Origin of the sequence: Sphingobacterium sp. B29 (assembly GCF_001952815.1) — a bacterium.
Lineage (GTDB): Bacteria > Bacteroidota > Bacteroidia > Sphingobacteriales > Sphingobacteriaceae > Sphingobacterium > Sphingobacterium siyangense.
On the sequence record NZ_CP019158.1, the window covers coordinates 3,690,971 to 3,748,641 of the forward strand.

Annotated in this window: 49 protein-coding genes and 1 tRNA gene (1 of these 50 cut by a window edge); 28 read left to right on the forward strand and 22 right to left on the reverse strand. The window is 38.7% G+C overall.

Translation table 11 applies throughout. The features are described from left to right. From BV902_RS15605 to BV902_RS15630, 6 genes are all read right to left on the reverse strand, one after another. Positions 1 to 1,316, reverse strand: partial view of an error-prone DNA polymerase gene (locus tag BV902_RS15605; protein WP_075992729.1) — the beginning only. It extends 1,825 nt beyond the left edge of the window; only the first 1,316 of its 3,141 coding nucleotides appear in the window; the start codon lies at positions 1,314 to 1,316; its stop codon lies beyond the left edge, outside the window. Between the two features lie 9 nt (positions 1,317 to 1,325). Next, positions 1,326 to 2,825 (reverse strand): Y-family DNA polymerase, encoded by a 1,500-nt coding sequence (locus BV902_RS15610; RefSeq protein ID WP_075992730.1) that lies wholly within the window; start codon positions 2,823 to 2,825, stop codon positions 1,326 to 1,328. A 2-nt stretch (positions 2,826 to 2,827) separates the two neighbouring features. After that, positions 2,828 to 3,568 carry an ImuA family protein gene (locus BV902_RS15615; protein ID WP_157626106.1) on the reverse strand — a complete coding sequence of 247 codons (741 nt, stop codon included), beginning with the start codon at positions 3,566 to 3,568 and terminating at the stop codon, positions 2,828 to 2,830. Positions 3,569 to 3,692: 124 nt separating this feature from the next. Next, on the reverse strand, positions 3,693 to 4,427 hold the full coding sequence (locus BV902_RS15620; RefSeq protein WP_075992732.1) for a LytR/AlgR family response regulator transcription factor: 735 nt from the start codon (positions 4,425 to 4,427) through the stop codon (positions 3,693 to 3,695). A gap of 12 nt (positions 4,428 to 4,439) precedes the next feature. Beyond that, complete coding sequence (locus BV902_RS15625; protein WP_172840695.1) at positions 4,440 to 5,501, reverse strand: sensor histidine kinase; 1,062 nt, start codon at positions 5,499 to 5,501, stop codon at positions 4,440 to 4,442. Beyond that, entirely contained in the window at positions 5,494 to 6,315 is an 822-nt protein-coding gene (locus BV902_RS15630; protein WP_075992734.1) for a hypothetical protein, read from the reverse strand. The genes BV902_RS15625 and BV902_RS15630 overlap by 8 nt, the downstream gene beginning before the upstream one ends. A 505-nt stretch (positions 6,316 to 6,820) precedes the next feature. On the opposite strand from BV902_RS15630, the gene lgt reads away from it, so the two are divergent. Then, the gene (gene lgt, locus BV902_RS15635; protein ID WP_075992735.1) at positions 6,821 to 7,639 is read left to right on the forward strand and encodes a prolipoprotein diacylglyceryl transferase; all 819 of its coding nucleotides are present in this window, start codon (positions 6,821 to 6,823) and stop codon (positions 7,637 to 7,639) included. Positions 7,640 to 7,702: 63 nt separating this feature from the next. Here lgt and BV902_RS15640 read toward each other — a convergent pair whose 3' ends face one another. Next, on the reverse strand, positions 7,703 to 8,371 hold the full coding sequence (locus BV902_RS15640; RefSeq protein ID WP_075992736.1) for a response regulator: 669 nt from the start codon (positions 8,369 to 8,371) through the stop codon (positions 7,703 to 7,705). 341 nt (positions 8,372 to 8,712) lie between these two features. On the opposite strand from BV902_RS15640, the gene BV902_RS15645 reads away from it, so the two are divergent. Beyond that, entirely contained in the window at positions 8,713 to 10,740 is a 2,028-nt protein-coding gene (locus BV902_RS15645) for a PAS domain-containing sensor histidine kinase (protein WP_075992737.1), read from the forward strand. A gap of 96 nt (positions 10,741 to 10,836) precedes the next feature. Here BV902_RS15645 and BV902_RS15650 read toward each other — a convergent pair whose 3' ends face one another. From BV902_RS15650 to rocD, 6 genes are all read right to left on the reverse strand, one after another. Continuing rightward, positions 10,837 to 11,907, reverse strand: a complete 1,071-nt coding sequence (locus tag BV902_RS15650) for a phytase (RefSeq protein ID WP_075992738.1) — start codon at positions 11,905 to 11,907, stop codon at positions 10,837 to 10,839. Between the two features lie 13 nt (positions 11,908 to 11,920). Next, entirely contained in the window at positions 11,921 to 13,183 is a 1,263-nt protein-coding gene (locus tag BV902_RS15655; RefSeq protein WP_075994817.1) for a right-handed parallel beta-helix repeat-containing protein, read from the reverse strand. A gap of 150 nt (positions 13,184 to 13,333) precedes the next feature. Continuing rightward, positions 13,334 to 16,120, reverse strand: coding sequence for a TonB-dependent receptor (locus tag BV902_RS15660; protein WP_075994818.1), 2,787 nt, complete (start codon positions 16,118 to 16,120; stop codon positions 13,334 to 13,336). Positions 16,121 to 16,326: 206 nt separating this feature from the next. Beyond that, entirely contained in the window at positions 16,327 to 17,814 is a 1,488-nt protein-coding gene (locus BV902_RS15665) for a tetratricopeptide repeat protein (RefSeq protein ID WP_157626108.1), read from the reverse strand. Positions 17,815 to 18,151: 337 nt separating this feature from the next. Beyond that, a complete protein-coding gene (locus BV902_RS15670) occupies positions 18,152 to 19,117 on the reverse strand; it encodes an arginase (protein WP_075992740.1) in 966 nt (321 codons plus the stop codon). A gap of 3 nt (positions 19,118 to 19,120) precedes the next feature. Further along, positions 19,121 to 20,380: an ornithine--oxo-acid transaminase gene (rocD, locus tag BV902_RS15675; RefSeq protein ID WP_075992741.1), complete on the reverse strand. Its 1,260-nt coding sequence runs from the start codon at positions 20,378 to 20,380 to the stop codon at positions 19,121 to 19,123. A gap of 122 nt (positions 20,381 to 20,502) precedes the next feature. On the opposite strand from rocD, the gene BV902_RS15680 reads away from it, so the two are divergent. Further along, complete coding sequence (locus BV902_RS15680; RefSeq protein ID WP_075992742.1) at positions 20,503 to 20,955, forward strand: Lrp/AsnC family transcriptional regulator; 453 nt, start codon at positions 20,503 to 20,505, stop codon at positions 20,953 to 20,955. Between the two features lie 52 nt (positions 20,956 to 21,007). Here the strand turns inward: BV902_RS15680 and BV902_RS15685 are convergent, their stop codons facing one another. Further along, positions 21,008 to 21,193 (reverse strand): hypothetical protein, encoded by a 186-nt coding sequence (locus tag BV902_RS15685; protein WP_046673540.1) that lies wholly within the window; start codon positions 21,191 to 21,193, stop codon positions 21,008 to 21,010. 208 nt (positions 21,194 to 21,401) lie between these two features. Between BV902_RS15685 and BV902_RS15690 the strand changes: the two genes are divergently transcribed. The 3 genes from BV902_RS15690 to BV902_RS15700 all read left to right on the forward strand — a co-directional run bounded on the left by BV902_RS15690 (position 21,402) and on the right by BV902_RS15700 (position 23,886). Further along, the gene (locus tag BV902_RS15690) at positions 21,402 to 21,644 is read left to right on the forward strand and encodes a hypothetical protein (RefSeq protein ID WP_046673541.1); all 243 of its coding nucleotides are present in this window, start codon (positions 21,402 to 21,404) and stop codon (positions 21,642 to 21,644) included. A gap of 84 nt (positions 21,645 to 21,728) precedes the next feature. Beyond that, positions 21,729 to 22,382, forward strand: coding sequence for an NAD(P)H-binding protein (locus tag BV902_RS15695; RefSeq protein ID WP_083663642.1), 654 nt, complete (start codon positions 21,729 to 21,731; stop codon positions 22,380 to 22,382). Positions 22,383 to 22,473: 91 nt separating this feature from the next. Next, the gene (locus BV902_RS15700; protein WP_075992744.1) at positions 22,474 to 23,886 is read left to right on the forward strand and encodes an alkaline phosphatase; all 1,413 of its coding nucleotides are present in this window, start codon (positions 22,474 to 22,476) and stop codon (positions 23,884 to 23,886) included. Positions 23,887 to 23,928: 42 nt separating this feature from the next. Here BV902_RS15700 and BV902_RS15705 read toward each other — a convergent pair. After that, positions 23,929 to 24,001, reverse strand: a tRNA-Thr gene (locus tag BV902_RS15705). Between the two features lie 271 nt (positions 24,002 to 24,272). Between BV902_RS15705 and clpB the strand changes: the two genes are divergently transcribed. After that, on the forward strand, positions 24,273 to 26,873 hold the full coding sequence (clpB, locus tag BV902_RS15710) for an ATP-dependent chaperone ClpB (RefSeq protein ID WP_075992745.1): 2,601 nt from the start codon (positions 24,273 to 24,275) through the stop codon (positions 26,871 to 26,873). Positions 26,874 to 26,934: 61 nt separating this feature from the next. Here the strand turns inward: clpB and BV902_RS15715 are convergent, their stop codons facing one another. Continuing rightward, a complete protein-coding gene (locus BV902_RS15715) occupies positions 26,935 to 27,429 on the reverse strand; it encodes a TlpA family protein disulfide reductase (protein WP_075992746.1) in 495 nt (164 codons plus the stop codon). Between the two features lie 157 nt (positions 27,430 to 27,586). Between BV902_RS15715 and purN the strand changes: the two genes are divergently transcribed. Then, positions 27,587 to 28,159, forward strand: a complete 573-nt coding sequence (purN, locus tag BV902_RS15720) for a phosphoribosylglycinamide formyltransferase (RefSeq protein WP_070563826.1) — start codon at positions 27,587 to 27,589, stop codon at positions 28,157 to 28,159. A 245-nt stretch (positions 28,160 to 28,404) separates the two neighbouring features. Here purN and BV902_RS15730 read toward each other — a convergent pair whose 3' ends face one another. After that, positions 28,405 to 29,637 carry an MFS transporter gene (locus BV902_RS15730; protein ID WP_075994819.1) on the reverse strand — a complete coding sequence of 411 codons (1,233 nt, stop codon included), beginning with the start codon at positions 29,635 to 29,637 and terminating at the stop codon, positions 28,405 to 28,407. A gap of 91 nt (positions 29,638 to 29,728) precedes the next feature. Between BV902_RS15730 and BV902_RS15735 the strand changes: the two genes are divergently transcribed. The 9 genes from BV902_RS15735 (at position 29,729) to BV902_RS15775 (ending at position 39,345) form a co-directional block, all read left to right on the forward strand. After that, positions 29,729 to 30,226 (forward strand): PaaI family thioesterase, encoded by a 498-nt coding sequence (locus BV902_RS15735; RefSeq protein WP_070563819.1) that lies wholly within the window; start codon positions 29,729 to 29,731, stop codon positions 30,224 to 30,226. A 40-nt stretch (positions 30,227 to 30,266) separates the two neighbouring features. Further along, positions 30,267 to 30,689: a hypothetical protein gene (locus BV902_RS15740; protein WP_075992748.1), complete on the forward strand. Its 423-nt coding sequence runs from the start codon at positions 30,267 to 30,269 to the stop codon at positions 30,687 to 30,689. A gap of 101 nt (positions 30,690 to 30,790) precedes the next feature. Continuing rightward, positions 30,791 to 31,438: an SCO family protein gene (locus BV902_RS15745; protein ID WP_075992749.1), complete on the forward strand. Its 648-nt coding sequence runs from the start codon at positions 30,791 to 30,793 to the stop codon at positions 31,436 to 31,438. Between the two features lies 1 nt (position 31,439). Next, complete coding sequence (locus BV902_RS15750) at positions 31,440 to 31,859, forward strand: c-type cytochrome (protein ID WP_075992750.1); 420 nt, start codon at positions 31,440 to 31,442, stop codon at positions 31,857 to 31,859. A gap of 295 nt (positions 31,860 to 32,154) precedes the next feature. After that, complete coding sequence (locus tag BV902_RS15755) at positions 32,155 to 32,742, forward strand: TetR/AcrR family transcriptional regulator (RefSeq protein WP_158638758.1); 588 nt, start codon at positions 32,155 to 32,157, stop codon at positions 32,740 to 32,742. 8 nt (positions 32,743 to 32,750) lie between these two features. Further along, the gene (locus BV902_RS15760) at positions 32,751 to 34,076 is read left to right on the forward strand and encodes a TolC family protein (protein WP_075992752.1); all 1,326 of its coding nucleotides are present in this window, start codon (positions 32,751 to 32,753) and stop codon (positions 34,074 to 34,076) included. A gap of 26 nt (positions 34,077 to 34,102) precedes the next feature. After that, positions 34,103 to 35,260, forward strand: coding sequence for an efflux RND transporter periplasmic adaptor subunit (locus BV902_RS15765; protein WP_075992753.1), 1,158 nt, complete (start codon positions 34,103 to 34,105; stop codon positions 35,258 to 35,260). A 38-nt stretch (positions 35,261 to 35,298) separates the two neighbouring features. Beyond that, a complete protein-coding gene (locus BV902_RS15770; protein ID WP_075992754.1) occupies positions 35,299 to 38,469 on the forward strand; it encodes an efflux RND transporter permease subunit in 3,171 nt (1,056 codons plus the stop codon). Positions 38,470 to 38,601: 132 nt separating this feature from the next. Beyond that, positions 38,602 to 39,345 (forward strand): HAD family hydrolase, encoded by a 744-nt coding sequence (locus BV902_RS15775; protein ID WP_237241676.1) that lies wholly within the window; start codon positions 38,602 to 38,604, stop codon positions 39,343 to 39,345. Here the strand turns inward: BV902_RS15775 and BV902_RS15780 are convergent. Beyond that, positions 39,292 to 40,656, reverse strand: coding sequence for a hypothetical protein (locus BV902_RS15780; protein ID WP_075992755.1), 1,365 nt, complete (start codon positions 40,654 to 40,656; stop codon positions 39,292 to 39,294). The genes BV902_RS15775 and BV902_RS15780 overlap by 54 nt on opposite strands. Positions 40,657 to 40,670: 14 nt before the next feature. Next, a complete protein-coding gene (locus BV902_RS15785; protein ID WP_075992756.1) occupies positions 40,671 to 41,276 on the reverse strand; it encodes an RNA polymerase sigma factor in 606 nt (201 codons plus the stop codon). Positions 41,277 to 41,602: 326 nt separating this feature from the next. On the opposite strand from BV902_RS15785, the gene lysS reads away from it, so the two are divergent. The 6 genes from lysS to coaA all read left to right on the forward strand — a co-directional run bounded on the left by lysS (position 41,603) and on the right by coaA (position 48,040). After that, entirely contained in the window at positions 41,603 to 43,321 is a 1,719-nt protein-coding gene (gene lysS, locus BV902_RS15790) for a lysine--tRNA ligase (RefSeq protein WP_075992757.1), read from the forward strand. A gap of 441 nt (positions 43,322 to 43,762) precedes the next feature. Next, on the forward strand, positions 43,763 to 44,818 hold the full coding sequence (locus BV902_RS15795) for a patatin-like phospholipase family protein (RefSeq protein WP_075992758.1): 1,056 nt from the start codon (positions 43,763 to 43,765) through the stop codon (positions 44,816 to 44,818). 31 nt (positions 44,819 to 44,849) lie between these two features. Further along, positions 44,850 to 46,082 (forward strand): nucleoside recognition domain-containing protein, encoded by a 1,233-nt coding sequence (locus BV902_RS15800; RefSeq protein ID WP_075992759.1) that lies wholly within the window; start codon positions 44,850 to 44,852, stop codon positions 46,080 to 46,082. Positions 46,083 to 46,153: 71 nt separating this feature from the next. Beyond that, positions 46,154 to 46,534, forward strand: a complete 381-nt coding sequence (locus tag BV902_RS15805) for a methylglyoxal synthase (RefSeq protein WP_075992760.1) — start codon at positions 46,154 to 46,156, stop codon at positions 46,532 to 46,534. A 12-nt stretch (positions 46,535 to 46,546) separates the two neighbouring features. Next, entirely contained in the window at positions 46,547 to 46,948 is a 402-nt protein-coding gene (locus BV902_RS15810; RefSeq protein WP_075992761.1) for an OsmC family protein, read from the forward strand. A 132-nt stretch (positions 46,949 to 47,080) separates the two neighbouring features. Next, positions 47,081 to 48,040 (forward strand): type I pantothenate kinase, encoded by a 960-nt coding sequence (gene coaA, locus BV902_RS15815; RefSeq protein WP_075992762.1) that lies wholly within the window; start codon positions 47,081 to 47,083, stop codon positions 48,038 to 48,040. Here the strand turns inward: coaA and BV902_RS15820 are convergent. Continuing rightward, a complete protein-coding gene (locus BV902_RS15820; RefSeq protein WP_075992763.1) occupies positions 48,037 to 48,885 on the reverse strand; it encodes a mechanosensitive ion channel family protein in 849 nt (282 codons plus the stop codon). The two genes, coaA and BV902_RS15820, sit on opposite strands and share 4 nt — an antisense overlap. Before the next feature lie 177 nt (positions 48,886 to 49,062). Here BV902_RS15820 and BV902_RS15825 point away from each other — a divergent pair, with 177 nt between their 5' ends. The 4 genes from BV902_RS15825 (at position 49,063) to BV902_RS15840 (ending at position 56,174) form a co-directional block, all read left to right on the forward strand. Further along, positions 49,063 to 51,162 (forward strand): heavy metal translocating P-type ATPase, encoded by a 2,100-nt coding sequence (locus tag BV902_RS15825; protein WP_075992764.1) that lies wholly within the window; start codon positions 49,063 to 49,065, stop codon positions 51,160 to 51,162. Between the two features lie 163 nt (positions 51,163 to 51,325). Beyond that, the gene (gene gyrA / locus BV902_RS15830) at positions 51,326 to 53,890 is read left to right on the forward strand and encodes a DNA gyrase subunit A (protein ID WP_075992765.1); all 2,565 of its coding nucleotides are present in this window, start codon (positions 51,326 to 51,328) and stop codon (positions 53,888 to 53,890) included. Positions 53,891 to 53,898: 8 nt separating this feature from the next. Then, a complete protein-coding gene (locus BV902_RS15835) occupies positions 53,899 to 54,999 on the forward strand; it encodes a tetratricopeptide repeat protein (RefSeq protein WP_070568880.1) in 1,101 nt (366 codons plus the stop codon). Positions 55,000 to 55,001: 2 nt separating this feature from the next. Continuing rightward, on the forward strand, positions 55,002 to 56,174 hold the full coding sequence (locus BV902_RS15840) for a tetratricopeptide repeat protein (RefSeq protein ID WP_075992766.1): 1,173 nt from the start codon (positions 55,002 to 55,004) through the stop codon (positions 56,172 to 56,174). A gap of 65 nt (positions 56,175 to 56,239) precedes the next feature. Here BV902_RS15840 and BV902_RS15845 read toward each other — a convergent pair whose 3' ends face one another. Both BV902_RS15845 and BV902_RS15850 read right to left on the reverse strand, forming a co-directional pair. Beyond that, positions 56,240 to 56,677: an FKBP-type peptidyl-prolyl cis-trans isomerase gene (locus BV902_RS15845; protein WP_075992767.1), complete on the reverse strand. Its 438-nt coding sequence runs from the start codon at positions 56,675 to 56,677 to the stop codon at positions 56,240 to 56,242. A 113-nt stretch (positions 56,678 to 56,790) separates the two neighbouring features. After that, positions 56,791 to 57,201: an OsmC family protein gene (locus BV902_RS15850; RefSeq protein WP_075992768.1), complete on the reverse strand. Its 411-nt coding sequence runs from the start codon at positions 57,199 to 57,201 to the stop codon at positions 56,791 to 56,793. A gap of 180 nt (positions 57,202 to 57,381) precedes the next feature. Here BV902_RS15850 and BV902_RS15855 point away from each other — a divergent pair, with 180 nt between their 5' ends. Next, positions 57,382 to 57,633 (forward strand): hypothetical protein, encoded by a 252-nt coding sequence (locus BV902_RS15855; RefSeq protein WP_075992769.1) that lies wholly within the window; start codon positions 57,382 to 57,384, stop codon positions 57,631 to 57,633. The last annotated feature ends 38 nt before the right edge of the window (positions 57,634 to 57,671 follow it).

Here is a 57,671-nt window from a genome sequence, read left to right on the forward strand (position 1 = left end):
CCTGCTAAACGCCCTACAGCATCCATGGAAAGTCCCATGGCCTTGCCAACATCACGTATAGCCCCTTTGGAGCGTACCTGTGTGACAGTTGCTACGATAGCAGCACGATTGCGGCCATATTTCTCATAAATATACTGGATGACTTCCTCACGGCGCTCATGTTCAAAGTCGACGTCTATATCTGGTGGTTCATCGCGTGCATCGGACATAAATCGCGCAAACAAAAGCCTGTATTTTGACGGGTCAACAGAAGTAATACCTAAGCAGTAACATACGGTTGAATTTGCTGCAGATCCACGCCCTTGGCATAAAATTCCCTTTTCCTTCGCAAATCGAACATAATCATACACCGTCAAAAAATAAGAAGCATAATTTTTCCGTTCGATAAAATCAAGTTCCATTTGAATCGTTTCGCGAATTGCATCCGGGATATCTCCGTTAAATCGTTTACTGGCACCTTCCCAAGTTAAATAACTTAATTCTTCCTGTGTAGTCCGACCATGAGATGATAATTCATCTGGATAGATATATTTCAAATCATCTAAGGAAAAACGACAAGCATTGGCAATTTTTACACTCTGTTCTACAGCTTCAGGGTACAACCTAAACAAGCGTTCAACTTCAGTTATTGATTTTAGATAGCGCTCTGCATTGGGATATAAATTAAATCCAGCCGTATGTATTGTGCATTTTTCACGAATACAGGTTAAAATATCCTGCAATTCACGCCTTTCAGGTACATGATAATATACATCACCAAGTACAACAAGCGGGATAGCCAGGTGTTCGCCCAACTGATTTATTCTAAACAATAATTTAGCATCATCACCACGATAGAGTTTTTTTATTCCTAGATTAAGACACCCCTGTAGACGCTGTTGACATTCCTGTACAAACGCTATAAATGACTGCTCAAGCTCAAAACCGACCACTAGTTTTTCAGGTGGACAAATAATGAATACAATCCCCTCAGCATATTGAAACACATCATTTTTGTACAATTCGCATCTTCCTTTTTCCGTCCTTAGATTTCCAACAGTTAACAATGTTGAAAGCCGTCCGTAAGCCTCTTTATCTGTGGGGTATGCCAATAAGCTTGGCCCATCCTGTAAATCTAGACGACAAGCAGGAATCAGTCGTATACCGGCTTTTTTTGCAGCCATATGTGCACGGACGATTCCAGCAAGGCTATTGCGGTCAGTTACTGCAACGGAATTATACCCCAATCGGGCCGCTTGCTCGATCAGTTCTTCCGGATGAGAAGCACCTTCGAGAAAACTAAAATTACTTGTTATCTGTAATTCACAATATACCATACACTAACCTTATGCAAAAAAACCATGTATAAACCATTGATCTGCCTGTCCGTCATAATGCCCGGCGCGATATAGCCAAAAGCGCCGACCTTGCAGATCTTCCACGGCATAGTAATCCCGATGTTCACCAGGATCAATCCACCATTCGCGTTCAATACGTTCGGGGCCATCTGCTTTCCTTATAGTATAGGTATCTCCCTTATAACGGAACAGTATGGGTGGATAGTCGGGTATGGGTGCTGTGACTATAATACGTTCAGGGATCTTCAATAGTCGTGTTGGACGTGGCCTTGCAGTTTGCCAGTCAACAGCTGCAACCTCATCCATTTTAGCCGCTATTTTCATGGATCGTTCCGGCCAGTAGTGCGCAGATGGCACATAGCGTGAAATCTCACAATTGGCGTCCCTACTTTTCAAGCGATCTAAAAGTTCGGTAACCGTCGGGTTTTTGAGACCAATTCTATTGTTCCAAAGATTTTCCTGAACTGGATCTGCCGTCTCAACTTTGGATACGCCCAAGGTAAATAATTCAATTCCCAATGCCGGTTCAATTTGCGGAATCTTTAGGACAAATAATTGAAGGATATGTTTAACCTGAGCAGTAGCACGATTAGTCTCAATAGTAATGGTCTCTATTTTTCCATCCACGCGATGACAATTCAATTCGGCTGCACGTAATCCTTTACCCTCCCCCGACAAACGCTTACACAACTTGTTTAATAAATCTTCCAAAGCCAGTTCAATACCATTTGCTGTACAGATAGGCTCCAAACAAGGTAAACGCTCTTCATACGGTAAGATGGGTTTTATAGAAATAACAAATTCATCTTCCAATCCCATGGCCTGGTCCAGTCGGAGCAGTAAACTATCGCCAAACCTTCTACGCAACACTGAACGTGGCATTTTTGAAAAACTTCCGATTGACCGTAATCCAAGCGATTGTAAGCGCTTCAATTGAACATCTTCCAGTCGTAATGCAGCAGGACTTAATGGAAGAAGCGTTTCCGACTGCGCCTGTTCATTTATAATGATATCTTCGTGTCCAAAATGCGCTACCGCCCATGCGGCCCCAATGGTATCAGCAATCCCCATACGTACATCATAACCATGTTGTCTAAATTTCGAGACAATACTTGTTAAGTAGGCCGCCTCCCCGCCCCAAAGATGAGCACAACCACTAATATCCAGGATGATACCGTCGGGCGTATCTAATGCAACCTGTGGTGTGTACCTGATGCACCACTCTGCTATCGAATGGAGTAACTTTTCGGCCAATCCAGCTTGCTCATTGATTATTTTAAGTGATGGAATAAATGCCCGTGCATCCGCTATGGCCATACCTGAATGCACCCCCGCTTGCTCCGCTAATAAGTTACTCCCACTGACGATTAATCTTCCTTGAGCGGCGATGGACAATACAAAGGGAATATTTTGCAAATGTGGTTTGCAAACAGTGAGCCAATCTGTTTTCAGATGAGGAAACCAAAGTGAGGCAAATCTTTTTTTCATGACTAGCCAAGATTTTGGTAGTTATAATTCCAGTCTTTTACCTGTATCTCCTTTTTAGAAAATGTTTTAAATCCTTGTGGAGACCAGGTTATTTGCTCTTTGGCTGGACTTCCATTCCTTACCTTGAGGAGCTCTACATCCCAACAGGGATAGCCAATACCAGGTAATCCATCATCCGATTGACTAGGTAAAGAAGTGACTTTCCAACGTGCCGCACAACTCGTCGCCAACAAGATCTTTGGGTTATGTTGAAGTATAAACCCTGTAACCCGACTTTTTTCTACGGCAAGTTGAAGGCGCCTCGACTGAACAAAATCCAGCTGATGTATTTCGGCCAGCACGGCTGTTATGCCCTGACATTTCAACGCTTCTTCCATCGCCCATAACACATCCTTCTCCCGTTTCATAGAAACAAAAACAATCGATGCTGGATCGACTCCAAATGATCTGATTGCCGCTGGAAATACTGTTTGAATGGAGCCTATCCAAATACAAATCCCATCAGCTTGCATTAGTTTTCCAAGAAGACCACCAATAAACCCACAGGATGCAGCACTATCCATGCGGTTAAAGCTCACAAACTCGTGTATTACCCCTTTAGGAAAAACGCCATTCGGAAAAGCTTTCTCCAATGGCCCCAAACCCATCGTGCTTGCATCATTTGACCTTTGAGGTACCCCTTGCCAGGCAAGCAAGTCCTTTTTAAGTTTGCTGATCAAAGCCTGTTTATCTTCTAACATCATAGCCCCTCGTATTTAATATTACATACAAATATAATACTAATTATTTTAGCAATAAAAGAGAATACTACATTTTTTAGTAAAAACAACAAAACTTAGAACCGTAGAGCCTTTGTTACTTCAAGCCTTATATTTCATTCAAGAATTGCTGGATAACATCTTTTTTTCTTGTCGCAACAGGAATCATTTTACCATCGGACATTTCTATCTGGCCATCCTTGAAATATTTTTTTATATAGTTTGCATTGATTAAATAAGATTGATGACAACGAATAAATTCGGATTCAGGAAGCATAGTTTCAAAATGTTTGAGGACTTTCGAAACCATCATCGGTTTATTGTCTTTAATATAAAATGTGGTATACCCCTTATCTCCATGGCAATAAAGAATATCATCGATATTCACAATCTGAGTGTATTCAAATGTACGTAGTGCTATTTTCTTTGGTCTAACTGGTGACTTCAGATAGCTTTCGGCCATACTTAATTGCATGCTATTGAATCTAAACTCTGTATTTTTCTTATAGCATTTTTCAATAGCCTCTATAAATTGTTCCGGAACCAAAGGCTTTAATAAATAGGCAATAGCGCCTATATTAAGGGCTTCTATAGCATATTGGTTAAATGCGGTTATAAAGATTGTATTTATGTCCAATTTCAGCTCGGAGAGGAAGGATAAGCTTGATCCATCTTTCAATTGAATATCAGCTAAAATAAGATCTGGATTAGATACAAGTAACTCACGTTCTGCTTGGGCGATTGATGGACTATAACCAACGATCTGGACATAAGGAATAGCATCCAATAAAGACTTAATGTACAAATAGATATTATACTCATCTTCAAGAATATAAACTTTCATAATTTCACGTATTTAATTAAAATATAAAACGAGTGGGATATAGAGTTCTACGCGATATCCACTTTTATCTTCTCTATAATTGGGCTTTATTTCAATCCTTGCTTTTTGATGAGGATCATTAAACAAAAGCTCAAGGCGCTCTTTCGTGATAACTTGTGAAAGAGAGGTCTTGTGTGCATTATTTTTCTGATAAGATTGCATTCCCCAGCCATTGTCACTGATAACAATATGCAATTGATCTGCTTCCTGATTAAAAAGAATTTGCAATTGTCCACGATAATTCAAATTTTTGAAAGCATGTTCAATAGCGTTTTCGACAAAAGGCTGAATCAACATAGGAGGAATCATGACATCATCAACATCCAAGTTACCGCTCTCAATTTCAAAATCAAATACATCTTGATAGCGCATCTGCTGTAAAAGTATATAATTCTTTAATGATTTAATTTCTTGATCCAAAGAAATATACTCTTCCCTATTTAATTCGAGTATATCGCGAATTTGACGGGACAATAAGATGAGGTACTGATTTGCCTTTGCTTTTTGCTCACTACTGATCAAACCTTGCAAATTAGCTATAGCATTATAAATAAAATGGGGATTAAGCTGGTTTTGTCGCGTCTTCTGCTCTAAAATTAATTGTCTATTTTCGGCAACTATACGCTGATTAATATTTTTCAATAGCTTTTGTTTATTCCGGTAATAAATGAAGAACGCAATGCTAAAGATTAGTGCAAATAAAATAACAAAAATCCAGCGCTGTTGGACCATAATCTTATGGTTGAATGCATTTGTTGTTTTTAAAAGCTTAATCGCCTGATCCTTTTTTTCAGTTTCATATCGTGTATTGATCTCATTGATACGTTCATTTTCAATACTTTTTGTGCTATTTTTATAATCCTGATAGGCCGAATCCAAGGTAAAATAAGCCCGTTCATAATCTCCTTTTAATGCGTGTGCTACTTGTAGATTCTGGTAATAGAATAATTTATTTTGCTTGCCTTTATGTGTTTTGATAAACTGCAATCCAGCATTAAAATAATAGATCGCCGAGTCAACTTGATGATTATTCAAAAATTTTTGCCAAATTCGCATACGCATAGGCATTGAGTGCCTTGCTTGAAGATAAATAATTAAAATATTTTTGGGATGCCTCTACCGCTTTTCGACTATTCCCTATGCTAAAGAAATACTGTGCCTGTAAATTATACATGCGCATAATGATAGCAGAATCCGCCGTTTTATTAGCGTAATATTTGCAGCTATCCAGTGTTGCTTTTAGCTTCTCAAAATCATGCAATTCAATATACTGCATAAATTTGATCTCCTGATACGCTTGCGCAACATGGGCATCGGATCTATTGGGATGATAATGATACCATGACTCGTTATCTTTGAGCGCCTGGTTATAGTCAGCTCGACGATAATTTGCATTAGCCAATAAATTGAAAAAAAGAAAGCTAAACCTACTCTTATTTTCTAACGCATATTCTTTAGCATCGATAATTTGTTCCATGATGCCAATAGTAGTCACATCATTAAAACTAAAATTAGCCCTTATTTTAAAGTAATCCTTCAGAACAAGCAAATCCGGAGGCAGTTTTCTCCCTTCAAGGTTTTTCAGCGCGATTTCTATTGAATCTATGTTATCGTCCAACAAATAGTTGTACGCCAAAAAAATCCAATTATAACCAGAATTATTAAAATACTTATCCTGAGCAAACTCCGCTATCTTCTTTGCTATAATAGATTGATCCCTAAAATCTTGTAAAGCGAGAAATTTTAATAACGTATCCTGATAGGTTAAATCAAGTGAGTTATCTTCGATATGCGTATTATTTTTAGACGCCTGTTGGCCACTTTGATGACAAGAGAGTAACTGTGCCATGAGCACGAGAGATAAAAAACAAAAAGTAAATCTTGTCAAATTTCGTATCATCAGAATATAACTATCTGTTTAAATTTACATGAAAGTGCCTATATTTTTCCATAACCTCGTTCATTAACTATGATAAGCTTTCACCGGATGTAAACAGCTATTAAAGAAATATGCAAGATGCTGTCCATATCATGTTATCAATTGTCGAATATCGGAATATTATCAAAAAAACAAGATATACTTTCAAAAGTATTTAACCCGGCTGATACTTATGCTAATATTCTTCTCCAATAAAAACACCGGTCGCAATTATGGAACTCGGCTATAGTTAATTTCCTTTTACTCCCCACAAACATACAAATTGGTCAAACAACGAAAACTTCATATTTAATAATCGCAGTATATGAATCAATATTTGCATCAATAAAGAGAATTTCGTGTTTTCTCATCAAAATGTGTAACGAAATATCCCTACCGCATACCTATATTATGGAGCATCACGCTAAAACGTCATATGGTAAATAATCTAATCTTAACTTACATAAACTGGAATATAGATAGTGACATCTTTGTTATTCCAATTATTGAACACCCTATTCGCTGGTACGGACTATTTTGGTTATTGGGCATTGTATTATGCTATAAGATACTAGGTTCATTATTTAAGAAAGCAGGTCGGCCAACCGAGTTCTTAGATCAGCTAACCATTTATATCGTTTTAGGTACTGTTATTGGTGCTAGATTGGGGCACGTATTGTTTTACGACCCCAGTTATTACCTGGATCATCCCTTAAAAATAATGGCCATTTGGGAAGGTGGGCTGGCAAGCCATGGCGGAGGTATAGGTATCCTGATTGCGATCTATTTATTTGCAAAAAAACAGCAGCTTCCTTTTCTTTGGGTTGCAGATCGGGTTGCTTTGGTCGTCCCTATAGCAGGGGCTTGCATTCGCCTGGGCAACTTAATGAACTCTGAAATGATTGGCACCGCAAGTAGTTTACCTTGGGCCTTTGTGTTTACCCATATCGATACGATACCCCGGCATCCGGCACAGCTTTATGAAGCATTATTTTGTCTCCTATTATTCGTATGGTTATATCGTTTGTGGAAAGAAAAAGAGCTTCAACGTAACAATGGAAACTATTTCGCCTTGCTGTTGGTTTTGCTGTTTTCGTTCCGGTTTTTGGATGAGTTTTTGAAAATCAATCAAGAGCATTTTGAAGACTCCCTATTCATCAATATGGGACAGCTACTTAGCATACCATTTATTATTATTGGAGCTAGTCTATTTATTTTCAACCGTTTTCAAGAAAGAATACCAAAATTAAAGTAACGGGATGCGCAATACTTCCAAAAATCATCACCGATGACATGGCCACCAGGAACAGAAATTTTATCATGATTTTTTTAATAAGCCATGTTGAAAAGCATATTTTACTAATTCCGCAGTGTTCTTCACCCTTGTTTTATCAATCAAGTTCTGCCGATACCCTTCAACAGTACGCTTACTCAAAAAGATTTTATCTGCAATTTCTAGATTTGTAAACCCGTCTGCGATCAATTCCAATACGTCTAGCTCACGTTCGCTTATTTCCAAATCTAGGATAGTATTCGAGCCAGCATCCGTATAAACTTGACCCGAAGAAACTTGTTCAAGTAAGGCTAAGCTAATTTCTTCACTCATATACCGCCCGCCCTCAGCGACATGCTTTAATCCAAAAAGTAATTCATTATAACCTACATTTTTCAACAGGTAGCCTGAAAGACCATGTTCAAACCCTTCAACCACATAATGAATTTGACTAAGCATGGATAATATCACAACTTTGACCAGCGGATATTTTTGACTGATGATTTTTAAGAGCTCCATCCCGTCCATATGCTCCATACTTATATCAGTTAAGACAATATCGGGAGCTAGACCATTCGCCAATTTAGACAGGGCTTCCGTACCTTCAGATGCCTCGCCTATCACCGCAAATTCTCCATCGGATTCTAAAAGTAGTTTAATACCATTCCGTACGACCATGTGATCTTCAACCAATAGTATTTTAACCTTATTCATCTTCTTTAGCATTTAAATATAAACGTTCAATTCTATTTTCTTCCAACCATATACCACAATGATGGTGTATTGTATTTTCCGATTTGGAATAAAAAAGAAACAGACTGCATAAACAAAATAAAGATACGAATTTCTATTCACTGTACTATTGATCTCATGACTCCATATTAAACAGCCTCCGCGATGACTAACAGATCAGAAAGTAGGTATTGCTAATGACCGACAACTGCTATCATTTATCGATAAAGAGAAAACTTATGAGAAAAGGAACAATATTTGTACGCTATTAAATCAAGCTATACATGATGTCGCTTTAATCAACGCTTAATTTTTGATATGTTATGATTTGTTCAGATAAAGATATTTTAGCCGTTCTCTCCTCTTCATTGGATGCTTGCGCAATTTATGATAGCGCAGATCTCCGTATTTCCTATGCAAGCACTAACATGTTAAAATTGTGGAATTGTGATCACAGCGCGATTGGGCAATATCTTGAGAATTGTCTTCAACAAGAAGAATTAACGCCATATATCCCTCTCTTGAAAAACGTTTGGGGAAATGAAAATACACAGCTGATCGACAAGATAAAGATTAAACTCAAAAGCGAACAACAGTCTTCACTCCGATATACGCACACGTTTGAATATCATCCGCTCATCAATGAAAAGGGTGAAATTTATGGCATATTTAATCAAATTAGGCTGCTACCTGAAAATGAAGACAACCATCCACTTACACAAGAAAAAAATACCATTGAACGAAAACTGCTACAAGATTTATTAACTCAAAAATATACAGTAGCAGGAAATCACTACAAAATCCCCACGAATAATTACACCTTATCACCTAAACATACCGAAGATCTCAATGAAAAACTCAAGGGGGCACTAAAGAAAATCATAGAGAGTGAAGAACATTACCATTTTGCATTACAGTCGGCCGAGATGGGAACATGGAACTTAAATTGCAAAAATTACCTAGTCAATTGGGATGAACGGACTCGAGAACTCTTTGGTTTTGCGAAAGGTGAATATGTTCCATACAATGAGGTCCTCAAATATATTCATCCAGAAGATAGGAATAGAATCGATCAAGAAGTCAAAAAATCACTGACTTTTCAAAACAAAGGTGTATATGACGTACAATTTAGAACCATTGGAGCACAAGATCTTCAATTACGGTGGTTGCACTGTAAAGGAAGAGTATACTTTGACCAAGACCAACAGCCCGAATGGTTTGCAGGCACCGCTATAGATATTACCACCCCGCATCAAGAACATGAAAAACTTGAAGCAATTAATCAACTTATCGCCAAAAGAGATCAACAGTTCAGAATGATCGTTGAAGCCGCCGGTATTGGTATCTTTTCTATTGACATAGAAACCAAGAAAATGGAACTCAATGATCGCTGCCGTGAATTATTTGGCTTCCACCAGCATGACAACATAAAAGAAGCTGACTTTTTCGCCCAAATTCTACCTCAGTATAGAAATATCATTCAGCATGTTTTTCAGGAAGTAACACGCAAGCAATCGCCTTTCGATTGTCAATATGAGATAAAAGATAAAAAAACGGGTAAGATAAAATGGTTAAGGTCAATAGGCGGAAGTCAATTGGAATCGGATACAACAAGACACATGATCTATGGCGCCATAATAGACAACACCAATGACAAGGAAGAAGAAAGGAAAAAGCTCGATTTTATTAGTATCGCAAGTCATGAACTCAAAACACCTTTGACCTCACTCATTGCCTATATCCAATTACTACAAGCCAAAGAAGGTACATTGAGCAGCGAAAAGCGCATGCAATATCTCCACCAATCGAATGAGCAAGCAACGCGTATGCGCGGCTTAATCGACGGCTTTCTAAATGTTACTCAACTAAATGAGGGTAAGTTAGTACTTCGCAAAAAGACATTTAACGTTTGTTCTTTACTCGATTATATTCAAAATATCTATTCTTTAAAATCTGTAAAGCACTTCATTCATTATTCAGGAGCAATAGATTCGAATTTGGAGATTATCGCCGATCGTGATAAAATCGAACAAGTGTTAATCAACTTCATGGATAATGCTATTAAATATTCGCCCAGTAATTCAACAATTACCATGCATGTGGCGATACATTCAGGTTATTTTGAAGTCGAGATCAAAGACCAAGGAAAAGGCATCAATCATAAGGATCAAAAACAAATATTCAATAAATTCTATCGTGTAAATGACGATGCGGATCGTTATGCATCGGGATTTGGCATAGGACTGTTTATTTGCAAAGAAATTATTCAAAAACATCAAGGAGAAATTGGTGTCGACAGCCAGATCGGCCAAGGATCAACCTTTTGGTTTAAAATTCCGGTCAGTGTATAAATAACAGCGCTAATTACCACCGATAAAATTTTCGACGAAAAGAAAGCAACAGTTGCGAATCAAATCACAACTGTTGCTGAAATATGAATTCGCCACCTATTTCTTTTTCAAATCGGCTCCGGCAATATCTTCCCATCGATAATAATGGAATGTTTTATCGTCACTCATAACAACAAACAAGCCATGTTTGAAGGTTTCATTTAAATTAAAAGAGGTAGTTTCTGAACCATCACTTTGTGTTGCCATAACTGGCACAGTCTTCAGATATTTATGTTCGAAAGGATTGCTTTTGGTTCCTTCCCGACTAAAAACCTGAAAACGATTTGCCCCCTGGTCCGAAACCAAGATATATCCAGTACTGTCGGTCACTTTATAAATCGAAATACCTTCATGATCTTCTTTAAAACCTGCTGTAGCAAACAATGCCAACTGTTGGTTTCCCTTTGCTGGATCCGCATAGTATTGTTTTACGCCAGTCTGTTCGTCCGAATAGTAAATATATCCAAGCTCATTATCCACCGCTATTGCTTCAATCTCTTTCTTTCCACTAAATGAACCAAATTTGCGAACCAGTGTAGCTTTTACTGAACCAGAGCCATTATCCTCCAATAAATATTGTCCCAAATAGCCTTCTTTTGGTCCATTTTTTCGCCCAACAATAGCATAGATCTCTCCTTTTGGAGAAGTATATAGGGCAATCCCCATTAGATCTCTGAATTCAGGTTCAGTTTCACCAACAAACATATCTAATCCCCCTTGATCGATCGGCTTCATGTCAGGTAGTGAAAAAATACGCAATTTATGGGTCATACGCTCTGTTGTGACAGCGATATCAACAGGTTTCCCCTCCAATACCAAACCGTAAGCTACATCGACATTGTTTGGCCGTTTTAAATTGGAAACCACTTTTTCTTTGACCGTTTTACCCTGTAAATCGTACACGAATAAAGCTCCATCGGCATCTTTATCCGTTGCTATAATCAGACTCTTGCTCGGATCGTTCTTATTGATCCAAATTGCAGGATCATCCGAATCATAGCGTACAGCATCGGTCACAATAACAGGTTTAACTGAGTTTACCGTATTTGTTTGCGCATTTTTGCATGCTATTTGAAGCAGGGTTGATGCTCCCAAAGTTAGTGTTAGTATTGTTTTTAAATTTGTCATTATATGAAGTAAATTAGAATTTGGAACCAAATGCCCCAACATAAGCTGCAGGCTGAGGAGAATTATATGTTAGGCCGTTTGACATCACCAGGCCGCTCGTAAAATGGGGTTTAAAAGCCAAAGTACCGGCCTTTAATGCAGGTGAATTCCCCTGAAGATGAAAATCCCAGCTTGAATCAAATACGTAATTGTCAACTGATGTTTCTAAAGGATAAGAAACAAATTTAGGATTATTCTCCCCTGCAACTTTACCTCTAACATCATTACTACCGCCTACAATATCATTTTTACCGACCTGAAACTGATCTACAGTCAATTGACCGTAACCATAATACCAATTATTACCTGACACAGAACGGCTATCTTCTGGTTTTTTAGGATCACGCTTGACTCCAAAACGTGTATTGGCAAAAAGATTATTATAAATTTCTGCTCTGACAGAGGCTTCTAACCATATGGAACCTCCTTTGGCTGTAGGTCTGCGCCACCCTGTATTGAGCATGGTATTATTATAAACAATAATATAAGCCTGAGGTGTACGATCTCCCGAATTGGATAGTTTTAATGCATTGGTATTTACACTATACACTAGGTTATAAGCAACATCTGCAAGACATCCGGATTTGAAATTCATCGCTTCTCCACCTGTCACTCCATTAGAAAAGAAACGATTGTTAGCGAAAATGATTTTTCCGCCTTCAATATACGTACAGTCTTCGTGAAAATGACTTACAGTACTATTTTGAACAACTAGCTTTCCGTCTGGATTTGAGAACCACAAAGCTGGCAAAGCTTCACCAGACACTTTTTTATACAAGCCCATTTTTACAGAAGTCGACGCATCCGATGTAATTGCACCACCATATTCAATGACGGTATTGTCCAAAACAAGTTCCTGGCAGCTTGGAGCGGCTAAAATTCCTCCCCATAACTTGCCAAATTCATTCGTCTTCGTCTTATACCCATCTTCAACCGTAAATTTTACAGGATTTTCAGCTGTACCTAGTGCATACAAATTACCCAAAACAACAATTTCAGGCTTATTGACAGAATCCATCAATACGGTTACACCTTCCTCAATCGTCAGGCTCTTGCCTTCAGGAATAATAATATCTCCCTTGATATGCTGCACACTCCCTTTGCTCCACACACCAGAGACCTCACCTATAGCACTTCCATCAGCATCAGAAGTATCAACATCAATATTTGCTTTTTCACAGGCACTTAGCACCACGATAAAAAACGCTAGAAACGATAAAATACATTTATTTTTCATCTGTATATATTTAATTTTTAATGATGAAGCAGATTTCACTTATCCAAAACATTGGCTTTCCAAAAAAGTGAAAGCTTCACCGAAACAAACTGTTGTTATTTCACGTCGCACATGTTCAGATTAAAACATGCCCCGTTTTACGCGGGTCTATTATTTACTAAACGAATAACGTAAACCAAGGATATAGTTCTGTCCATACAAATCCTTTCTAATCAAAGTATTTCCGCCTTCAATAAGCTTTTCAGCGATCTTCTCATTTTCGGGATTTGTTCCTTTCACATACAATTCCATTGGTGTATTCAAGATGTTGTTAGCTTTGGCAAAAATGGCCCAGCCAGCTTTAAATTTCTTCTCAATAGAAGCATCTAACTGAACAAATCCTTTTTGCCATAAATCATCGTTCAAAAATTGCGACACTGTATTGATTCGTGAGCCGGTGTAAGATCCAGCTAACTGTCCTTCCCAGCCATTATTAGCATCTTTGTAAAGTAACGATAGATTGGCCACATGTGCAGCTTGCCCATATAGCGGTCTCGTTTGATCCACGATAATCGCTTCAGGGTCCTGGGTGGTCTCATTGATTCGACGTGACATCTTGGAGGTCGTTATACGTGAATGGGTATAGGTATAATTGGCCTTAACACCAAATTTCTGGATATACTTGATATAATCAACCTCAAGACCAAAGTTATTGGCATTACCAAAATTACCAGGTGTGTAGTATACATCCTGCTTACGAACCTCATCCGGTTGAAAGGTATATTCAATTGGGTTTTTGATTTTCTTGTAAAACATACCCACAAGAAATTGAGAGGAAGCTTCTGGGAATAATTCATACCTTAAATCGAAGTTATCTGCTAAGGCATGTTTTAAATCTGGGTTTCCTTTTTCTAAAAACTCTTCATTAACCACACTTGAGGGTACAATTTCATAAAATCCAGGTCGGTTTAACGCACGATAATAGGCCGCATGAAGCTGTTGTTTTTCGTCCAAATGATATTTCATGGTCAAACTTGGCAGCCACTCTGTATAAATTTGGGATCCTTCCGGTCTTTTTTCTCCTGCAGGAAACAATAATTTATAATTCTGATTGGTATGCTCCATCCGGATCCCACCGATCATCTGCCATTTGTCATTCTCATAATTGAACATACCGTACAATGCTGTGGTCTTCTCACCAGCATCGTAAGTTAATGGATTTGCAACAGCTCCGGTAGGATTGGTGACGGTCAAATTGAGATCGGTATAGCGCTGAAAATCTACGCCGTATTTATACTTTGCCTCTTCTGCCGAAGCTGGTGATAAGTTATAGTTATTGTAAAAACTACTACGCTGTTTATCACGATACAAACCTCCGGTCGATAGCTCCAGCTTACTGTTTTCCATTGGAACTTTATAAGCTACATCCCAATAGCCTGCATGATCATTATCGGTATTCCGCTCCCAACGATAGGTTACAGGAGATTTATTGACGAGAGAAGCCCTTTTACGTTCAAAATTTTCTTCTACTCCATCCAAACTGATCATCGTGTTTTGTGGCAATTGATTGCGCGCTGAAGAAAGCACACCTGACCAACGGACATTCAGACGATTATCTAAAAAATGATGATCCCCCTGTAGCGTACCATTGTAGATCTGTTGCTGTGTTTTTCGGCTTCTTGTCACATAGGTCAGTTCGGCTTTACCAATACTGGGATCATACTGACCATTATATATCGTATTTACAGCATCACGCAATTGCATGTTATTTAAATTCACATACATTTGATAAAAGCTAACCCGATGATTTGGATTAAATCGATAGTCGATCTTGTTATGCAAACCTAAGCGTTGTTGCTGTTCATCATATTGACGATCATTCTGCTCAGTAATTACCGCATTGGGATTTACGCCAACGACAGCCGATTTGTAGAAAATAGAACGACTACCTCGATGTAAATTTTGATAACTCGCACCCAAAATAACGCCCAATTTATCATCCAAATACCGATTGCCTATTGTCAAATTGCCGACAAGGTCTGGAAGGGGTTTTTTATAGGTGTAATCTAACGCACCCTTATTAAAATCAGCAGCGGTTGCATTGTAATTCTTCCCATTCAGTTCGTAGGGAGATTTTGCCGAAGTTCCGCCTGTTGAAAAGCTTCCAAAATCACGATTAAAATAACGTTGACTGTAACCTGTTGCCAAGTTTGCCTGCAGCAATAATTTAGTCGGTGCCGATTTCATAACCATATTGACAACTCCACCCACCGCATCGGCTTCCATATTTGGTGTTAGCGACTTGTAGACTTCTAAGCGTTCCAACATATCTGAAGGAAATAAATCCAAAGGCACATAACGGTATTTATTATCCGGACTTGGAACCTTTACACCATTCACTAAAGTGGTATTGTAACGTTTGTCCATCCCCCTCAGAATAGCATATTGTCCCTCGCCATTCGAATTTCTTTCTATAGATACACCCGAAACACGCTGTACAACATTTGCAACGGTGATATCCGGAGAAATCTCTATTGCACGCGCCGAAACAACATTCATAATTTGTGACGCATTCTTTTCCAAACGCCTTGCACTAGGATCATCATCCCCCCCATTCCGACGTCCCTTTATGGTTACTTCCATTAATGTCTGTTCGGTAGATGTCAGCTGAAAAATAAAATGAGGAGTATTTTCTTTTTGAATTTCGATTTCTTTAATTAATTCGGCATAGGCCATATGCTTGATATGAACCCTATCCACACCTGCAGATAATCCTTTGAATTCAAACGAACCATCCAATTGTGTTTTGGTCGATAGCCCACGCTGTTCCAAGAATACTGTTGCACCAGCAATAGCTTCACCAGTTTGACCATCCAATACCTTACCTTTGATTTTGGTCGCATAAGCAGCGCTGACCGAAATACTGGAGGCAAGTAATACCGTTAAAAAGTTTTTCATTTTGCTTAGATTATTATGAATCTTTGATTGTTGTCGCAAAGATGGCAGCCAATTTTAATCACACAAAATATCTAGCGTTACAACAAGGAAACAAGGTAAAAAGAGCACTATACAGCAAGGAAACAGATAGATCTAAAACACTATCAAACAGCAGCTTAAAAACAAATTACACGCCATTAACATTCTATTACTCCTGTGTTAAAAAATTATGAAATACCAACGAGATAACCCGCTAGATCATCTCCTTGTTCCAATCTTAATTTTTTTCGCAATCGATGTCTGGCAACACGAAGGCTATCTTGTGATATGCCCAATAGGACGGCAATCTCGATATTATTCAAATTTATTTTAAGCAATGCTATTAATCGCATATCTGCGGCCGTCAAATCTGGAAATCGTTGAATAAGTTTTTCAAAAAAGCTGTGATGCACCTTTTCGAAAGTTCCCATAAATTCTTTCCAATGGATGCCCTGTGTGATATTTTCATTGATCTGCAACACCAACTTCTGCATTTGTCGTTTTTGATCCCTGCGTTCGTCCTTAACCATTCCCTTTAATTCATCACGAAGTTCTTCCAAAAATTGATTGTTACGGATTAGATTTAAGGTATGGGATGTCAATTCTTTCTGCTTGATCGACAGCTCCTGTTTGAGCTGCTTATCTTCAAGCAACTGGTTTTTAAGGGCTACTTCAGTCAACTCACGTTCGGCCTCCTGTTTTCGCGATTCAGTAATCTGATTTTTGATCTTAATTTTCTGACGACTATGCAATACATAGGATAATACAATTAACAAAATTAAAACCACGATTGTTCCCCACAGCATGATTAAGTTAATTCTTTTTGTTACCTGCAATTTTTCAATCTCCTCAGCTTTTTGATTCATATCGTAGAGCGCCTGAAAAAAAGCGGTATGTCGAGCACCATCTACGCTATACAGTTCAAGCACCAGCTTACGGCTCTTTTCGGCATAAAAATATGCGCTATCCATTTGGCCACGCAAGGCGTATGTTCTACTCAAATCTTTTGTCGTAGCAGCCATTTGATACACATCACCCAAATTTTCCGCCATCTGATAGGCCAATTGCGTGAGTTTGATACTTTCTGGATATTTATTGGTCTTTCTAAAAATATCGCCCATATTATTTATGACCACAATTTTTCCATAATTGTCTTTTGTTTCCGTATAGAGGGTACTTGCTTTTTCAAAATGAAAAAAAGCGCTGTCATACCTTGCAAGATCTTCATAAATACTGCCCAAATTTTCATGGATCTTGGCTTCTCCATTTTTATTACCCGCACTGCTATAAATGGACAAAGCAAGATGCTGGTAGACAAAGGCGGAGTCGTAGTTAGCTTCCTTTTCAAATAAATGACCTATATTCCCTAATGTACCTGCCTCTCCATTTTTATCCCCCTCTGTTCGGAAAGAATGTAGCGCCTTGTTAAAATAAACTTTCGCTACATCATGTTGTTTGTTGAAAATATTGAGCTCCCCGATATCACTCCAATTCGAAGCAAGATGCTGTTTTGAATTTAATTGCGTATAGATTCGATCGGCTTGAAAATAGTAGTCCTGCGCCTGTCCATAATGTCCCTGATTGACACATAACCATCCAATCGCCTGTAAACAATTGGCTTGTAATAATAAGTCTTTATCCGTAACAGCTTTTGCATAACGTTTTTTGACGAGCATAATTGCAGAATCAGGATGGTTTTGACTTAATCCTCTAATATCCTTAAAGGATTCAACCTGCGCAGTACCCGGGTGACACAAAAAAAAGCTGTATAAAAAAAAGTAGAAACAAAATAATTTTATCAGAAATCCTCATATTTAACGTAAATAATCGAATTGCAAATGTACATGAAACATGTTAACACAATATTAAATCACATAAAGCAATACGAGTTTTAACATAAGGAAGGCTGACTTATTTTTATCCGCCAAGCTCAACGATATACTATTAAAAAAGCCCTTTTATTGACGATACACATCAATAAAAGGGCTTGAAAATAGACAATCCCAAAACCGGTTAATTACCCGATTTCAATTCAATGAGCGGAGTGATCCGTTCTAATATATCAAATGCCACCTCTGCCATTTTATTACCTTTATTGTCCAATAACGGATTAACTTCAACAATTTCAAAACAAATTACCTTTCCAGATCGGATGATCTCTTCTAAAATCAACACAATCTCCCTTGGCAAAAAACCCTTAGGTACTGGTGTTCCCGTGCCATCCGAGATCAATTCACTATCCATGCTATCTACATCAAAAGAGATATAAACCATATCACATGCTTCTAGGATTTTCAATGCTTCAGCCACACAATCGGTTATTCCCCGCTGTCTCGTATCTTTCACACGATAGTTCTTAATGCCAAGTCGTTCAATGACCAGATCTTCCGGTTCTTCCGTATCCCTTACACCAAAATAAATCAAATGATTGGATTGTATTTTACCTACTGGGCCAGCTATTCGTTTTAGTTTATTCCAAAATTCTTGTGTCGATTCGTCTATTTCATTGATTTTGCATGGCAAATTATCCTCATTCAACATCGCCGCTAAAGGCATTCCATGCATATTGCCTGAGGGTGTTGTGTGCGGAGAATGAATATCGGCATGCGCATCTACCCAGATTACACCGAGTTGCTTATCGGGATAAGCGGACTTTATACCACTGATCGTCCCCATTGCGGAGGAATGATCCCCCGAAAACACCAATGGAAAATTGCCGGAAGATAAGCTATCTTCAACGGTGGAAGCTACTTGTTTGCATTGTTCATAAATCTGCTGAATATGTTTCGCAAAAGGATGATTATCATTCTGATAAATGGAGCTATTTCGAGTCGGCACATCAACAAATGGATAGTTAATGAAATATTGACTTCCTTTATTAATTGCAGCTATCTCGATGGCGTCGATGCCTAGATCTGAACCCCTAGTCCCTGCTCCTATATCCGATCTGTTTTTGATCAATTCAATCATTTTCTCCATACACTATTTCAAATTAGTCAACGATCGCTCAATAATCCCTAAGCAAGTCTCGACTTGCTCTTTTGTAATAACCAGCGGCGGAGCCAATCGAATTTTGTTACCATGTGTAGGCTTCGCTAAAAGTCCATTTTCTTTAAATTTGAGACAGATATTCCAGGCCAAATCACTTTCTTCATCCGCATCAATTACAATGGCAGTCAAGAGCCCCTTTCCTCGCACTTCTGTAATTAACGTGCACTTAGCGGCAATCTGACGCAATCCATCCAAAAACAATGCCCCCATCTGAAACGCCCGTTGCGTCAAATTTTCATCCCGTACAACATTTAACGCTTCCATAGCCACTGCACAGGCCAACGGGTTTCCACCATAAGTCGAACCATGTTCGCCCGGTTTAATACACAACATAATGGAATCATTTGCCAACACTGCCGATACCGGCAATACACCTCCCGATAACGCTTTCCCTAAAATCAGAACATCTGGTTTGCTTTGACTCTGCGCAGCATCAATATCATAGGATGCCAACATACTTCCCGTCCGAGCAATACCGGTTTGGATTTCGTCTGCAATAAACAATACATTGTATTTTGTACATAACTGTCTCACACGCATCAGATAATTCTCATCAGGAACGACAATACCCGCTTCGCCCTGAATTGGCTCAACAATAAAGCCAGCAATATTTTCATCTGCTTTGAATAACTGTTCTAGCGCATCAACATCATTATAGGGAACGAGTACTATGCCATCTAAAAAGGGACCAAATTCATGTGTTGCAGTACGATCATTGGATGCCGATATAACGGAGATTGTCCTACCATGGAAATTGTCTTTGGCAAAAACAATTTTCGCTTGATTGGCTGCTACACCTTTCACCTGATAGGCCCATTTACGACAAAGCTTCATTGCCGTTTCTACCGCTTCAACTCCCGAATTCATCACCAAAGCCTTATCAAACCCAAATAACTGACAAAGCATTTCTTCAAAATCGCCCAATTTATTATTATAAAACGCTCTCGATGTAAGTGTCAATTTCGCAGCTTGCTCTTTTAAAGCATCTATAATTCGCGGATGGCAGTGTCCCTGATTGACAGCAGAATATGCAGACAAGAAATCAAAATAAGATTTTCCATCAACATCCCACACCATGACTCCTTCAGCTCTTTCCAATACGACTGGAAGAGGATGGTAATTGTGCGCTCCATATTTTTCTTCTTTGGCAATGAACATCTCGCCCTTACCATGTTTAGCTACTGTACTCATAATTCAGATTTTTTCTAATAATAACAAATATACAATATTTACTTTTTTATTGACTGAAAAATAAAATTTAACACTAAATTAGCATAGAAATATTAAAATTAACTTTTAAACCACTTTCTACAATGAATAATATCGATGATTTTGATTTACAAATTTTAAAATATTTAGACGAAGATGGACGAATGGCCTACTCTGCAATAGCAACAGCTATGGGCGTATCCAATACGATGATCCATCAACGAATCAACCGATTGACAGAACAAGGAATACTGGCCGGTATAAAGCCTGTATTAAATGAAAAAAAGCTAGGCTATGATTGGGGTGCTTTTACAGGGCTAAGTTTAGAAAAAGATCATGACTCGAGCCGAATTATTGAAGAACTTAAGAAAATACCAGAAGTTACAGAATGCTATTACATTACGGGCAATTACACGCTATATGTAAAAATTATTGCTAAGAACCACGAACATATGCGACAATTGCTTTATGAAAAAATCGATAGCATTCCAGGAATTGCAAAAACAGATTCCCTTATTGAATTAGGCTGTGCCTTCAAGCGAAATATTATATTCTAGAACAAGGCAACAACCGACGGGATCCTGAATATGATTTTTCAGGGTCTCCACGTTATTTACCGATATTTGCCAACTCTTCTTCCGTCCAATAGATCAATTCGCGCAAAACATACACATTTTCATAACTTCCCAATCCATCGATATAATCCCACAAATCACCTTCAACTTTCACAGGTCTTCCATGATGAAGTATGTCATATCCATTGTCCAACCAATTTTGTATCTGCTCTTTATCCATCGTTATCAAAACTTATTGTTAATTATCTTTAAAATGACTATATCAAATATAATGTATTTTACGATGGCTACCCACATCTGTCTAAAAGAAACTCAAATTTCAACAACTTTTTGACATAGCCTTTATCACAATTTAATAAGTTCTCGCGCTAATTGACAAATTTTAAAAAGAAAAAAAGTATATTCGTATAACATCAAATATCATTGTTATGGCAGATTTTTTCTACGTTGGATACGAAGGTGAAGACGAATTACTCGAACTGGTGGCTGTATCTACTATTCAATCCCTCCTCTATTTTCAGGACGCCGATCAAGAGGATTTTACGACAATAAAAACCGCTATTGATCAAAATTTTATCGTCGAAGAAGACTTGATTACCGTCGCAGACACCCTCCGATTGGATCAATCTATTGTTCGCTTTACTCCTGGCAAGCCTAATTATAAAGATTAATTGCATGCTCAATCATCTCGGCAAATAACGCTCAGTAAAGCAATTAATACAAGATAATTAGTAAAGAAAAGAAGTAAGGAAATAATGAAGGTAGTTTTAATAGGCGGTTCTGGCGCTACAGGAAGGGCGCTCGTTCAATTGATGTTAAAATCTAAGGAAATTACGGAAATCGTAGTGCTTTTAAGACGTGTCTCGTTTGAGGAGCATATTAAATTGAAACAGGTTATCGTAGATTTCGAAAATCTAACGGATTTTGAGCAAGTGATACAGGGCAATGTCGCAATTTCCTGCCTTGGCACCACATTAAAAGACGCAGGCAGTAAAGATGCACAATGGAAAATAGATCATGATCTTAATTTGCAATTTGCGGCATTGGCTAAAAAAAATGGTTTTCCTACCTTTCTCTTATTATCGGCTGTTCTTGCGGATCCTGCATCAAAAATTTTTTATAACCGCATGAAAGGAAGCCTTGAACAGGATGTTAAGGCACTTGATTTCAATCGGCTTATTATTTTCCAGCCTGGAGGACTAATCCGACCAAATACAGATCGCTTGGGTGAAAAAACAGCTATAGCTGCCCTTCGTATCTTTAATACAATAGGATTATTCAAAACATACGAGCCTCTTTCAGTAGGACAAGTTGCTATGGCAATGTTACAGGCGATCAATCACTACAAAACAGGTATCCATACAGTAACCGTGAAAGATATCCAGAAATTAGCAGCAGAAACCAGTTGAAACAAGTAAAAAAACAATTCATAATATTGAATTAACAGTAAGCTAATCCTAAGGTTGTAATTTGTGTTTTTTTAAAATAACAACCATTCAAATGAAAAAACACGTTTTATTTCTGTTTCTCCTCGTTTTTGTACATGTTTTCCCCTCTTTTGGCCAAGAAGCAAAATACATCTTTTATTTAATTGGTGATGGCATGGGCCTCAACCAGGTTAATCTCACCGAAATTCATCAAGCTGAAGTACAGCATAAAGATAATCCCATCCCACTTGTGTTTACCCAATTTCCTCATGTTGGATTTGCCTCCACACATTCACTCTCCAATGGCGTAACGGACTCAGGCGCTGGAGGTACCGCATTAGCCGTTGGAAAAAAAACCAAAAATGGCGTTATCGGTATGGATAGTACAGGAACTGTCCCCTATAAGAGTATAGCTTATGCCGCAAAGCAAAAAGGAAAGAAAGTCGGTATTATTACAAGCGTCAGCATAGACCACGCTACCCCGGCTTCATTTTATGCGCACCAAGCAGACCGCGACATGTATTATGAAATCGGTAAAGAAATTGTCACTTCCAATTTTGATTTTTTTGGCGGATCCAATTTTCTCAAACCCGAAACAACATTTGATCATAAAAAGGCGCCATCGCTTTTCCCCATATTAGAAAAAGCCGGCTATAAAGTGCTTAAAGGAAAAGATGCTTATGCACAACTACCAAATAAATCAGATAAGATCATATTGATGAATTCAGATGGCAGTCCTATAGATGCCCTTAAATATGCCATAGACCAAAAGCCAAATGATTTAAAATTGGCAGATATCACATCTGCAGCTATCACTTCACTGCATAAAAACAATACAAATGGTTTCTTTTTAATGATTGAAGGTGGAAAAATTGATTGGGCATGCCATGCAAATGATGCGGCTACAACGATCCAGGAAGTATTGGATTTCAATGCCTCCGTACAACTCGCCTATGATTTTTATAAAAAATTCCCAAATGAAACACTTATAGTCGTTACGGCGGACCATGAAACAGGAGGATTAGGTGTCGGTAATGGAAGTTCTTCGCTGAAAACAAAATTCTTGTCACACCAAAAAATCTCGCATGCAGAACTTTCGAACGCAATTGGCAACCTTCGTAAGAATAATCCAAATGCAACATGGGACGATCTCAAGAATCTCATTGCTGCTCAAACTGGTTTATTTTCCAAAATTACAATCCATGAAACTGATCGTAATGCTTTAGAAGCTGCCTATCAAAAAAGCTTTGTCGATCACCACAATGAAACCGCAAAAAGCCTTTACGCAAGCGACGACAAAATAGCCGCATTGAGTATTTCAATCTTAAATCGGATGGGATCAATAAGCTGGGCCTCTAACAACCATTCGGCCGCCTATGCACCGGTATATGCGATCGGAGTTGGCTCCGAGCAATTCAGTCAGAAAATGGATAACACAGATATACCAAAGAAAATCGCTACAGCAGCACAACTTAGTTTGGACTAAACAAAAAAAGATCCTCAAGAAATCTTGGGGATCTTTTTTATGAGCCTCTTATCGGAATCGAACCAATGACCTACTGATTACAAGTCAGTTGCTCTACCAGCTGAGCTAAAGAGGCGTTACTTCTTTTCAATCTTACAACGTCTGACCGTTTTAAGATGCTGCAAATATCGAAAGCTTAAACCAAAAATGCAAGTCGATTTCAAGAATTTTATACCCTGTTAAGCCAATTATTTAAAAATCAAGCGCATTATTTTCAATAACTGAAAATTTGTCATGATTCAATAAAAAATATCGCCATTTTTTCCGAAGTATGGCTTAAAAACCGAATGGCACTTCAATTGTTATAACCAATATGTATCAACGAAACTTTAAATAAGAGAATAAAAATGAATTTTAACAACTATACAATTAAAGCCCAAGAGGCTATACAAAAAGCATCCGAAATTGCGGCTGGCCATCAACAACAGGCGATTGAGACAGCGCATATTTTAAAAGCTTTACTCACAGTGGATGAAAATGTTGTCAGCCACTTATTAAAAAAGTTAAATGTCAACATCAGCTATCTCGGAACTGAACTTGACAAACAAATTGAAGGTTTTCCGAAGGTTAGTGGTAGCAATATTTATTTAAGTAGCGATGCCAACAATGCACTTCAGAAAGCACAGGGCTATCTCAAAGAATTCAATGATGAATTTGTCTCGGTAGAGCATTTATTATTGGGTATCCTGGCGACCTCTGATAAGACCTCAACATTACTTAAGTCACAGGGCGTTACAGAAAAAGACTTAAAGACCGCCATAAAAGAATTGCGCGGAAACAGTCGGGTAACCGATCAAAATGCGGAGGCCACCTATAATGCTCTGGGGAAATATGCACGAAATTTAAATGAATATGCCGAATCCGGCAAATTGGATCCTGTTATCGGCCGTGATGAGGAAATTAGACGGGTGATGCAGATACTCTCCCGTCGTACCAAAAACAACCCAATACTCGTTGGTGAACCTGGGGTTGGTAAAACGGCTATTGCGGAAGGTATTGCTTACAGAATTATAAAAGGCGACGCACCTGAAAACTTAAAATCAAAGATTGTATTTTCCTTAGATATGGGCGCTTTGGTTGCCGGAGCTAAATATAAAGGTGAATTTGAAGAACGTCTAAAAGCGGTTGTAAAAGAAGTTACCGATTCCAATGGAGACATTATACTCTTTATCGATGAAATCCATACATTAGTGGGTGCTGGAGGTGGTGAAGGCGCAATGGATGCGGCTAATATCCTCAAACCGGCGTTAGCTAGAGGTGAACTACGTGCAATTGGAGCGACAACCTTAAACGAATACCAAAAATACTTTGAGAAAGATAAAGCATTAGAGCGCAGGTTCCAGAAAGTCATGGTTGAAGAACCTGACACGCAAGATGCCATTTCCATTCTCCGTGGCCTAAAAGAACGCTACGAAACACACCATAAGGTACGCATTCTGGATGAGTCTATCATTGCTGCAGTGGAATTGTCACAGCGCTATATTGCCGATCGTTTTCTACCAGATAAAGCGATTGATTTAATTGATGAGGCAGCATCCAAATTGCGCCTTGAAATGGATTCTGTACCGGAAGCTGTCGATGAGCTTGAACGTCGTATCATGCAATTGGAAATTGAGCGTGAAGCTTTGAAACGTGAAAATGACGATAAAAAAGTCGCAGAACTGTCGGAAAGTATCGCTAATCTATCTGCAGAAAGAGATACGTTGAGAGCATCGTGGCAAGAAGAAAAGAGTCTTGTTGACAATGTCAATCAAGAGATTGAGAATATTGAAAACTACAAACTCGAAGCTGAGCAGGCCGAGCGTTCCGGAGACTATGGAAAGGTAGCAGAACTTCGTTATGGACGAATTAAAGAAGCGCAAGAAAAAGTGGACAAACTAAAGGCTGAACTCGCCGAAAAACAAGAAAGTAAGCGTATGCTCAAAGAAGAAGTTACTTCAGAAGACATTGCTGATGTTGTTGCAAAATGGACGGGAATACCTGTGAGTAAAATGATTCAATCAGAACGCGAAAAATTACTGAATCTAGAGGAAGAGCTTCATAAACGTGTCGCCGGTCAGGATGAAGCAATAGAAGCTATTTCCGATGCCATTCGTCGATCACGTGCTGGATTAAATGATGCGAAACGACCAATAGGATCGTTCATATTTTTGGGGACTACTGGAGTCGGAAAAACCGAACTTGCAAAAGCACTTGCCGAGTTCTTATTTGACGACGAACAATCCATGGTTCGTATTGATATGTCGGAATATCAAGAACGACACGCAGTGTCTCGTTTAATCGGAGCGCCTCCGGGATATGTCGGCTATGATGAAGGCGGACAGTTGACTGAAGCAGTCCGAAGAAGACCTTATTCTGTTGTTTTGTTAGATGAAATTGAAAAAGCTCATCCCGATGTATTCAATATCCTATTGCAGGTATTGGATGATGGCCATCTTACAGACAACAAAGGTCGTACGGTAAACTTCAAAAACACCATTATCATTATGACCTCCAATACGGGGTCAACCATTATACAGGAGAATTTCAGTCATCTGACCGATGATAATAGGGATGAAATTATCGCCAAAACACGCAATGAGGTCTTCGATCTTTTAAAACAATCGATTCGCCCCGAGTTTTTGAACCGTATCGATGAAGTGATTATGTTTACGCCATTAAGTCGAGACGAAATTGGAGATATTGTTCGTTTACAATTTGCACATGTTCAGAAACAGCTGGCCGAACAAAATATATTCATTACGGCTTCTGATGAAGCAATGGATTGGTTGGCACAGCTTGGTTATGACCCTATTTATGGAGCGAGACCCTTAAAACGTGTTATTCAAAAACGAATTTTAAATGAATTATCAAAGGAAATTTTATCCGGAAAAGTAAATCGCGATTCGATTATTCGTCTGGATGTATTCGACGGTAAATTTGTGTTCATCAATAAACAAGAACAATAAAAAAAAGAACGTCCGATAGTACTATCGGACGTTCTTTTTTTTATTGCTAATTTTTAAACATTTAACCTGTAATACCTAAAGCTTTTAACAACTTGTTTATATCGTCTTCGCCGTCCAAATGCTGCACCAATACTTTGGTTTTTGCATCATAGATATAAAGCGAAGGGTAATTGCTTGGTTTAAATTTTTCAATAAATTGGGTTCCAGCATCAAACAAGAATTTGACATTTGGGGCACTTTTCAATGCCTTCGCATGCATATTAATAAATCCATCGACATAAGGCTTGTCATTCATGGAGATAAAATAGAAGGATACATTCTTGAATTTGGACAAGTGCTGTGCGATACCAGCGCCCATTTTCTGGCAATGGCCACAACCCGGGTCGTAAAAATCCAACACAATATAACCCGATTTTGGAAGCTTGTCCGAATTAAACTTGTTAGCCTGATAGACCTCCTCAAAAGTAAACGATGGAAGTGTTTTGGGTGCCTGTGCAAAAACAGGTTGAAATAAGAAAAATACACTTACAAAAAATAGGGAACAAAGGAACCTCATGTTAAAGAAATTTAAACCAACAGTGACTATTCAATTAATTTTAATCAATAATACTTAAAAATGCGCTTCAGTCAACTATTATTTTAGTTTTTTTACAAAAAATCCGTAAGTTTGGGCTAATTTTTAAATCGATCAAATCTATTAATACTTATTAATCGTGAAAAAACGAATTGCTATTTTTGCTTCAGGTTCAGGGTCCAATGCTCAAAAAATAATGGAACATTTCAAGTATTCAGATGAAGCTGAGGTTGCCTTGATTTTATCCAATAACCCTGATGCTTACGTTATTCAACGAGCCGACAATTTTGAAATACCTGCACATATATTTGATCGTGATGAATTTTACAAAACCGACAACGTTGTCAATATTCTTAAAAACTTAAATATTGATCTGATTGTTTTGGCAGGTTTTCTTTGGCTCGTTCCGAATAACCTTCTGAAAGCATTTCCAAATCAAATTATAAATATACATCCTGCTCTCCTACCAAAATATGGTGGCAAAGGTATGTATGGTGACCATGTGCACAAAGCCGTTTTGGCCAATAAGGAAGAGGAACATGGCATTACGATCCACTTCGCAAATGAACATTTTGACGAGGGGGAAATTATATACCAAGCACGATTCAAAGTGGATCCCAACGATACTTTAGACATTATTAAATTTAAAGGGCAGCAACTCGAACATCAGTACTTCCCTAAAATAATTGAAAATCTTATCAAAAAAATGTAAAAACAATTCTATTATTTAGAATTGTTTTAAACAAATTGTAACTTTGTATTATGAACGAAGTTATTGAATCTGTGTTGGAGATCGATGAGTCAGAAAATAAAGCCGGGTTGTTTCAGTTTCGGAATACGGCTATGAACCCTTTTTCTGACTTTTCTTGTGCCTGCTTTAAAAAGTGTTGCAAAAAATATAAAGAAGGCAAACGCTGTAAAAAATGTCCGGGACGAAAAAAAATAGCTATTTGTTGACTACTCTTCCAGGTAGTCTAAATCTTTATCAAAGCTTTCTTCTAACTGGGTCAACGAATAAATTGCTATACCCGAAAGAACGACAACCATTGTAATTGCTGCTGGCACAATTCCAAATGCATTTACTAGAAGCCCATATAGCATTGTTGACGGAATGAGTGCACCCCGTACAAAATTGGGGGCCGTCGTTGCAACAGTTGCTCTGAGATTTGTACCAAATTGTTCCGCTGAGATAGTCACAAAGGTTGCCCAATATCCTACTCCTAAGCCCATTATAAAGGCAAGGCTTAAAAACTTTGTCGCTGTAATACCATCACTCAATAAATACCATAGTGAACTTCCAATGATAATTAATTGACATATAAACACCACTTTTTTGCGGGATTTTAAAATCTGTGCGAATATTCCTGCCAGTACATCCCCGATAGAAATACCGATATAGGTAAACATCACCCCTTGACCAGCACTCAGTGTACCTGTAGCCCCCAAGGCCTTGCCGATTTCCGGAGCCTGTGTAACCAAAACACCGACAACAAACCAGATTGGAAGGCCAATACAGAGACAGTTAACATACCGTTTTAACCGGCTTTTATTTGTAAAAAGCATACGGATATCTCCTTTCACAACACCCGATTTATCTTGATCCTTAAATAATCCTGATTCAAAAGAGCCAATGCGCAACAGTAACAACAGTAAGCCCATTCCACCACCGACAAAGTAGGCCGTCCGCCAGTCAAATTCTTCCGAGACAAAATAGGCCAATATAGCGCCTAAAACACCGACACCGGCAACCAACATGGTCCCATAACCGCGTTTTGATTTATGCATACTTTCAGAAACCAAGGTAATTCCCGCCCCCAGTTCTCCGGCCAATCCAACGCCCGCTATAAAACGAATAATACCATACATAAGCACATCATGTACAAAACCATTTGCAATGTTCGCTACAGAGTATAAAAGAATCGATCCAAAAAGCACTTTTAAACGTCCAAATTTATCCCCTATAATCCCCCAAAGAATTCCACCCAACAGCAAACCGCCCATTTGCATATTGAGCACAAATTCACCCTTTACCCGCATTTCTTCCGCAGGGACGCCAATATCAGTGAAGGACTGAATACGAACTATGGAGAAAATAATCAAATCGTAGATATCGACGAAATAGCCCAGTGATGCAATCATAACCAGTAACCATACTTTTTTGCTGGATTGTTTTTCTTTTATTGTTGACATTTTAGGTTTTTTGATCTGTAAAAATACCATAGTGAAGCTATAAAACCAAGATTTCGAAAAATAATCCGACACATTGTTTTATTTTTGCATCATGAGATATAGTCCACTTGCCTTAACATGGCTATTACGTATTTACCCACCATTTCTATTTCAGGGAATCTGGGTTAAAAAAATTAGCCCCGGCTTCCAAGGCGCCAAAGTAAAAATTTATAAGACACCATTCAATATCAATACCAACAAAACATTATTTGGCGGAACGATCTTTTCTGCAGCAGATCCAATATTCCCCATCCTCATTGATCAGTATCTTCAAAAGATTGGTTTTAAGAAAACGGTGGCCTGGTTAAAATCATCACAGATCACCTTTAAGAAACCCGGCAAAACCAGCGTGGAATATTCTGTGCAACTCTCCGAGGAAATCCTTGAAGAATGTGCCCATATTATCCGCACAAAAGGCAAAGTAGTAAAGGATTTTACACTGGAAATTAAAGATAAGTCTGGCGATCTCTGTGCCACGGTACGTTGTGAAACCTATATTCGTGACTTGAATTTTACATTCCCTTCCAGAAATCGAAATATTGAGCCATAAGAAATTAATATATTTGTCCAATTACCAAAAAACAAAAAACATGAATAAAATCGCGTTTGTAGCTATCGCATCCTTGGCAATAGCAGCATGTGGAACTCAGGGAAATGGTGCAACAGGTGTAAAAGCCCTGCAAGATTCAACTATTAAGATACATGATGAAATTATGCCTCAAATCGCTCATTTCGACCGCGATGCTGTTAAGATAGATTCTATTTTGGCAAATTTAAAAAACCTAAAAACAACTAAGGCTGATTTAGACACCAATTTAACAAGAAAAGAGCTAAGCACATTGAAAGCTAATTTAGAAAGTGCTACAGACCATATGATGGACTGGATGAAAGGATATAACCCAGATTCAACAGATGTTAAATATTTTGAAACAGAGCTGCAAAAAGTAAGTGATATGAAAAAAATATTTGATAATGTTTCTAAAGAAAGCCAAGACAAATTAAAGAATTTTTAAATCCAAAAATTCAAATAACGCAGTCCACCCCGCTTTAGATTAACATTAAATTGTTCGTGTAAAGATGGAATCAAGCTTTTACAAACAAAACTATTAAACACATGAGATCCATAACTAAATTTTACTGCGCAACTGGCCTTTTACTCGGTTTATTTTCCTGTAAAAACAATAGCCAGACAAGCCTACCCATCTATGGCGAAAGAGAAGCTGTAGAAAAAACAGTTGATGGAAAACAAATCGTAGATACAGTCTATCATACTATTCCACCTTTTAAACTGCTCAATCAGGATAGTACAATGATTTCAGATAAAGATTTTGAGGGTAAAGTATATATCGCCAACTTCTTCTTTACCCATTGTCCAAGTATCTGTCCGACGATGAATCGCAACCTATTAAAGATATACCAGCAATACAAGGATAATGAAGAAGTTCGTTTCCTGTCCCATAGTATAGACTTTAAATACGATCAACCCTATGTACTGAAAGATTATGCCAATAAATTGGGTGTAACCAATAATCACTGGCAATTTGTTTCGGGGACTAGAGCAGAAATATATGGTCTAGCCAATCAATACCTGGTTTATACCGCTGAAGATAAAAATGCACCTGGAGGTTACGATCATCAAGGTTACCTTGTCTTAATAGATAAGGATAAAAGAATTCGGGGTGCCTACGACGGTACAAACGATGAGCAGGTAAAAAAATTGATGAACGATTTACCTTTACTCTTGAGTGGGGCTAAAAAATAACATGCGCATTCTCTTAACAACAGGTATAACGATCGGGGTTATTTTATCGATCTTGATTGGTTGTCAGCAGGAAGTTGATATCAAAACGGCACAATATGCGGTTAATGGTCAAAAGGTATACCGGACACATTGTCAAAATTGTCATGGAGAGAAAGGTGAAGGATTGGGAAATCTCTATCCTCCCCTAACCGATACTACCTTTCTGCAAACGCATCGTCAGGAGCTTGCTTGTATCATCAAGCACGGGACTTCCGGAGAACTTGAAGTAGCAGGCAAAAAGTTTAATAATACCATGCCCGCTTCAAATCTTTCTGCAATTGATATCGCTTATGTATTAACATACATCAATACCAAGATCAATAAAGGAAAGAATCTATATCCTCTGGAAGAAGTGGAGAAAAATTTAAAAAATTGTAAATAGAAAAAAGCGTTGGTTTTATAAGCCAACGCTTTTTTTTTCTATGCAACCGATCCACCTCCTCTAAGAAAGATCTTCGGGCCAATCTGCAAGCGACAATCAAGCTACAACCCTGGCACTCTTGGCACTACTTCCCCTCCGCCCATCAAAAAAAATAAAAAGTTGAAAACAATTTCACCTTTTTTTCCTTATTGTATTATTGGTTCAAATCGTTTTATATTTATTGATTTATAACAATATTCTGACATTTTGGATCCAAATTAATCGTTAATTTTGCAACCGAATGAACGTTCGATTGATGAATTCCAATGAAAAAATTGCGGCAGTACTTGCCAGCACACTAAAACTTATACAAACAAACGGCTTCCATGGAACGCCGATGAGCAAAATCGCACAAGATTCTGATGTAGCAATAGGAACTATCTACCATTATTTTCCATCAAAAGATGACCTAATCTTTGCACTGTTCAAACATTGTAGAACATTACTGAATGATTACATTTTTGATGGTATAAAAGATGATTTCGATTATAAAGATTCCTTTATTCATATCTGGCGCAACTTTGTCAAGTTCTATTTAGAAAATGGGCATATCTTCAGTTTTTTTGAACAGTTTTTTTCCTCTCCTTATTACGAGAAAAACAAAGCTGAGATACAAGAACCTGTAGGTGGACAAAATAAAGTTGTTGATTTTTTACAAGAAGGCATTGATCGAAAAATATTGAAACAGGTAGACGTCCATCTTTTGGTGGCCAGTTATATTGGTGTAGCCTTATCGACTGTTCACAGTATCAAATTTAAAGATCTCAAATTCTCTGAACAGAATGTAGAAGATTTAATTGGGATTATTTGGGATGGAGCTATTAATAGAGAAAAAAATAATTAATTACATATATGAAGTTTAATAGAATCGTTTATTCCTTGGCGGCCCTGTCGCTTTTGAGTAATACAGGATTTGCACAACAGCAATCTGAAAACTTGCCGGCAAATGCAACACTTCAGCAGCTGATTGATTACGCCTTACGTAATCAAATCTCTGTAAAACAAGCACAATTGGACGAGGCCATCGGTGAAAAAGATATTGACATCTCCCTTTCAGGTTGGTATCCACAATTGGGTCTAAAAGGAAGTTACAATTATAATGTCATTGTTCCATTAGCAAATATTGGCGGAAATAATATTAAAATGGGGCAGAACAATGCGAGTGCCTTAACGCTTCAAGCAGACCAACAGATCCTTAATCCGGAGCTAATGCAGGCAAAAAAAGCCGCTGAGCTGGTACGTCTCGGTAATAAACAAAATACGGAGAACAAAAAAATAACAGCTGTTGTGGAGGTCAGTAAAGCCTATTATGACATCCTTACCTCGGAAGAGCAGATCAAGATTGTTCGCGAAAATATTGCTCGCCTTCAAAAACAATTGAAAGATGCGAAGTCACAATATGATGTGGGTTTAGTTGATAAAACCGACTATAAGAGAGCGCAAATTGCGTTGGCAAATTCGAATGCTGACGAGAAAAGAACGGTTGAGCTTCGTAAATATAAATACGAATACCTTAAACAATTGCTAGCTTTGGATAAAAGCAAAAATTTGACGCTTTCATTTGACAATAGCAGTATGGAATCAGAGATTCTACTTGATACAACTGCAGGAATAAGTGTCTCTAATCGAATTGAATTCCAACAATTGGAAACATCGAAAAAGATTCAACAGTTGAGCACACAGTATTATAAATGGACATATTTACCAAGCGTAAGTGCCTTTTATAATTACGCATTCAACTATAGAAATGATAAATTCAGTAAGCTTTATTCCGACAATTTCCCGGGTTCAGTAGCTGGCCTAAATGTTTCTTTTTCAATTTTCGACGGGTTTAAACGTAAAAAACAAATCAATAAATCCAGATTGCAGGAAGAAAGAATTGACTGGGATATCAAAAATTTAGAAAACAGCATTAACACAGAATATTCGTTGGCAAAGGCAACCTATAATGCAAATTTAAATGACTGGAAAACAGCTAAAGAAAATGTGGATCTCTCCAAAGAAGTATACGAGACAATCAAACTTCAATATGACGAAGGTATCAAAACTTACCTCGATTTAATGACGGCAGAGACTGATCTCAAAACAACACAGCTCAATTATTTGAACTCCCTTTATGCGCTATTATCAAGTAAATTGGATGTTCAGAAAGCAGTTGGGGCAATCCACACAAATTAATCAATAAACGGAAACTAATACAAATCATGAATAAAAGACAATTATTATTCGCTTTCTTCCTTGGGACGGCATTAGTATGGACCTCTTGTGGAAATAAAGATGCAAAAAAGCAAGGTGCAGCACAGGCTCAGGCTGAAAAAGTTGTCCCTGTCAGCTTTGGTGTCGCATCGCATGAGACTGTTACAGGTACAATCAGCTATCCAGCAACAGTCAAACCGTTGAACGAAGCAGATCTATATGCGGAAGTAAGCGGCTATATCACAAAAATATATGTTTCTGACGGTGCAGTAGTTTCCGCAGGACAAGCTCTTTATGAAATTGATGGAACACGCTACAACGCAGCTGTCCAACAAGCTAAAGCAAGCTTACAGGTCGCACAGACTGATTTGGACCGACAAAAAAGAGATTTAGCACGTTACCAGACATTGGCCGATAAAGATGCGATTGCGAAGCAGGTTTTTGACAATGCAGTATCAAATGTAGCAGCTTCTCAGGCACAGGTAGAGTCGGCTCGTGCGGCATTGGTCACTGCAAATACAAACTTATCACGGTCGACGATCCGCGCTCCTTTCAGTGGTACTGTAGGGATATCACAGGTACGTTTGGGAGCCTTGGTTAACCCAGGTACAACCCTATTGAATACTTTGTCTTCAACCAGCCCAATTGCTGTTGAGTTTCAGGTAAACGAAAAGGATATTGCCAAATTTACTCAATTGCAAAGTAGCCATTCATCTTCGGACCTTTCTCTTTTATTGCCAAATGGAAGCACTTATGAAGGCAAAGGAACGATCACAACCATTGACCGCGCAGTTGACCCTGCTACCGGAACAATCAAAGTGCGGGCGACTTTCCCGAACAATGCCAACGAATTGCGGGCTGGTATGAATATTACGATGAATGTATCAACAACCTCGGCTACAGAAGAAGTTGTTGTACCTTACAAAGCGGTCTTTGAGCAGCTCGGGGTATTTAACCTTTATGCGGTGAATGATAGCAGTAAAGCCGAAATACGTCAAGTAAAATTAGGTATTAAAGCTGGTGATAAAATTGTGATTAAAGAAGGTGTCAAAGACGGTGAAAAGATTATCGTCGACGGTACCATGAATGTCCAAAATGGAGTTAAAGTAGTTGATGCTGCTGTCGCTGCCCAACAGGCTGCCAAAGGAGCACCTCAAGGAAAATAACACCATTAATTTTTTAAAGAGAATCTAAAAGATATAGAATGATTTCAGAAGTATTTATTAAGAGGCCAGTTACCGCAATCGTTATTTCGATATTGATTTCAATTATCGGGATCATTGCAGTATCCACGTTGCCAATTAGCCAGTATCCTTCTATTGCACCTCCAACAGTAACGGTTACGGCCAATTACACCGGAGCTGATGCACAGACGGTTGAACAAACCGTGACAACTCTTATCGAGAGTCAGATCAATGGTACACCTGGCATGATTTATATGTCGTCCAATAGTACGTCAAATGGTCAAGCAACAATTACGGTGACATTTGAAGTAGGTACGGATATCGATATTGCGACCTTAGACGTACAAAACCGCGTGGGAATCGCTGAACCAGCCCTTCCCGAAGCTGTGAGACGTCTGGGAATTACGACCCGTAAAGCCAATAACGATATCCTGATGTTGGTTGCCTTAACTTCACCAAAAGGAACAAGAGATGAAAATTTCTTGGCCAATTACAATAACTTATACGTTAAAGATGCGCTCTTACGTGTGAAAGGTGTCGGTGACGTAACCGCTTTTGGTCAGCCGTTTTCAATGCGTGTATGGCTAGATGCAAATAAATTGGCTAATCTAAGCATGACCCCGGCCGATGTATCGACAGCGATTGCGGAACAAAACTCCCGCATACCTGGTGGTAGTGTGGGTGGACGTCCACAAGAGTCTTCGACAGTATTTGAATATCCAATCATTACCGATAGTGACCTTTCGAATCCGGAAGACTTTGAAAACATCGTTGTAAAAACCAACAAAGATGGATCTATCGTACTTTTAAAGGATGTTGCACGTGTTGAATTGGGTCAATTTAATTATGGTACATCATCTACCGTAAATGGTATGACCTCATCTGCGATGATGATTAACCAGACCCCGGGAGGAAATGCCGTAGAATCCGCAGAAGGTATTGTGACAGCATTGGAAAAATTAAAGAAATCTTTTCCAACTGACGTAGATTATACCATCAGTTACGAGACAGTTTCGGTAGTAAATGCCTCAATTTCTTCGGTTATCCATACCCTAGTTGAAGCATTGATCCTGGTAACAGTGGTGGTATTTTTCTTCCTTCAAAGCTGGAGGGCAACATTAATCCCCGTATTGGCAATTCCTGTATCCATCATCGGTACATTCATCTTCTTCCTGATGTTTGGCTTTTCGGTCAACAACCTGACCATGCTCGCCTTTGTATTGGCCATCGGTATTGTGGTGGATGATGCCATCGTTGTGGTGGAAGCTGTCCAGCACTATATCGACCATTATAAGCTGGATGCAAAAGAAGCGACACGTCGCGCCATGGGCGATATCACCGCTCCGGTTATTGCAATTGCATTAATTTTGGCTGCCGTATTCGTTCCTGTAGGTTTTATCCCTGGGATGGTCGGTAAATTGTACCAACAATTTGCCATCACGATCGCTGTGTCCGTTATGTTGTCTGCATTTATTGCCCTTTCGTTGACCCCAGCATTATGTTCGATTTTATTAAAACCAACAGCAGTACATGAAGGTGCCAAAGGTTTGAATAAATTTTTCTACAAATTTAATGTCTGGTTTGAAAAGGTGACCATCAGATACTCCAATGGTGTAAAACAAGCAATCAAAAAAGCACCACTTGTATTGATCATTCTGTTGTGTATTTTTATCGGAACAGGCTGGATGTTTACAACCAAACCGACAGGATTTATTCCTTCGGAAGATGGTGGTGCATTTTTTGCAGGTATTACTTTGCCGGAAGGTTCTTCTTCTGCACGTACTAATGAAGTCCTTAAAGAGATTGAAGCCGATCTACACAAGACTTTCCCTGAAATCAAGTATGTTACCGCAATTTCTGGTATCAATATCCTAAACCGCGCGTTTAAATCCAATGGAGCAACAGTGTTCGTTTCTCTTAAACCTTGGGAAACCCGTACACGTACTGCAAACGATATCGCTGGAATGATTATGGGTAAATACATGGGTTATACCAAAGCACGGGTATTGGCGGTAACACCGCCGGCAATTCCAGGTTTAGGTACATCTGGAGGTTTCTCTTTGCAAGTACAGGATTTACAGACTGTAAATATCAAAGATTTCGAAGCAACAGTCGGCAAATTCTTGATGGCAGCCAACCAACGTCCGGAAATTGGAATGGCCTACACGATGTTTAATACCAATTCTCCAAACTACAAATTGGAGGTCAATCGTGAACAGGCAAAACGTATGGGCGTGCCTATCTCAAGTATTTATTCGACAATATCATCCTATTTGGGAAGTAGCTATGTCAATGACTTTACAAAGTATGGTCGTAGTTACCGTGTCGTGACACAAGCTGATATTCCGTACCGTATGAATATTGAAGACATCAACAAATTGTATGTCAACAATGTTTCTGGGAACCCTGTACCGATGGGTACACTGGTCAAGTACGAATTAATGACAATGCCTTCAATCATCAACCACTACAATATCTTTAGAAGTATCGAGATTAATGGTAGTTCGGCTCCCGGTTTCTCATCTGGAGATGCATTGAAAGCTTTGCAAGAAGTGGCTGCACAAACATTACCAGAAGGTTTTGACTACCAGTTCTCCGGTCTATCTCTTCAAGAGATGCAATCCGGGTCAAAGACCATCCAAATTTTTGCCTTATGTATCCTGTTTGTGTTCTTACTATTGGCTGCCTTATACGAAAGTTGGTCTGTACCTTTCTCCATTTTGTTATCTGTACCACTAGGTGTATTTGGGGCTATATTAACCCTAACATTAATCCCTACATTGGATAATAACATCTATGCACAGATTGGTCTGGTCACCATCATTGGACTTGCTGCTAAGAATGCGATTCTAATCGTTGAGTTTGCTAAGGAACGGGTTGATATTGGGATGAACCTTTATGAAGCGACATTAGATGCTGTAAAATTGCGTTTACGACCAATTATCATGACGTCCTTTGCCTTCATCTTGGGGATTATTCCATTGATGCTATCCCATGGAGCTGGAGCAATTTCTCGCCAAACAATCGGTTGGACGGTATTTGGTGGTATGACTGCAGCCACACTCCTAGCGATCTTTATCGTTCCAGTGCTATTCGTTGTGATTACACGTATGGCATACGGTAAGAAAAAATTGGCTGAATTAGAAGCTAATTTCGATGAAGAGAAAGCGAAAAATTTAAGTTCACACTAATTATACGCTGCCTCTGTGAAGAATCCACACGGAGCTAACAGCAAGAAGCCTTTCCTTGTAACAAGGGGAAGGCTTCTTTTTTGCTCGTCCAATTATATTTTTTTTATTTTTACAGCTCACTATTAAAAGTATATGTCACCTGAATCACAACGAAAATTTGAATTACTAAACCTTCTTGCCGAATCCTATGACGCGCTATTATTTGATGTCGATGGTACCCTGGCTGATAATATGGATGCACACAAGCAATCATATAAGGCTGCAGCTCAACAATACGGGGTCGAGTTGGACGTCAATTTGATTGATGAAACTGCCGGATGGCCCACTGTGGCTGTTGCAGAGGAAATCAGCAAACGCTATGGCGTAGATTTCGATTATCAAGAATTTTCAACACTAAAGTCTACCATTTTTCGAGACGAGTATGTTTTCAAGACTAAGCCTGTAGATTACGTTGTTGAACATCTAAAATATCAGAAAGGTAAAAAACACATCGCTGCCGTTTCAGGAGGAACCAGAACAACCTTATCCATGACCTTAACCACCATTGGTGTATGGGATGATTTGGAAACACTGGTTTGTGCTGGAGATACAGCTGAGGGAAAACCTTCACCCCAACCCTTTCTTTTGGCAGCGGCTCAATTGAATATTGCTCCGGAAAGATGCCTGGTCTACGAAGACGGATCCCAGGAGTTGAAGGTGCGAAAGCCGCAGGAATGGGTTGGGTTCGCGTTGATGAAATTTAATAAATCCCGATTTGCAGACTATAAAAAAAGCCGCAGTAAACTTCAAGCTTACTGCGGCTTTTTTATAGCATTATGCTATTTAAAAACTAGTAATTATTTTCACTCCCCCGTTGCTATAGTTCAAATCGGATGATTTCAAATTTCCGATTGGAGCTTTATAATAAGGCTCTACAGAAATGGATAATTTTCCAACTTTCTGTTTCCGACCAACTGAAAAATTAATAAAGCCGTTCACACCTTTATCATCAACATTTTTGTCTTGGGATTTTTGTCTGTACTCCGTATTATTTGTTTCATAGATCGTTGCCCGTTCCTGATCCAATACACCAACATAGGATACACCGACTGAGGTATAGAAATTCTTGTTGATCGCATATCTAACATCCAATGGGATATCAACTGTTAGGATTTTACCTGACACTCGTTCATTACTCTTTGCATCTTTTGCATCTGCTGCCCGCATCGCAAAGGAATTATTCAAATTCGATTGAGAAATATAATTTGGCGCATCTGCATTAAGAGAATTTGATCCCATTGCAGGAGTAATGGGTGAATTACCCGAAACAGCTCCATAATGTTGAATGGAAGCTCCTGAACGAAGACTTACCTTACTCGAAATATTATAGGCTAGTGCGACCCCACCGCCCAGCGTTATACTTTCTGACGTAGAGGCAGGTGATACAAAAGCGCCCATTTCCCATTTCTTATCTTGGTTAACGTTCGTGTGTACAACACTATTCCTTGCCCCACCTTGTTGCGCAGCATACAATTGTGATAGTTTTGCAGCATCGCGTTGCGTTTGATTAACAGGCGACATAAACCCTGAATTGGCCGAAGCAATAACGGCACTACTATTCGTCACAGTGGTATTTGTTGACGCGCTTACTCGTTCCACTTCACTTTCCGTTAGACCAACCTGCGCTGAAAATGAATTATTTTTCAATTGCATGGACTGCAGCCTTCTTAAATCGGCTGATACAGCCACATCGTGGCCCCGCATTAATTGCCCAGTACTCAATACCAAGTGGTGATTGTCCAAATTTTCAGTTGAATGGTCCGTTGGCACAGAATAGGTATAGGGCTTCTTCGCCGATAATACCTCTGCACTCACAATCCTATCGCCCGTAACATCCGATAACGAACGCTGTATCGATCCTTTTAAATCCTTATGATCACCTAAAACATCTTCGCGTTCCGGCAGATGTGTCAAAACGACAGCAGGTAAATCAGTCTCCACATTCGTCTTTAGCCCCCAATATCCTACACCAAAACACAATAACACAGCCGCAGCAGCACTCCAATACTTCCAATTAGAGGAACGATGTGCTGAAACGCCATAATTTGAGGCAAATTTCTCCCAGGAACCTTCTTTATAAGGTAGTTCATGGTCTTTTAATTGTCCAATGATCTCTTCTATCAATTCCTTTTTCTTATTGTCTTTCATCGTAACAACAATATTTATCTTATTTCTTGAACTACGCCTGTATAATCCAAGTATAATTTTCTAAGTTTTTGTTTCGCTCGCGTCAGATAAGTCCTTGACGTACTATCTGGTATATTAAGCATCTGGGCAATTTCATCATGTGAATACCCCTCAATTTCATAGAGATTAAAAATAGTTTTTTGAATTTCAGGGAGCTGATCGAGCAGACGCATAATCTCATTGACCTCCAGTCGACTGTCCAATTGTACTGCCGGTGTATGCATATCCCCTTCTCCCAAATCTTCAACCGAATAAAACTGCTTTTTACTTCGTAAAAAATCAATCGAAATATTGGCAGCAATTCGTCCTATCCATGCTCTAAACGATTTTTCGAGATTTTCATCTTCAATATCCCTATTAAATGATTCCAATTTTCGAAATACCCGAACAAAGCTTTCATTCACGAGCTCTTCCGCGTCCACATCCTGTTTTACATAACGAATAATAATAGCCATGAGATAACCATAATACTTCTTATAAACGAAAGCCTTGCCGTCCTCACGATCGCGCAAGCAACGCTCTAAGGCATCATGTAAAGATGATAGCTTCTTGTTATAAAAATATGACCGAATTATGCCCACTTAAACCATTTAATTATTAAGTTTCAAACTTAGACAAATTGCCTTTCATATGCAATCAATAACACATGCCATGTAAACAATCTATCGAATTCTCCCCTTCATTATGAACGTTTTTTTCGAGGAGATAACGAAATTAAAATTATAAAACTCAAAATCAAATAGTCGAATGTCCCCTTGTAATAATATCACTATTTAACTATTTTTATCCCATATAACGGAATGCCATTTCCTTTCGCTACAGTGTTTTCAAAAAAAATCCATAAAAAGAATTGAAAAAAATGGCTATTTTTGCGTGATTTTCACATTTTAAATATTATTCATACCGAATGAGTACTGTATTATCCGAACAGGAACAACTTAGAAGACAAGCGATGCAATCGTTGTTGGATATGGGAATTGATCCATTTCCAGCAAACGAATTTGTCGTCAATGCACATGCTGCTGATATTTTAGAAAATTACGATAGAGATAAATTGAATTATAAGAACATTACCATTGCTGGACGTATCATGAGTCGTCGTGTGATGGGTAGTGCTTCGTTCTTTGAAATTCAAGACTCTACCGGACGTATTCAAGCTTATATTAAGCGTGACGATGTATGTCCTGATGAGAATAAAGACCTATACAATGTCGTTTTCAAAAAGCTATTGGATATCGGAGATATCGTTGGTATCAAAGGCTATGTCTTCACAACACAAACCGAGGCTATTGCAGTACACGTAGAAGAACTTACCGTTTTATCCAAATCGCTACGTCCCCTACCTGTCGTTAAATCTGCAGAAGGTAAAACTTTTGATGCCTTTACAGACCCAGAGCAACGCTATAGAATGCGTTACGTGGATTTGATCGTAAATCCAAGTAACAAAGACATATTTATCAAACGTACGAAGCTTTTCAATGCCATGCGCCAGTTCTTTAACGACGCGGGGTATATGGAAGTAGAAACACCTGTCCTACAATCCATTCCAGGCGGTGCTGCAGCACGTCCGTTTATTACACACCATAATGCTTTAGATATTCCATTATATCTTCGTATCGCCAACGAGCTTTATTTAAAAAGACTAATCGTTGGTGGATTTGATGGTGTATACGAATTTTCTAAGAACTTCCGTAATGAAGGAATGGATCGTACCCACAATCCAGAGTTCACCGCAATGGAAATTTATGTAGCCTATAAAGACTACAATTGGATGATGGACTTTACAGAACGTCTGTTAGAACATTGTGCCTTGGCTGTAAACGGTACGACTGAAGCTACCTTCGGGGAACATAAAATTGACTTCAAAGCACCATATAAACGGATATCGATGACAGATTCCATAAAGGAATTTACTGGATTTGATATTACTGGAAAATCTGAAGACGAAATCCGTATTGCCGCCAAAGGAATGGGCATTGATGTAAACGAAACCATGGGTAAAGGCAAATTGATCGATGAAATTTTCGGTGCAAAATGTGAAGGAAACTACATCCAACCAACATTCATTACAGATTATCCAAAAGAAATGTCTCCTTTAACGAAGAAGCACAGAGATAATCCTGATTTAACCGAGCGTTTTGAGCTGATGGTTTGTGGAAAAGAGATTGCCAATGCTTATTCAGAGCTTAATGATCCAATTGATCAACGCGAACGATTTGAAGATCAATTGCGCCTTTCTGAAAAAGGTGATGATGAAGCCATGTTTATTGATCAGGATTTCCTTCGTTCATTGGAATATGGAATGCCGCCGACCTCTGGACTTGGAATCGGTATGGACCGTTTAATCATGTTCTTGACCGATAATGCGTCAATCCAAGAAGTTCTTTTCTTCCCACAAATGAGACCTGAAAAAGTCGCCAAAGTAGCAGAAGTGAAAGATTATGAGGAACAAGGTATTCCTGCAGCTTGGGTTCCTGCCTTACAAAAAATGGGCTTTACAACCATTGAAGCTTTAAAAGAAGCGAATCCGAACAAGGTTTTTAATGACCTTGGTGGTATGCGTAAAAAACTGAAACTAGATATCAATATGCCAACGAAAGACGAAGTATTTGCTTGGTTCAATTAAATCGGTATCTATAATCGCTAAAAAAGCTGCCTCAATAAAATTTGAGGCAGCTTTTTTTGTTTAGAGCGATCTTGTAAAAATGTTTAAAATGGTCCAATGCGACCCACAAACCCCGAGATTCCTTTCTGTAGTATCTCCGATCCTATCAGATTTGTATAATCCGCTCATCAGCCTCTATATTAACAGGGAGATTACAGGGGGTTAACAGGGGTAAACCCTTGTTAATACCCTGTTAACCCCCTACAATAAGTATGGTAAATCCCCATCAATTCAGAAGCTGTTAAGAGGATAGCACGATGCTATGCAACGTAATGCAGCTAAAAAGATGCGCTATGCATTTAAGCACAGGATATATGACACAATTGTCACCAATATATGACTCCCGTCAATTGGAGACATTTATTATATTTACATATCGTTAACTAAGTCAGTTTTTAGCATATGAAGAATATTCTTGCGCTTGATGGTGGTGGTATCCGGGGTATCATTCCTGCAATGGTTCTTGTCGCTCTGGAAGAGAAGTTACAAAAGCAGACCATGGATCCCAATGCACGGATTGCTTCCTACTTTGACTTTATTGCAGGTACAAGCAGCGGCGGAATTCTGACTAGCATTCTTTTGTATCCGGAAGAAGGCAATCCCACCCATCCGAAATTTTCTGCGCGAGATGCCTTAAATCTATTTGTTAATCATGGCACTGAAATTTTCAACGCTTCCAAATGGCGGCGTTTTTTAGGTGGATTTGGTCTTGTCAGCGAGCTCTACTCGTCCAACACATTATCAGACGTTTTGGATGAGTATTTTCAAAATGCACGATTGAGCCATCTTATCAAACCCTGTATCATCACTGCGTATAACATTGAATTACGGAAGAATCATTTTTTTAGACAACAAAAGGCAATTACACACGGCGAAGCAAGGGATTTCTACCTTAAAGATGTTTGCAAGGCTACGTCCGCTGCACCCACATTTTTTCCTGTTGCAGAGATCTATTCGCTTTCAAAAACAAGATACCCTTTGATTGATGGCGGTGTGTTTGCTCAAAACCCCTCAATATGTGGTTTACTTGAAGTTTTAAAGGCTTTTAACAGCACGCAGATAAACGACATGTTTATGGTATCCTTAGGTACAGGAATGTCAAAAACAGCTTATAATTACGAACATTTTAAAAAGAAACTTGCTATACAAATCGGTCCCGCTTTAGTTGACATTATGACAAGTGCATCTTCTGAAAGTACCGAATTTTTTATTCGGCAACTATTTCAAAGTAACGGTAAGCAACAGAATTATCTCCGCATAGAACCAGCCAATCTATCGAGCATCAATGCATCATTAGATGCAGCCTCGCCCAACAATATACAGAAGTTGATCTCCTTATCCGATAAAATGATCAGTGAGCATGAGGATACATTGGATTATATCGTTGCGCATCTCATTAAAGAAAAGAGTCAAAATAAGAAGAAAAATCCATGGAGCCAGTTGATGGATAAGTTCTAAAAGATTACTTTTACGCATATTTTAAATCTATATGGCATTAAACTACGTTTGGGTTGCATTTTTCTTAATCACATTTGCCGTAGCCCTTGTAAAACTAATCTTTTTCGGAGATACGGAAATCTTTCAGCAAATTGTAAATTCAATCTTTGACAGTGCAAAAACAGGAGCAGAAATCTCTTTAGGACTGATCGGCATGATGAGTTTTGCACTTGGGATTATGAAAATTGGCGAAAAAGGCGGTATGATCAATATCTTCGCAAAAATCGTGGGCCCTTTTTTCCATAAACTATTCCCAGAGATACCCAAAAATCACCCTGCGCTTGGTTCTATTCTTATGAATTTCTCGGCTAATGCACTAGGATTAGATAATGCGGCAACGCCATTAGGGCTTAAAGCCATGAAAGAACTCCAGGAGCTCAATCCAAATAAGGAAACAGCTACCAATGCACAAATCATGTTTATTGTGCTCAATGCATCTAGCTTAACCCTCTTGCCCATTTCAATTATGGCTTATCGGAAAGAAGCTGGTGCACCAGATCCTTCAGATGTATTTCTGCCAATTCTGATCGCAACCTTCTTTTCCACATTGGTGGCATTGATTCTCGTTTCCATCTACCAAAAAATCAATTTATTTAATCGTGTAATTCTAGGATACCTGGGAGCAATGGGACTATTTATCGGTGGACTACTTTATTACTTTTCAGGACTCCAACAAACAGAAATTGAAATATTCAGCAAGGTATTCGGCAATCTTATTTTATTTAGCTTATTCACCTCTTTTATAGGTTTGGCTCTTTTCCGTAAAGTGAATGTATACGATTCATTTATAGAGGGTGCCAAAGAGGGCTTCGAAGTCTCTGTAAAAATAATACCCTATCTCGTCGCGATGCTTGTCGGTATCGCTGTATTTAGAGCATCAGGAACCATGGACTATATGGTCGCTGGAATTTCCAAAGCTATCGCATTATGTGGTCTAGATACATCGTTTGTAGATGCTTTACCTGTAGCCTTTATGAAACCGCTCAGTGGATCCGGTGCACGCGGACTTATGGTCGATTTGATGAATGCCAAGGGGCCAATGGACTTCGCTGCCAGGGTTGCTTGTGTTATTCAGGGATCAACAGAAACTACTTTTTATGTCCTCGCGGTATATTTTGGTGCAGTGGGAATAAAGCGTACACGACATGCATTACCCTGCGCTCTGCTAGCTGAATTGGCTGGTGTGATAGCCGCAATTATTATATCCTATATATTTTTTAAATAGTATACAAAACGGATCTAGAAAGGTTCTGTTTTTAGATTTGAGCCGATTCTTTTACATATAATTATATACTGATGAAAAAAACAATTGCACTAATAGCCCACGACGGCAAAAAACCTGAAATGGTCGCATTTGTCAAAGACCACCAGGAATTATTGGAGCGCGCCAATATCATTGCCACAGGTACTACGGGATCTTATGTTAGACAGACGGGCTTGCCTGTGGAATTGAAATTGAGTGGCCCCATGGGTGGTGATGCACAAATCGCAGCTTTGGCGGCCGAAAGAAAAGTTGATGGTATTATTTTCTTTCGCGATCCACTCGGAAAACACGCACATGAACCAGATATTCAAATGCTCATGCGTGTATGTGATCTTTATAATGTCCCTTTGGCAACAAACCCTGCAACAGGAAGCCTCATCATTGAAGGGCTATTAGAAAACGTGGAATCATAATTTTAATCGCTTATGGACAATGAAGTAATCGTTTCAATAGGGAAAATACCCTATACAACTACCGTACAATACGGCAAGCATCAAATAACGGTTGATGAACCCGAAGATGTAGGTGGTGAAGATCAGGGCATAAACCCTACTCCACTATTACTATCCTCTTTAGGGAGCTGCAAAGCCATTACAGTCAAAATGTATGCTGACCGCAAAAACTGGCCCCTGGAAGAAGTGCTGGTGCGTTTATCTTATGAGGTGCAAACAAGTGAACAGCAACAAACGACCTATATACAATGCTTTATTAGCTTTAAAGGAGATTTAGATGAGGTTCAAAAGCAGCGTTTGTTTAAAATAGCTGAAAAGTGTCCTGTTCATAAAATATTAACAAATCCTATTGTAATAACTTCAAATCATTTATAATGTTTCTTGGGATAACGGATAACACTATTTATATTTGTCCGCGCAAAAAAGACCTTTAATTTCGATAGAATCGAATAGTAAAGGTTTACTTGTCCTGCAATATAGATATTTGTAATAAAAATAAAGCAAACGATGCAATTGGATCCGCAAATAGCAATAGACTCGCCTTTTAGATCGATCAAACGGGAAGATTGGAAAAATTTAAACGGGAAGGTATTGCACAATTTCAGTGTCGAAGACCTGGAAAATCTACATGCACTGAATGAACCTTTGACAAATCAGGAAATAGAAGAAGTCTACTTTCCCTTAAGTCATCTACTTGAGATTCATATTGATCGTTTCCAGAGTCTTCACCAGCGTACAAACCGGTTCTTTGGCAAAGAAGAGAGCAAACTGCCTTATATCATTGGTATAGCTGGGTCGGTCGCTGTCGGAAAAAGTACTACTGCCCGGGTTTTGCAGCGCGTCCTAAGTTTACTCCCATCCAAACCGAAGGTTGATTTGGTGACCACAGACGGTTTTCTATACCCCAACCAACAACTTATCGAACGCGGTATTCTAAACCGAAAAGGCTTTCCTGAAAGCTATGATGCTAAAAGATTGATTCATTTTCTTTCAGCAGTGAAATCAGGGGCTCCAAAAATTGCGGTACCAGTATACAGCCACTTGGTCTATGACGTCTTGCCAGACGAACAGCAACAAGTGATTGAACAACCCGATATCCTCATTGTAGAAGGGATAAATGTATTACAAGTCAATTCCCAACGACCACGAAAGGGACATAGCGTATTCGTTTCCGACTTTTTTGATTATTCAATCTATGTACATGCCAGCGAGAAAAATCTTATTGAATGGTATACCAATCGATTTGAATCACTGCGTGCTACGGCATTTCAAAATCCGGCTTCATTTTTCCATAAATATGCAAATATGACAGTTGATGAAAGCCATGCCATGGCTGTAAATATCTGGAACGAAATTAATAAGCCCAATCTACTTAAAAACATTTTGCCGACTAGATATCGCGCGGATCTCATTTTAGAAAAAGGAAGCCACCACTTTGTTAAAAATGTCAAAGTAAGAAAGATTTAACCCTGCATTCTTGTAAACTGGAGGATTTCATTTAATATGTTGCTCTGGACCTGTTGATGTATTTTGTTGCTGGAAGAGATTGTACTAACCTCAACTTTATACTTGATATAGTCTTTAGTCATGTCGGCGACCTTAATTGTAAAGCCCTGGGAATGATCTAAATTTGGATTTTTCTGAAATAATGGGCTTAAATACTGTTCCAATTCCGCCACTGCAAATGAGCGATCGATCGGCAATTCAAACTTTACAACAATTTTATTTGACTTTTGAGAAGTCTTATTGACCAACGTCGCTGTAAACACCAAATTATTGGGAATCATCACAGCATCATCATCTTCATCGCGCACAACCAGATTGGCCAATGTGATATCAACAATTTTCCCCTGATATTCACCTATTTTTATGCGATCTCCTACAGAAAATTGATCCGAAAACATAATAATTAAACCGGATATCATATTCGTGATATATTCTCTAAAAATTACCGCAATCGCCATTGCGACAATTGTCATGCTGGTGATAAAATCTTTTGGATTAATACCAACCGCTATCATTAGGCTGACTATAATAAAAAAAACATTACCTACTGTAGCCACACGTGTAATTCCGAGCACAAAATTACCCCGGACAACCTGCTGTTCATTTCGACTGTTGTATAGTTTTACAAGGATAAAATGACCGATTGAGATCAGGACACTAGCTGTTAGAAAAGTATTTAAGCCGTAAGCCATATTCCGGATAACCTCCCGCTGCGTATAAAAGGTTTCAAATTGAACAAATGATGCCGTTAACGCAATTAGCAGTATAATTCGTACAATAAAAGAAATTGAAATTGGTTTTGTCATTTTTTACACAAGCTTAAGTTGTCTATCTAGTCAAATTTTAGTGTTCTCCATTCACTATGCACGATAGTTCATGTAAAACGGTCCCAAACAGGCTTGCTAAACTAAACAATTTTACTTTACGTAAAAAGCATTATCAGGAAATAGCTATCTTTGCCTAAAGACATTACATGCTATTAAATGAAGGAATCGAACGTGCAAACTGAACTTAACGTAAGCGGAATGCATTGTGCAAATTGTGCTATTTCAATCCACAAATACCTAGAAAACAACGGCGCTAAGGATATCTACGTCGATTTCGCCTCAGATGAAGTGAAATTTTCGGAGATTCCCCTGGAACAAATACCTGTGCTAGTCAAAGGTATCGAGTCTTTGGGTTACAAAGTTATTTCGGGTAAGGATAATAAGCCTAACTTTTGGAAATCTATTGATTTTAAGTTCCTTTGCTGCCTCATCTTCACCATACCCCTGTGGAGCCACATGTTTACAGACTTACCCATTCTGCATGATCCTTATATCCAACTTGCGTTATGTGTCCCAGTTTATATCATTGGTTTTTCCTATTTTGGAATCAGCGCATTCCGTTCCATTTGGAACAAAATGCCCAATATGGATGTACTCATCTTTGTTGGATCTACAGCTGCTTTTAGCTATAGCCTCATTGGAACATATTATAATCTAGGTCATGATTACCAGTTCTACGAAACATGTGCAACAATCATAACATTGGTATTTTTGGGGAATGTCCTCGAAAAAAGAGCCGTTACCAAAACCACTTCAGCTATCAAAGAGTTGGTTAAATATCAAGATATACCAGCTATTAAAATTGAAGACGACCAAGAAGTAGAGATACTAGCCAGAGAAATTAAATCAGGTGATATTTTAAAGGTAAATTCCGGAAATCAGATACCTGCTGATGGTGATATTTTGGAAGGACAGGCTTGGGTGGACGAATCTATGTTAACCGGAGAAAGTCTACCTATCGAAAAACTCAAATATGATGCAGTGATTGGTGGTACGTTACTAACTGAAGGAAACATCAGAATCGTGGCGACCAAAGTTGGGTCTAAAAGTGTACTGTATCAAATTATTCAATTAATTAAAGATGCGCAAAGTAAAAAGCCACCTATTCAAAAATTCGGTGATAAAGTAGCCGCTTATTTCGTCCCAATCGTCGTTACGATATCATTTTTCACTTTTTTTATTACTTACTTTATTGCACAATTACCGCTCCAACAATCCCTCATGAATGCGATAGCTACACTTGTTGTATCTTGCCCATGCGCCATGGGGTTAGCAACACCTACGGCTGTCATGGTTGGTCTGGGAAGAGCTGCAAAAAAAGGAATACTGATTAAAGGCGGAAGCACCATTGAGGAGATGTCCGATCTCAAACAGATGGTATTTGACAAAACGGGCACCTTAACAACTGGCGATTTTAATATCAAAGCGATTCAGACCTTTGGTATTGAACAATCGCAGGTCGAATCGATCATAGCACAATTGGAGAGTTATTCGAGTCATCCGATTGCCAAGTCGATCCGAAAACAACTCAAGGAGATAAAATCTTACCGCATTATCTTTAAGGAAGTCAATGAAATAAAAGGGAAAGGGATATTTGCTACAGACACAAATGGTAATAACTATTCCATTTGTAATGCAAAACTTGGTGAAAAGGACTACTCCAATCGCTATGATCTTGCCTTAACAATCAATGGCGTTGTAATTGCTGGCATTGTATTGGAAGATCAGATTAAGCCTTATGCAAAGGAACTCATCCAATACCTCAAAGATAAAGGGATACGCCCTATTCTTTTAAGTGGGGATCGACAAAGTAAATGTGAACGCACAGCACAGAAGCTTGGTATTGCTGATGTATACTGGGATAAGTCGCCAGAAGAAAAACTAGAGATATTGTTCAAGCTCAAAAAGAATGGTCCTACTGCAATGGTTGGTGACGGTATCAATGACGCTCCGGCATTAGCTGCTGCCGATGTTGGCATCTCGCTCGGTGATTCGACACATATTGCTATTCAATCGGCAAAGGTGGTTTTATTAAACAATGATCTCAAATCCATTGAAAAGCTGCTAAAGATTGGTCACCATACCCTATTGACAATAAAACAAAATCTATTTTGGGCCTTCGCGTACAATATTGTGGCCATACCGCTTGCCGCTGTGGGCTTTCTCGGACCTATGCTTGCAGCCTTAAGCATGGCCTTTTCAGACTTAATTGTCATAGGCAATTCGATTCGGCTCCGCTTTAAAAAAATCAAATAAAAACGATACCCCATAAGTACCAAGACAATCCATAAAAGATTGTCTTTTTTGTGTATATTAGGGCTTAAATCATTCGCTTTTGAGGTTAAATTTTTGTAACTTCGCATGCGTAGCAAGCCAGTTTACAGGGCTTGCTTACTAGTTTTATTGAAACCAAATTCATATGGCTGAAGAAACAGAAAACGACAACAATCTTGTTCCGGCAAACGACCGGATTATCCCAATCAACATCGAGGATCAGATGAAGTCTGCCTACATTGACTATTCCATGTCTGTCATTGTATCAAGAGCACTTCCTGATGCCCGTGATGGCATGAAACCAGTACACAGACGTGTTCTTTATGGCATGCTGGACTTAGGGGTTACCAGTGGCAAGCCTTACAAAAAGTCTGCCCGTATCGTTGGTGACGTATTAGGTAAATATCACCCACATGGTGATTCGTCCGTTTATGACACCATGGTTCGTATGGCTCAAGATTGGAGTTTACGCTACCCTTTGGTAGATGGTCAAGGTAACTACGGTTCCATTGATGGCGATCCACCTGCGGCGATGCGTTACACTGAGGCAAGATTAAAGAAAATTGCCGAGGAAATGCTATCCGATATCAACAAAGACACTGTTGATTTCCAAAATAACTTTGACGATTCCTTACAAGAACCAACAGTCCTTCCTACGCGTATTCCAAACCTCCTGGTAAATGGAGCTTCGGGTATTGCTGTAGGTATGGCTACAAATATGGCTCCACATAACCTATCTGAGGTTATCGATGGTACAATCGCTTTTATTGATAATCGTGATATTGAGGTTCCAGAATTGATGCAGCACATCAAAGGCCCAGACTTCCCTACAGGTGCATTGATCTACGGCTATGCCGGGGTTCAAGATGCTTGTAATACGGGACGTGGCCGTATTGTCATGCGTGCAAAAGCTGAAATAGAAGCAACCAAGTCTGGAAGAGAGCAGATTATTGTTACCGAAATCCCCTATCAGGTGAACAAGGCGAATATGATCGAGCGTACAGCCGAACTGGTTAATGAGAAGAAACTAGAAGGTATCTCTGCCATCCGTGATGAATCTGATCGTACGGGTATGCGTATTGTGTACGACATCAAACGTGATGCAAATGCAAATGTTGTTTTAAACAATTTGTTTAAATATACAGCGCTACAAACTTCATTTTCAGTAAACAATATTGCTTTAGTTAAAGGAAGGCCAATGCTGTTGAATCTGAAAGATATGATTCATGAGTTTGTGGAGCATAGACATGATGTAATCGTTAGACGTACACGCTATGAACTGGCAGAAGCTGAAAAACGTGCTCATATTCTAGAAGGGTATTTAATTGCCCTAGATCATTTGGATGAAGTCATCAAATTGATCCGTAACTCGGATACACCAGAAGATGCACGCGTTGGATTAATGGAAAAATTTGGACTGTCCGACCTTCAGGCTCGCGCGATCCTCGATATGACCTTACGTCGTCTAACAGGACTGGAACGTGATAAGATTAAAGAGGAATATGCTGAATTGATGAAAACAATTGACTATTTGAAATCGATATTGGAAGACGAAGAGCTTCGTATGAAAATTATCAAAGACGAGTTGATTGAAATCAAGGAAAAATATGGCGACGAACGTAGATCTCAGATTGTACACTCTGCTGAAGATATGCGTATGGAAGATTTTATTGATGATGAGGAAATCGTTATCACAATCTCCCACAATAGTTACGTAAAACGTACTCCATTATCCGAATACAAACGCCAAGGCCGCGGTGGTCGTGGATCAATTGGCACAAACACACGCGAAGAAGATTTTACCGAGCATATCATCACAGCCTCAGCACATAACTATATGCTGCTATTTACAGAGGCAGGTCGCTGTTTCTGGTTGCGTGCATTTGAGATTCCTGAAGGAAGCCGTACTTCTAGAGGTCGAGCGCTTCAAAATATCATCAATGTTCCAAAAGAAGAAAAAATCAAGGCCTTCATCCTGGTGAAGAACTTGAAGGACCAAGAATATTTGGAAAACAACTTCATTATTATGTGTACCAAAAAAGGTACGATTAAGAAGACGTCGTTGGAAGCCTATTCTCGTCCAAGAGCAAACGGTATCAATGCCATCAATATTAATGAAGGCGATCAATTAATTGAAGCTTGTTTGACTACTGGAAGCAGTGAAATTGTCATGGCTCTCCGTTCTGGTCGAGCAATTCGTTTCAATGAATCTACAGTTCGTCCAATGGGCAGAACAGCAACAGGTGTACGTGGTATCACCTTGGGAGCTGAAAGTGATGAAGTGATTGGCATGATTAGTGTGAATGATTCGGAAACTACCGTGTTGGTCGTTTCTGAAAAAGGATACGGAAAACGGACAGATATCGAAGATTATCGCGTAACGAATCGTGGTGGTAAAGGTGTGAAAACAATCAACGTTACAGATAAAACAGGCGAACTCGTTGCGATAAAAGGCGTTACAGACAACGAAGATTTAATGATCATCAACAAGTCTGGTATTGTTATCCGTATTGCTGTGGAAGAATTAAGAGTAATGGGACGTGCGACACAAGGTGTAAGACTCATTAATTTAAAAGATAACGACGAGATCGCTTCTATTACGAAAGTCGATCGTGAAGAAGAATCTGAAGAAGAGTCTGAAATGACCGAAGAGTCAACGGAAAATGGCGATTCGACTTCTGAAGAAAACACGGACTCAAACGAAGAATAAATAGTCTAATGAAAAACTTACTGATATCATTGTTAATATCTGCAAGTAGTTTAACTGTTGTTGCCCAATCCAATCTGAAAGAGGGCAGCAACAGTTTTGCTTTATATACCAAAACTGGCGAATTTAAAAATCTTGAAAATGCGCGAAAGTTTGCAGACGCTGCCTTCCAATCGAAGAAAGATTCAGCTTCCGTCAACAATAATCTTTTAAGAGCATTGGTATATAGCTCCTTGGCAGTTGCAGATTCAACAAGGAAGCAGCCATATAAAATGGATCCTATCGACGTATCCATCAAATCACTTAAGCTTCTGGATCAAAAAAAAGCACGTCGAAACTTTCCTGCAGAGATGGACTATATTCGTCAAAATCTTGCTGGAGCCATCTCCTATCAGGGAGCTTTGGCTTTAAAAGATGGTAAGTTTGACAAAGCGTATAAAGCTTACCTTCGAATAGATTCACTTGGCTTCAAAAATAATGATCTCAAATATAATCTGGCCGTACTCTCGGGCAAGAATAAAGATTATATGAATTCGATCAAATATTATGATGAACTCATTAAAAGTGAACATCCAAAACCTAATTACTTTCTTGAATTGGCACAGATTTATTCGCTCGGAGGTACTAAACAGGATGTCTTGAACGTTCTTGAAAAAGGACATGCTATATTTCCTGAAAATAAACAGATACTTTTTAGACTAATTGATGTGTATTCGGCCAATAATTCTTATGACGCTATCTTAAATGTCATTGCTGATGCCATTCGTTTAGAACCTGAAAATGTCGAACTGAACTATATTGCGGGCTATTCTTATGAAAACGCCAATGATATAAAACGAGCGAAAGAGTATTATAATAATGTATTGCGGTTGGATCCGAATAATTATGAATCTAATCTTGCATTAGGACTAATTAATCTGGAGACTTTATTAAAGGAACCTTCCAACCAAGATATACAAGAATTGACCATCGAATATCTGTTGAAGGCAAATGAGATTAAGCCTTATGATGTCAATGCGCTTAAAGCTTTGGCTAAATATTATAAGCTTATTGATGACGCATCACAATTAGACAGAGTGAATTTATTATTGAATCAATTAACAGTTAAATAGATATGAATTTAAAATCTCTATTATTATTAGCAGCAATAGGTACTGTATCTACCTCAGTTTCTTTTGCGCAGACGGGTAATGTTAAAAAGGCGAAGTCAGCCCTAGCGAAATTCCAAGAATTGAAAGACGCTGGTACAGTTCAATTGGGTATCTCCAATTTGAAATCGGCAAAAGAAGCTATTGACGCAGCTGTTGTCAATGACAAAACAAAAGATAATGCTGAGGCATGGACGGTATACGCATTGGTAAATGCAAACCTATCAACAATAGATAAGTCATCTGAATTAGCGAAATTGGCTGAGGACGGAATTGCCAGAGCAAAACAGCTCGATACAGACGGTGCAAATAAAGCGAATATTACTGTTGCAGAACAAATTCTGGGACAATATAATTTCAATTTGGGTGCAGAAGCCTATCAAGCACAAAAATATGCTGAGTCTTATAGCTCCTTTACAAAAGCATTGACATATCTTCCTGGAGATACATTAGTTACTTATTACAGTGGCGTTGCAGCACTATCAAACAAAGATTATAAGAATGCTGTGGAACGTTATAAAGAACTAATTCCAAGAAAAGATTTCTCTTCGCATAAAACGATTATGGTCGATTTACCTAAATTGTACCTCTCTATGCAAGATACGACTTCAGCACTTGAATATGCGAAAAAAGCAGCTGAAGCTTATCCGGATGACAATGCAGCAATGACTCAAAACATCGAATTGAATTTGATTACAGGTCACGAAAAAGAAACAATTGATGCCATTACAGCACAATTAGCAAAAGATCCAAACAATAAAAGCTTAAATTATTACTTAGGTATTGCCCAATCTTCAGCAAAAAATGAGGATGCAGCAGTTGCAGCATACAAAAAGGCTTTGGAAATCGACCCTAACTTTTTTGAAGCAAATACAAATTTGGCGATCACGTTGATGAACAAAACACGTGAAAAATTAAATGTTGTTAATAATAACAGAAAATTGACGCAGGCACAATATGATGCAGAATTAAATAAGATTAAAGCAGAATTAAAGCCAGTGCTTCCGTACTTGGAGAAAGCAGTTTCTTTGCAGCCCAAAAATGTAGATGCTTTAACGAATTTAAAGAACTACTATATTTTTATGCAAGACGAAGCTAAAACTGCAGAAATCAATGCTAAAATCAAAGAAGTAGAATAAAAAATAAACTTTCATAAAAAAGCCCTCTCTTATTAGAGGGCTTTTTTATGAAAGTCTTTTTTGCGTTAAGCTAAAATGGCAATCAACTCAATCTGAAATATCAACGTACATTCCCCTCCTTTTCGAGGTAACAATTCTTCCTTTCCATAAGCCAGCTTTGGTGGAAGACACACTTCCCAGATTGACCCAACGGGCATCATTGAAATCGCTTCTTGCCAACCGACTATGAGTTCATTGATATAAAACGTTTCGGGACGCTTCCGCTTATAGGAACTATCGAATACAGTTCCGTCTAAAAGCTCGCCTTTATAATGACAGATAACTTTCGCGGACTTTTTGGGAATCTGCCCCGCCCCCTTTGTTAATACCTTATAGTGCAAACCCGATGCACATACAACAGCACCTTCCTGTTGTGCATACTTTTCCAAAAAGACCTTTCCAGCCTCCAGATTCTTTTCCGCAAGCGCTGCTGAACTTAACTTATTTTTCTTTCTCTGAACCAAAACTCAATTGATTAAAATTCAATATTGCTAATTATTTATGATATCCTCAAAATAACAGCTTTTTCTCCTTTTTACGAAAAAAGGCCGGGTTTTTGTTCAATACTGTACCTTTATCATAGTAGCTTTGCATCTAAGGTTTTCTCGAAACTAAAAGCCTTACTCACAGGACAGTTTTCCTTCGCTTTATGCGCTATTGTTTGAAACTCAGCTTCTGTAATCGCTGGGACCTTTCCTTTCAGCTCCAGTTCAGATCGCACAATTGAACCATTTTCGAAAACAATTGTCGACACTGTCGTTAATTCCTCGGGAACAAAACCAGACTCAGAAAGATAAGCGCTCAATTGCATGGTGAAACATCCAGCGTGCGCTGCTGCCAATAATTCTTCGGGATTTGTCCCAATACCATTTTCAAAACGTGTCGAAAATGAATATTGCGTATGATCCAACGCTGTACTGTCTGTAGTCAGACTACCTTTTCCTTCTTTCAGATTGCCATTCCATTGGGCTGTTGCTTTTCTTCTCATGTTTTCTACGATCAATTATTCAATTTAATTTTTCCTATGTCAATTTCTCCTGTCGCGTTTCTAATTTTTCAGGTATCTTTTATAGAACAAATAGTCGATCAAAAAGTTGTACACTATTGAATAAATTGATGTCGCATTTTAGATAGTGCTTACGTTAACAGTTGTATTAAAACTAAACTCATGAATAAACTACTGTACCTTTTTATCTTTGTAATTGCGTTCACTTCATGTAAAACTCGTCAAGTCAAAGAACAGGCTTTAATACAAGACTGTCCTGAAGAGAAGATTGTCAATAAAATCCCCGGCCCTTTAGTAAAGGGTGAATCTGAAAAAGTTTACTATATCTATCAAGGCAAAAGAATTTCACCAAAACAATTTGATCAAGAATGGCTCGAGAAAAATTGTGATATTAAAGAGACAGTTGTTTATTGATTTTATTTCTAAAAACAAGCATAAAGACGTAATTTCGC

Coding starts and splice junctions, on each gene's coding strand:
- BV902_RS15610 (WP_075992730.1), bottom strand. CDS start 2,825: ATGAAAAAAAGATTTGCCTCACTTTGGTTTCCTCATCTGAAAACAGAT.
- BV902_RS15615 (WP_157626106.1), bottom strand. CDS start 3,568: ATGATGTTAGAAGATAAACAGGCTTTGATCAGCAAACTTAAAAAGGAC.
- BV902_RS15620 (WP_075992732.1), bottom strand. CDS start 4,427: ATGAAAGTTTATATTCTTGAAGATGAGTATAATATCTATTTGTACATT.
- BV902_RS15630 (WP_075992734.1), bottom strand. CDS start 6,315: ATGGCACAGTTACTCTCTTGTCATCAAAGTGGCCAACAGGCGTCTAAA.
- lgt (WP_075992735.1), top strand. CDS start 6,821: ATGGTAAATAATCTAATCTTAACTTACATAAACTGGAATATAGATAGT.
- BV902_RS15640 (WP_075992736.1), bottom strand. CDS start 8,371: ATGAATAAGGTTAAAATACTATTGGTTGAAGATCACATGGTCGTACGG.
- BV902_RS15645 (WP_075992737.1), top strand. CDS start 8,713: ATGATTTGTTCAGATAAAGATATTTTAGCCGTTCTCTCCTCTTCATTG.
- BV902_RS15650 (WP_075992738.1), bottom strand. CDS start 11,907: ATGACAAATTTAAAAACAATACTAACACTAACTTTGGGAGCATCAACC.
- BV902_RS15655 (WP_075994817.1), bottom strand. CDS start 13,183: ATGAAAAATAAATGTATTTTATCGTTTCTAGCGTTTTTTATCGTGGTG.
- BV902_RS15660 (WP_075994818.1), bottom strand. CDS start 16,120: ATGAAAAACTTTTTAACGGTATTACTTGCCTCCAGTATTTCGGTCAGC.
- BV902_RS15665 (WP_157626108.1), bottom strand. CDS start 17,814: ATGCTCGTCAAAAAACGTTATGCAAAAGCTGTTACGGATAAAGACTTA.
- BV902_RS15670 (WP_075992740.1), bottom strand. CDS start 19,117: ATGGAGAAAATGATTGAATTGATCAAAAACAGATCGGATATAGGAGCA.
- rocD (WP_075992741.1), bottom strand. CDS start 20,380: ATGAGTACAGTAGCTAAACATGGTAAGGGCGAGATGTTCATTGCCAAA.
- BV902_RS15680 (WP_075992742.1), top strand. CDS start 20,503: ATGAATAATATCGATGATTTTGATTTACAAATTTTAAAATATTTAGAC.
- BV902_RS15685 (WP_046673540.1), bottom strand. CDS start 21,193: ATGGATAAAGAGCAGATACAAAATTGGTTGGACAATGGATATGACATA.
- BV902_RS15690 (WP_046673541.1), top strand. CDS start 21,402: ATGGCAGATTTTTTCTACGTTGGATACGAAGGTGAAGACGAATTACTC.
- BV902_RS15695 (WP_083663642.1), top strand. CDS start 21,729: ATGAAGGTAGTTTTAATAGGCGGTTCTGGCGCTACAGGAAGGGCGCTC.
- BV902_RS15700 (WP_075992744.1), top strand. CDS start 22,474: ATGAAAAAACACGTTTTATTTCTGTTTCTCCTCGTTTTTGTACATGTT.
- clpB (WP_075992745.1), top strand. CDS start 24,273: ATGAATTTTAACAACTATACAATTAAAGCCCAAGAGGCTATACAAAAA.
- BV902_RS15715 (WP_075992746.1), bottom strand. CDS start 27,429: ATGAGGTTCCTTTGTTCCCTATTTTTTGTAAGTGTATTTTTCTTATTT.
- BV902_RS15730 (WP_075994819.1), bottom strand. CDS start 29,637: ATGTCAACAATAAAAGAAAAACAATCCAGCAAAAAAGTATGGTTACTG.
- BV902_RS15735 (WP_070563819.1), top strand. CDS start 29,729: ATGAGATATAGTCCACTTGCCTTAACATGGCTATTACGTATTTACCCA.
- BV902_RS15740 (WP_075992748.1), top strand. CDS start 30,267: ATGAATAAAATCGCGTTTGTAGCTATCGCATCCTTGGCAATAGCAGCA.
- BV902_RS15745 (WP_075992749.1), top strand. CDS start 30,791: ATGAGATCCATAACTAAATTTTACTGCGCAACTGGCCTTTTACTCGGT.
- BV902_RS15750 (WP_075992750.1), top strand. CDS start 31,440: ATGCGCATTCTCTTAACAACAGGTATAACGATCGGGGTTATTTTATCG.
- BV902_RS15755 (WP_158638758.1), top strand. CDS start 32,155: ATGAATTCCAATGAAAAAATTGCGGCAGTACTTGCCAGCACACTAAAA.
- BV902_RS15760 (WP_075992752.1), top strand. CDS start 32,751: ATGAAGTTTAATAGAATCGTTTATTCCTTGGCGGCCCTGTCGCTTTTG.
- BV902_RS15765 (WP_075992753.1), top strand. CDS start 34,103: ATGAATAAAAGACAATTATTATTCGCTTTCTTCCTTGGGACGGCATTA.
- BV902_RS15770 (WP_075992754.1), top strand. CDS start 35,299: ATGATTTCAGAAGTATTTATTAAGAGGCCAGTTACCGCAATCGTTATT.
- BV902_RS15775 (WP_237241676.1), top strand. CDS start 38,602: ATGTCACCTGAATCACAACGAAAATTTGAATTACTAAACCTTCTTGCC.
- BV902_RS15780 (WP_075992755.1), bottom strand. CDS start 40,656: ATGAAAGACAATAAGAAAAAGGAATTGATAGAAGAGATCATTGGACAA.
- lysS (WP_075992757.1), top strand. CDS start 41,603: ATGAGTACTGTATTATCCGAACAGGAACAACTTAGAAGACAAGCGATG.
- BV902_RS15795 (WP_075992758.1), top strand. CDS start 43,763: ATGAAGAATATTCTTGCGCTTGATGGTGGTGGTATCCGGGGTATCATT.
- BV902_RS15800 (WP_075992759.1), top strand. CDS start 44,850: ATGGCATTAAACTACGTTTGGGTTGCATTTTTCTTAATCACATTTGCC.
- BV902_RS15805 (WP_075992760.1), top strand. CDS start 46,154: ATGAAAAAAACAATTGCACTAATAGCCCACGACGGCAAAAAACCTGAA.
- BV902_RS15810 (WP_075992761.1), top strand. CDS start 46,547: ATGGACAATGAAGTAATCGTTTCAATAGGGAAAATACCCTATACAACT.
- coaA (WP_075992762.1), top strand. CDS start 47,081: ATGCAATTGGATCCGCAAATAGCAATAGACTCGCCTTTTAGATCGATC.
- BV902_RS15820 (WP_075992763.1), bottom strand. CDS start 48,885: ATGACAAAACCAATTTCAATTTCTTTTATTGTACGAATTATACTGCTA.
- BV902_RS15825 (WP_075992764.1), top strand. CDS start 49,063: ATGAAGGAATCGAACGTGCAAACTGAACTTAACGTAAGCGGAATGCAT.
- gyrA (WP_075992765.1), top strand. CDS start 51,326: ATGGCTGAAGAAACAGAAAACGACAACAATCTTGTTCCGGCAAACGAC.
- BV902_RS15835 (WP_070568880.1), top strand. CDS start 53,899: ATGAAAAACTTACTGATATCATTGTTAATATCTGCAAGTAGTTTAACT.
- BV902_RS15840 (WP_075992766.1), top strand. CDS start 55,002: ATGAATTTAAAATCTCTATTATTATTAGCAGCAATAGGTACTGTATCT.
- BV902_RS15850 (WP_075992768.1), bottom strand. CDS start 57,201: ATGAGAAGAAAAGCAACAGCCCAATGGAATGGCAATCTGAAAGAAGGA.
- BV902_RS15855 (WP_075992769.1), top strand. CDS start 57,382: ATGAATAAACTACTGTACCTTTTTATCTTTGTAATTGCGTTCACTTCA.